Consider the following 57671-nt stretch of genomic DNA (forward strand, 5'->3'; position numbering starts at 1 on the left):
CGCCCAAGACGCGGAACAGGGGCTCGAGGTTCTTTTCTTCGCGCCGGATGGTGAAACCGGACTCGTTGACAGCCCTCGGCCGGAGGACGGGAGGTGCCACTTTGGGAGGAGCCACGGCGACGGCGTCGCGTGCGGCCTGGACGATCTCCGCCATGGCAAAGCCCAACTGGCGCAAGCCTTCGTGGCTGGTCGCGGAAACTTCGAACACGCGATACCCACGGGCTTCAAGGTCCGGCCGGACGAACTCGGCCATGTCTTTGCCGTCGGGAAGGTCCACCTTGTTGAGGACCACCAGCTTGGGTCGCTCGTTGAGGGGAATCACCTCGCCGTCAACACCGGCGTAGCTCATGTCCACTGCGTACTTGTCGAGCTCAGCCTCGATGACGGCGAGATCCGACAGCGGGTCGCGGTCAGCTTCCAAGGTGCCGCAGTCAAGGACATGCACCAGTGCGGCGCATCGCTCCACGTGGCGCAGGAAATTGTGCCCCAGGCCCTTTCCCTCGCTGGCGCCCTCGATCAATCCGGGCACATCGGCAATGGTGAAGCGGACTTCTCCGGCCTGGACAACACCAAGGTTCGGGATCAGTGTGGTGAAAGGGTAATCGGCGATTTTGGGCCGCGCAGCAGACATGGCCGCAATCAGGCTCGACTTGCCCGCGGAGGGGAACCCGACCAAGGCAATATCGGCAATGGACTTCAGTTCCAGGACGATGTCGCTGGATTCGCCTTCAATACCAAGCAACGCAAAACCCGGAGCGCGGCGCTTCTGCGACGACAGGGATGCGTTACCAAGGCCGCCCTGGCCACCGGCCGCAGCAACGTATTCAGTGCCCTCACCGACGAGGTCGGCCAGGACTTCGCCGTCCTTGTTCTTGACCACAGTTCCATCCGGAACAGGGAGGATCAGGGTTTCACCGTTCTTGCCACCGCGCCAGTCACCCATGCCCGGACCACCGTTGGTGGCGTGGCGGTGAGGCGCATGGTGGTAGTCAAGCAGCGTGGTGGTTTGGGAGGAAACGCGAAGGATCACGTCACCGCCGTTGCCGCCGTTACCGCCGTCGGGACCGCCGAGCGGCTTGAATTTTTCCCGCTTAACAGAGACACAGCCGTGGCCGCCGGTACCGCCGGATACGTGCAGGACTACCCGGTCTACAAAGCTCGCCACGTGGATCTCCTCAATTGCTGTTCCCAGCGCTGTTGCATACCAGCACGCCGGAGCGTCCTAGTCGATTGTAATGCGGTTAAAAGAACGGTGGAGCGGGCCCATTGGCCCGCCCCACCGGTTCAGATCTTGTTGTTACTCTGCAGCTGCAGCAGCAACAATGTTCACTACGCGACGGCCACGGCGAGTACCAAACTCGACAGCACCTGCCTGCAATGCGAACAGGGTGTCGTCGCCACCGCGACCGACGCCTGCACCGGGGTGGAAGTGGGTCCCACGCTGGCGAACGATGATTTCGCCGGCCGAAACTACCTGACCACCGAAGCGCTTGACGCCCAGGTACTGTGCGTTGGAGTCACGACCGTTGCGAGTGGAACTCGCGCCTTTTTTGTGTGCCATTTGGAATGCCTGCCTCTAAATTTCTGGGGAAACTGAAAATCTGAACAGAGTAACGAAAGTTACGCGATGCTCGTGATCTTGATCTTGGTCAGTTCCTGACGGTGACCCTGGCGCTTCTTGTAGCCGGTCTTGTTCTTGAACTTCTGGATGACGATCTTGGGGCCACGGAGGTCCTCAAGGATCTCAGCCGTAACCGTGACCTTGGCCAGGTCCGCAGCAGCGGACGTGACCTTGTCGCCGTCAACCAGCAGCAAGGCGGGCAGCTCAAGCGTGCTGCCAGCTCCACCGGGGACGCGGTTCAGCGTTACGTAGTCTCCAACGGAAACTTTTTCTTGGCGGCCGCCTGCGCGGACAATCGCGTACACCACTTGGGCACTCACTTCTCTCGACGTTTCTTACTAAATTTGCGTGCGGAACCTTTAACTGGAATCAGGCTTGGTTCGCGCTGTGCCTCAACGCCGTGGACTTCTGATCGAAGCCCGCGAGTCATCCCATGAACAATTCCAAGGGGCATAACCCAAGTGTTGGCGTAAGCACCGAAGATCAAGATTACGCTAGTTTGACCTTCAGCTGCAAATGAGGCCGGGTCCGGAGGCTACCCCGTGACCCGCATCACCAGTGGTATCGGACTCTCCCGGCACCGTGCCCGTCTAGCCTACAGGGTGATTGACCATTCGGACGATTCAACGCCCCGGCGCGCCGTCGGAAAGCCCGCGCGCCGTCGGAAAGCCCGCGCGCCGTCGGAAAGCCCGCGCGCCGTCGGAAAGCCCGCGCGCCGTGGGAAAGCCCGCGCGCCGTGGGAAAGCCCGCGCGCCGTGGGAAAGCCCGCGCGCCGTGGGAAAGCCTTCCCGCCGTTTCCTCAGGAGTAGAGCCTCGGCGCGTCGAAGAAGGCTGTCTCGTATCGGCAGGACTGCCTAAACGCCTCCACCATGGCCTCGCGTTCGCGGGGGGAAGCTGCCGACGCCGCTGCGTCGGTGAAGTCGATGGCCTTCCGGGTGGCCGCGGCAAAACCTTCATCTGCGTAGGTAGCCAGCCACGCTGCGTAAGGATGGGCGGGGTTCGCGCCGTCATCGATGTAAGCCGAGTGCAGCTGCTGTCCCACCTCGGCATAGAGCCAGTAGCAGGGCAGCACTGCGGCCAGCACCACTGCGTAGCTGCCAGATGATGTGGCGGCCAGCAGGTGGTCCACGTAGGACTTGGTGACAGGCCCGGTTATGGTTGTCGCCGTCCTGGTGCTCAACCAGTTCCTGTGCAGCTCTGACTCGACCTCCAAGCACATCTGCGATCCCCGGGCCCAGAACAATTGCTCCTCCTCGGTGGGGGCAAGTGCGCCGGCCCGGGCCAGCACCCTTGAGTAGCCGTTGAGGTAGAGGGCGTCCTGGGCGAGGTAGTACGTGAATTCCGTTTCGTCGAGCGCTCCGGACTGGATGCCCTGGATGAAGCTGAGTCCGTAAATCGCCTCCAATTCAGGTAGCGCTTCCTGCCACAGAACATTGGCAAACTCCCCCCGCTGGAGCCCTGTGTGGAGATGGTGGAAGTGGTGCACAGGGCCTTTCCCGTGGCCTACTCCGAGCACGTCGGACGTAGCCAACGCCTGAAGCAACCATGGTTTCACTTCGCGCAGGGAGGCCTCCCAGTTACCGGTGCGGACCTGGACTGTGGCTAATGCCGATGACAGCGAGCATCCGGTCCCGTGGCTGTTTTCTGTCTCCACCCTGGCGCCGGCTACTTCGATGACGTCTTGGCCGAGGAGACCTGTGGTGTTAACCAGGGCGTCGGGGCATTCACTACCGGCCAGGTGGCCTCCCTTGACCAACACCGTGTTTCCGTACTCGGCGGCCAGGCGCTTGCCTTGGTCCAGCGCCGCAGCCCAGTCCGTTGCCTCGGGCTCCCCCAACAGGACGGCGAGCTCAGGGAGGTTTGGGGTAATGAGGTCCGCCAGGGGCAGGAGTTCCCGCAATGCTGACTCTGAGGATTCGCGCAGGAGCCTGTCACCGCTGGAAGCAACCATCACCGGATCTATCACCACGACGGCGGGACGCGCCTTTTCGATCCAAGCCCGAACCTCATTGATCACGGCGACGTCGCCGAGCATGCCAACCTTGACGGCGTCGACGGCGATATCGTCTCCGATGGCATCCAACTGTTGACGCAAGAACTCAACAGGGGGGACATGCACGGCACGGACGCCCATGGTGTTCTGTGCTGTCAAAGCCGTGATGGCCGCCATCCCATAGCCTCCCTGCGCAGCGATGCTCTTGAGGTCCGCCTGTATCCCGGCGCCACCGGACGGATCGGAACCCGCGATGCTCAGCACGCGCGGTATGGAGCGACGCGAAAGGTTCAAAGGGTAAATGGCAGGGTATGGCGACGTTGTCATGGGACATCCCTTCGCCGGTGCTAACCGGACAGGTTCAACGGGTCTGGATCTCAGCCTGGCCTAATGCCGGCACCCCGTGTCAGTTCCCCAGCTTAACGGCCAATTCTGCCGCTGGGTAATTCGGAACCGCGACCGGAACTGCAAAGGACCCGGCAACTCCGCGTAGGCGGAGTTGCCGGGTCCTTCAGGTGTTTGCGCTACAGTTCCGACGCCGGTACGCCGACTCCGAGGATGATGGGCTCATCCGACGAAGCTTTCTTGGCGGGCTCGGCCGGAGCCTTTGCCTCGTGGGCCGATCCGCCGGAAGCGGCGCCCACTGTGTGCTCCACGCTTGTCTCGTTGGCAGCACCTTGGGCCCTGCTGGCGCTGCGGTTACGGCGGCCACGGCGCGACCCGGAAGCAGGCGCACGGCCCAGATCCTGCTGCGGGGCGGGAGCCGACGTTTCGGGCTCCGCTGCGGCGGGGGCCTGTTCAGCCGGTTCCTGTCCTGCGGGTGCCTGTCCTGCGTGTGTTTGTTCTGCGGACGCCGGAGCGTCTCCCAGATGAGAGAAAGCCTCAGCCAAAAGGTCCAAGCTCATGGCTGGCTTTGCCACTGGCTCCTCGTGGTGTTCGACGAACGGAAGGGCGACTTCCTCGCCGCCAAATCGCAGAACCGGGGTTGAACGGGTCTCGGAGACGTCGCTCGCGGCAGGCTCTGCATCGGGCAGCCCGGCCTGGGTGGTTCCCGAAACGGGCTCGCCGGATTCGCCTTGGCGGTGCGCCAGCTCCTCGGTGCGGTGAACCTCGTCGTCGTGCAGGTGCGCGGCATGTGCCGCAGCTGCGATAGTTGCCAGCGCCGCCCTTGTGGCCTCCGCCTTGGCTTGGCGCACCGGGTCCTGGCTTTCCGTGGGTGCCGAAGGTGCCGGCGCAGGCATGTGGGCTGGAACAGCGGCTTCCGCTGGCCCTTGTCCCCCACCCTTGCCGCGGCGACGCTTGCGATCGGTCCGGGCAGCGGGAGGTTGGGCCTCGGCGCTCGGCCGGTGATGCTCGGCTGCCACCACGTTGGCGCGGCGGTGTTCCACAGGTTCGTCATGGGTCACGATGCCACGGCCGGCGCAGTGTTCACACTGCTCGCCAAAGACCTCAAGGAGGCCGGTTCCCATGCGTTTGCGGGTCATCTGGACCAGCCCGAGGGAAGTCACCTCTGCCACTTGGTGCTTGGTACGGTCCCGCCCGAGGCACTCCACCATGCGCCGGAGAACCAAGTCACGGTTGGACTCCAGCACCATGTCGATGAAGTCGATCACGATAATGCCGCCGATGTCCCGCAGGCGTAGCTGGCGCACTACTTCTTCAGCAGCTTCGAGGTTGTTCTTGGTGACCGTTTCCTCAAGGTTTCCGCCGCTGCCGGTGAACTTGCCGGTGTTGACGTCCACCACGGTCATCGCCTCGGTGCGGTCGATGACCAAAGAGCCACCGGAGGGGAGGAAGACCTTACGCTCGAGTGCCTTGTGGATCTGCTCGTCGATGCGCCAGGCAGCAAAAATATCCTGGTCCTTGGTCCACTTTTCCAACCGTCCCACCAAGTCCGGTGCAACGTAGGTCACGTAGGCCTCGATGGTGTCCCATGCGTCGTCGCCCGAGACAATCAGCTTGGAGAAGTCCTCGTTGAAGACGTCGCGGACAACCTTAATAGTGAGGTCCGGTTCGCCGTAGAGCAGTTCCGGCGCCAAAACTTTGGTTGAGGACGCTTGGCCCTCGATGCCATCCCACTGTGCGCGCAGGCGGTTGATGTCATGGGTCAACTCTTCTTCCGAGGCTCCCTCGGCAGCTGTCCGGACGATGACGCCGGCGTGTTCCGGCAAGCGGTCCTTCAGGATGCGCTTGAGGCGGTTGCGTTCGACGTCGGGAAGCTTGCGTGAAATACCGGTCATCGAACCGCCCGGCACGTACACCAGGTAGCGCCCGGGCAGGGAGATCTGGCTTGTCAGCCTGGCGCCCTTGTGTCCCACCGGGTCCTTGGTCACCTGGACCAGCACGGAGTCACCGGACTTCAGCGCGTTTTCGATCCGGCGGGGTTGGCCTTCGAGGTTGACGGCGTCCCAGTTGACCTCGCCTGCGTACAGCACGGCATTCCGGCCGCGTCCGATGTCAACAAAGGCAGCTTCCATGGAGGGCAGCACGTTCTGGACCTTGCCCAAATAGACGTTCCCGATCAGGGAGTCCTGCTGGGTTTTGGACACGAAGTGCTCAGCCAGCACGCCATCCTCGAGGACGGCAATCTGAATCCTGTCGTCGCGCTGACGGACGATCATTTGCCGGTCCACAGACTCACGGCGGGCAAGGAACTCCGCCTCCGTGATGACCTGGCGGCGGCGTCCGGTCTCGCGGGACTCACGGCGCCTTTGTTTCTTGGCCTCAAGCCGCGTGGATCCCTTGACGCTGGTGACGCGGTTGGACGGAGCAGTCTCCGTGACCGGGCGCGGCGCGCGGACCCGTGTCACCGTGTTGGGCGGGTCGTCATCGGTCCCACCGGTCAGTTCGAGGTCTTGGTCTCCACGGCGACGACGGCGACGACGACGCGACGTCACGCCCTCCTCAAGTGCCTCCGCTTCCGGGGCGTCCTCATCATCGGACTCGGGCTCAGCGGAATCCTCGGGAGCGTCGTTCTCATCCCGTTCGGTCCCCCGACGGCCCCTGCGGCCACGGCTGCGGCGACGACGGCGGCTGCCCGCATCTTCAAGCTCGTCGTCCGCCACGACCTCAGCCGCTTCTTCCGGCTCGCTCGGCTTATCCTCCGGCGTCGCAACTCGCGGCACGGTCGTCAGGTCGGGGGCCTGGAAAATCATGGACGTGATGGAGACCGGCTCAAGGAAGAGGGACGTCGAGGCGGACGCAGTTGCTTCCTGCTCCTGTGTTGGTTCCTGTTCCGGTGCTGCTTCCTGTTCCGGGGCGGGGGTCTGCTCTGGTGCCGGTGCCTGCGTGTCTGCTGCAGTCGGCGTCGTTATTTCCGCCGCCTCTTCAGGGGCAGGTTCTTCCGCTACAGGCGCCTCTGCGGCCTCGACCTTGGGCTTTGCGGTCCGACGACGGCGTACTGGCTTTTCGGGGGCAGCGTCAGCAGGCGCTTCCGGCTGGGATTCGGCAGCAGCTTCGGGCACGGCGGCGGCTTCCTCGCCCAAACCAGGCAACGGCTCTGTGGGCTCGGCCTTCTTGCGGGGCCTGGTCCTGCGAACGGGCGCGGGGGCCCCGGCAATGGGCTCCTCGGCCCCAGCCTCGACGACTGGTGTTTCCGTCGTCGAGTCCGCGGCGGACTCTACTGTCGCCCTTGGCGCAGCCTTGCGGCGGGACCGGGTGACCTTCTTCGGCACGTCCGCGGTTTCCGCGGGGGCTGCTTCGTCGTTAACAGCTACAACTTGGTCATTATCCATATGTGGCAACGCTCCTGCCCCAGCGACGCCGCCACATCCGGCGCCCGGTGGGGCATTTATTGTCAAAACCCGCAGGCGTTGACAGAAGTCAGTAGTATGCCTTCCGGTTCGCACCATCATTGGGGTGCGGCAGCCCTCGAAGGCCGGTAGTTTTGCTCCGAAACCCGTTGTTTTGCTTTAACAACCAGGTGCCGTCCAGCGTTCTGGCGGGCCTACCTAGGATCACCAGATCCGGGCATGCCCTGCTCATGCTGGCGGTCTTGGGAACAAGCCACCGGACCGGAACCCGCATGTGGATCGGCTTCCAGCCATGTTCATTCTCTCACATCACCACGTAGTTCAACGGAAGCCCGCTGTGTCGCCTCGCTGTGAATGGCCCGGGGTTGCCCCCAGCCTCTACCGTTAGAATCCTCCCAAGAGCCGTTCCGGGGCAGGCCGGGCCACTTTTTGAAAAGGACTACATCCGCGATGCCAAGCACCGCCAGGGAAAACCTAGGCAATCAAGCTTCCACCAGGGCAGAAAACACGTCCAGCCAAGCTGAGGCGGCACCGAAGTCACTGCCCCGGATGGTTCGGGATAAGCCGTTTGGCTGGCTGTTGCTCATTACCGGCATTATCGGTTGGCTCGCTTCCGGGGACTTGGTCTTGGAAAAGCTCGATGTGCTCAAGGACCCCAACCACATCACCGTCTGCGATGTGAATCCCTGGGTTTCCTGCGGGGAAGTGATGAAGACGCCGCAGAGCTCGGTGTTCGGATTCCCCAACATGTTCATCGGAATCGTTGCTTTCGCCATCATCATCACCACCGCCATGGGACTTCTGGCCGGTGCAAAGTTCGCGCGCTGGTACTGGTTGGGCCTGCAAACAGGTGTGACCCTCGGGTTCATCTTCGTTGTATGGCTATGGTCCCAAGCCCTGTACGTCATCAACATACTTTGCCCGCTCTGCATGGTGGTCTGGTCCATCATGATCCCCTTGTTTGTCTGGGTGACCATCCGGAACATCTCCCACGGAGTCATCCCGGCTCCTGCCGGTCTGGTAAAACTGCTCGGCGATACAGGGTGGATCATCGTGGCGCTGCTTTACGTAGCCGTCATCGCCACGATCTTCTTCGCTTTCCTCCACGTGTTTGCCGGCACCTCCGGTTACTGACCCCTCCGAAAATTGCCCGCGAGGTGACAGTAAAGGCCAATGTTCGTCGTGAACATTGGCCTTTACTGTCATCTGGAAAAGTGTTTTTAGCTTGCGAACCAGATCTTGATCTCACGCTCGGCGGATTCGACCGAATCTGAGCCGTGGACCAGGTTCTGCTGGACGGCCAGGCCCCAGTCACGGCCGAAGTCACCGCGAATGGTGCCGGGTGCCGCCGTCGTCGGGTCCGTGGTCCCTGCCAGCGAACGGAAGCCTTCGATCACGCGATGCCCCTCGAAGACGGCAGCGATGACCGGGCCACTGAGCATGAATTCAACCAGTGGCTCGTAGAACGGCTTGCCCACGTGTTCCTCATAGTGCTGTTCCAGCAGTTCGCGGGTTGCGTTGACCTTCTTCAACTCTGCCAAGGTGTAGCCCTTGGCTTCGATCCGGGCCAGGATGCTGCCACTCAAGTTGCGGGCGACGCCGTCGGGCTTGACCAGGACAAGGGTCCGTTCAATGCTCACAGTTGCTCCAATACGGTTGGTTAGTGGGTTTCCCAGCCAGTTTACGGGGTTTGCGGGTCAGTCCCGTCATTGTGGGCAGCGGTCCATTCCGCTTGTTCCCGATCCCGCTGTGCCACTTCCCGGTCGATCCTGATCCCGGTCCGGATCCCGTACCACCAGCAGATCGCGAAGAGGATTCCAACCACGAACATGGTGGGCTCAGCCAAACCGGTCAGGATCAGCACTACCTGCAAAATCCAGCCGACGGCGATCCCCCACGGGCGGGACAACACGGCGCACGCCGCGATCAACACCACCGCCAAGGCTATGCCGACCCCAAGGATGATCGCTGGATTCACTTCGCCCCGCTTCAGGCCAAAGACCACGAGCGTTCCGAAGAACGCCACAAAGGCTTCGAGCAGGAGGACGGTGGAAGCGAACATCACTTTGGTGGAGCGTCGCTTCTTGGGCATACCCGGGCGCCACTCACGCTGTGCTTTGGTCATTTTCACCATGGTCAGGCGCCGGCCTTTCCGAGAAGGATCCGAGCCTCGGCAACAACCGTGATCGAACCGGTCACCAGGACGCCGCCAGCGAGGTCGTCATTGGATTCGGCGCGCTCAACGGCCCATTCAAGGGCGTCGTCGAGCTTCTCGGCGATATGCACATTGTCCTCGCCGAAGCCGAGGTCGACGGCGAGCTCAGCCAGTTCCGCTGCGGGTACGGCGCGGGCCGAGTTCGACTGGGTGAAGCAGAATTCCTCGGCGAGGCCGCCAAGGGATTCCTTCAGGGTCTTCAGGATTTCCTCGGCGTCCTTCTCGCGCAGGACCCCGACAACCACAACGAGCTTGCTGAAACTGAAGGCCTCTTGGATTGCCTCCGCAGAAACACGGATTCCCTCCGGATTGTGGGCCGCGTCCACCACCACGGTGGGGGCGGTTCGCACTACTTCCAACCTGCCCGGCGAGGTGACGGTACCAAAGGCCTCCCTGAGGACTTCGCCGTCGAGCTCTTTCTCTCCCCCGCCGAAGAATGCTTCCAGGGCGGCCACGGCAACAGCGGCGTTCTCGGCTTGGTGCGCTCCATGGAGCGGCAGCAAGAGGTCCTCATAGCGCCCGGCGAGTCCCTGGATGGTCAGCACCTGTCCCCCAACAGCGACGCTGCGTGACTCCACTCCGAACTCAACACCCTCGAAGCGGAAAGGCACATCCACCTCACGGGCCTTTTCCAGAAGGACCTGCGCCGCGTCCACCTCCTGGGCCGCGCTCACCAGGAAGCCGCCCGGCTTGATAATGCCGGCTTTCTCGTAAGCAATGTCCTCGGTGGTGTCGCCCAAAAGCTCGGTGTGGTCCCGGGAAATCGGCGTAATGACGGAGACCTGGCCGTCACCGACATTGGTGGCATCAGTGATGCCCCCAAGGCCCACCTCTATGACCGCTACATTTACGGGCTGGTCAGCAAAAACAGCAAATCCGAGAATGGTCAGGCACTCGAAGTAGGTCAACCGTGGCTCGCCTTTAGCTTCGAGTTCGCTATCAACGATTTCCAAATACGGCCGGATCTCGTCCCAGATCCGGACGAACGTTGCGTCCGGCACGGGCTCGCCGTCAATGCTGATCCGCTCCGTCACCTTGGACAGGTGCGGGCTGGTGTAGCGGCCCGTGCTCAGGCCGTGGGCACGCAGCCCGGCCTCGATCATGCGTGCAGTGGAGGTCTTTCCGTTGGTGCCTGTGATGTGGATGATCGGGTAGGCCTTGTTCGGCTCCCCCAGCACGTCCATGGCACGGAACAACGGAGCAAGGCGGGGTTCCATCTTGTTTTCCGGTGCGCGGCCCAAAAGTTCCGCGTACACACTTTCAACAGAGAATTCGTCAGTCATGGATCAGGCTCCTGCCTTGGTCACGGTGACCTGCGGTTCGTCGACGCCGGCCAACAGAACCTCGAGTTCGAGGCTCAGGGTCTCGGTTTTTACCAGTTCGGCATTGGCGTTGAGGGCATCAACAACGTCCTGGGCAGCCTCCACTGAGGTCCTGATGCGGTCACTGACGTTGAGCCCGGCATCCTTGCGTGCTTGCTGGATGGCACGGACCATGTCGCGGGCCAGGCCCTCTGCTGCGAGTTCAGGAGTGACCTCCGTGTTGAGGACCACGAAACCCCCGCCCGGCAAAACGGCCACCGCTTTGCTGGCGGCAGCACCGCCGTCGGACGCTTCCGCCACGACGGTCTCCAACGTGTATTCCTGGGGCTCGAGCTCGAGCCCGCCGGCCACAACCACACCGGCGTCATTGACGGACCAATCGCCGGACTTGGAGCCCTTGATGGCCTGCTGCACGTTCTTGCCCAACCGAGGGCCGGCGGCACGGGCGTTGACCACCAGCTTCTGCTGGATGCCAAACTCCTCCGGCGAGGCCGTAGTGGCGTCAAGCAGGCGCACGGAACGCAGGTTTAGTTCATCGGCGACGACGGCGGCGAAGCCTTTCAGCGCATCCGCGCCGGGTGCCACGACCGTGAGCTCCTGCAGCGGGAGCCGAACGCGCAGGTTGGCGCCCTTCCGCAGGCTCGAGCCCGTGGAGCAGATCTGCTGAACGCGGTCCATGGCCTCGACCAGGTCGGCGTCCGAGGGGAACAGCGCATCGTCAGGCCAGTCGGCCAGGTGCACGGAACGCCCACCGGTCAGGCCGCGCCAGATCTCCTCGGTCACCAACGGCAGCAACGACGCCGCCACGCGGCAGATGGTCTCCAATGCGGTGTACAGCGCATCGAAGGCGTCAACGTCCTCATCGAAAAAGCGCTGGCGGCTGCGGCGCACGTACCAGTTGGTCAGCATGTCCAAGTAACTGCGCAACTCGTCGCAGGCCCCGGAGATGTCGTAGCTGTCCAGGTTGACGGTGACGTTGCGCACCAGGTCGCCGGTGTTGGCCATGAGGTACTGGTCCAAGGTGTCGGCGTAGCCGTCGTACCGCAGCTTGGCGTCGTAACCCGACCCACCGTTGGCGGCATTCGTGTACAGAGTGAAGAAGCTGTACACGTTCCACAGCGGAAGGATGACCTGGCGGACACCGTCCCGGATTCCCTGCTCGGTGACCACCAAGTTGCCACCGCGGAGGATGGGACTGGACATGAGGAACCACCGCATGGCATCTGAGCCGTCGCGGTCCAGGACTTCGGACACATCCGGGTAGTTCCGCAGGCTCTTGGACATCTTCTGCCCATCGGAGCCCAGCACGATGCCGTGGCTGATGACGTTCCGGAAGGCCGGACGGTCGAACAACGCCGTGGACAGGATGTGCAGCATGTAGAACCAGCCACGGGTTTGGCCGATGTACTCCACGATGAAGTCGGCCGGGTTGTGGGTGTCGAACCACTCCTCGTTCTGGAATGGGTAGTGCACCTGGCCGTAGGGCATGGAGCCCGAGTCGAACCAGACATCCAGAACATCCTCCACGCGGCGCATGGTGGACTGTCCCTCTTCCGGTGTCCGCGGATCGTCCGGGTTGGGCCGGGTCAGTTCGTCGATGAACGGGCGGTGCAGATCCACCTGTCCCTCGTTGTTGAGCGGAAGGCGGCCAAAGTCGGCTTCGAGGTCGGCAAGCGAACCATAGACATCAGTGCGTGGGTACTCCGGGTCATCGGACTGCCACACGGGGATGGGTGAACCCCAGTACCTGTTACGGCTGATGGACCAGTCACGGGCATTCTCCAGCCACTTGCCGAACTGGCCGTCCTTGACGTTACCCGGGATCCAGTTGATCTCCTGGTTCAGCTCGGACATGCGGTCCTTGAACTTGGTGACTTCCACATACCAAGAGGAAACAGCGCGGTAGATCAGCGGGTTCCGGCAGCGCCAGCAGTGCGGGTAGCTGTGCTCATAGCTGGCCTGGCGGACCAGGCGGCCGTCGGCCCGGAGCACCTGGGTGATGGGCTTGTTGGCTTCGAAGACCTGCAGGCCGACGATGTCCGCGAGGCGGCCGTGGGCGAACAAGGGAAGGAATTTGGCGCCCTCGTCCACGGACAGGACCACCGGAATTCCGGCTTCTTCACAAACCTTCTGGTCATCCTCACCGTAGGCCGGAGCCTGGTGAACGATGCCCGTACCGTCGGTGGTGGTGACGTACTCGGCCACCAGGATGCGCCAAGCGTTCTGGGTGCCGTACTTTTCAGTATCGGCAAAGTCATCCCACAGCGGCTCGTACTCGAGCCCTTCCAGCTCGGAACCCTTGTAGGTGGCCGTCACAGCGCCCGCTGCGGCAGCCACGCCGTCGGCCCCGTCACCGTAGCCCAAATCCTTGGCGTAGGACCCCAAGAGGTCGGCAGCCAGCAAGAAGCTGCCCGTGACCGGTGCCTCCGCCGAAGCGGCCTTGATGCCATTCGGTCCCGCAGGCAAGACCGCGTAGGAGATGTCAGGCCCAACGGCGAGCGCAGCGTTGGTCGGGAGCGTCCAGGGCGTGGTGGTCCAGGCGAGCGCCTGCACACCGCCCAGTTCCTTGGAAAGTTCGGATTCCCCTGCCTTGATGGGAAAGGTTACTGTGACTGTTTGGTCCTGGCGGTTCTTGTAGACATCATCATCCATGCGGAGTTCATGGTTGGAGAGCGGTGTCTCGTCTTTCCAGCAGTACGGAAGGACGCGGTAGCCGTTGTAGGTCAGGCCCTTCTCGTGCAGCTGCTTGAAAGCCCAGAGGACCGACTCCATGTACTCGACGTTGAGGGTCTTGTAGTCGTTCTCGAAGTCCACCCAGCGGGCCTGGCGGGTGACGTAGGCCTTCCATTCGTTGGCGTACTTCATGACGGAGGCACGGCAGGCGTCGTTGAACTTGTCGATGCCCATGGCTTCGATCTGGGTCTTGTCCGTCATGCCCAGTTGCTTCATGGCTTCAAGCTCGGCCGGCAGCCCGTGGGTGTCCCACCCGAAGCGGCGCTCAACGCGCTTGCCGCGCTGGGTCTGGTAGCGGCCGACGAGGTCTTTGGCGTAGCCGGTCAGCAGGTGGCCGTAGTGGGGCAAGCCGTTTGCGAAGGGAGGGCCGTCGTAGAAGACGAATTCGTTGCTGCCGGCCGCCCCACCGGGAAGATCGCTGTCGCGCTGGTCGATGCTGGCTTGGAAGGTGCCGTCTTCATCCCAGTATTTGAGGATGCGTTCTTCGATTTCCGGGAACTTCACGGAAGCGGACACGCCGTGCGTGCCGGAAGAAGACGCTGAGGCCTTGGGGTAGTGGGTCATCTCATATCCTGTGATAGCTGGTGGACTGTCAGGATGCGAGGACGGCTCCTGCGCCGCTTGTCAGCGACACGGGTACCGCGGTACCACCTCACTTACCGGAACATGACGATCCGGCCGCTCATTACTGCTGTGACGGGCTTACCCGTCCGGTTCTACTTGGCCTGGATGCTCGTGCGGTTTCCCGCCGGGCGTTCAGTGCCGTTCTTCCGGAAGCTCACCGGTGATGGCCGGGTCGAAGCTGGTCCTTTTAGTCTAGCGGCAGCGGAGCGTTGGACTCTACTCGGCCGCCCCTGCACCGGCAGCAACCTTCTGGGGTGCTTTAGCCCTCTTTGCGGATCAGCTTATGGTTGGCGGCTTGGGCAACCGGGCGCACGGTGATGTGGTCCAAGTTGATGTGATGCGGCAAGGAGACGGCGTACTTGACGACGTCGGCTACGTCCTGGGCGGTGAGCGGCTTCTCTACCCCGGCGTAGACCTTATCGGCTGCTTCTTTGTCCCCGAGCCGGTTTAGTGCGAATTCCTCGGTGTAGACCAAGCCTGGTGCTACTTCGATAACCCTGAGGTTGTTGCCCACTTCTTCCAAGCGCAGCGCATTGGTCATGGCGTGCTGGGCGAACTTGGCGGCGTTATAGCCGCCGCCGCCCTCGTACGCGGCGAGCGCAGCGGTGGAAGTCAGGTTCAGGACCGTGCCCTCGCCGTTCTTGCGCAGCATCGGCAGGAAGGCCCTGGTGATCTTCATGGTGCCCAGAACGTTCACCTTGTACATCCAGTCCCAATCTTCGCTATCGGCATTGGCGATGGTGTCCGCACCACGAGCGCCGCCGGCGATGTTGATGAGGGTGTCGGCACCTCCGGCTTCGGTGACTGCCGCGAGCAGGGCCGCGACGTCGTCGTCGTGCGTGATATCCGCCGCGAACGGAACCGCTCCGGTCTGGGTACCTAGCGCCTGGAGCCGGTCGGCCCTGCGTGCCACGGCGAATACCTTCCATCCTGCGTCGGCCAAGGCCCTGACCGTCGCCTCGCCGATGCCGGTGCTGGCGCCCGTGACGACGGCGGTTTTGTTCAACGCTGCGGAGTTGTTGTGTGAAGGCAAAGTCATGGAACCACCATATCCGGCGCACAATGCCATCGGCTGGCTAACCCATGAGATTCAGCAGGCAAGAACCCATGAAACAATTGGTCCATGGCTGAATCAACGCAGGGTACAGACACGCCCGCCACCGCCCCGATCAACGTTCCCGACAAGCCGGCCCTTGAAGGCCTGGAGGCTGCTCTGACGCAGCGCTGGCTGGACGAAGGAACCTACAAGTTCAACCCGGACACCACCCGGGAGCAGGTCTACTCGATCGACACTCCCCCGCCTACGGCCTCCGGCTCACTCCACGTGGGCCACATGTTCTCCTTCACGCAGACCGACGTCCAGGCCCGTTACATGCGCATGACGGGGAAGAACGTCTTCTACCCCATGGGTTGGGACGACAACGGCCTGCCAACGGAGCGCCGCGTCCAGAACTACTACGGTGTGCGTTGCGATCCTGCGATTCCTTACAACGCTGACTACACTCCCCCGGCCCAGCCGGCTAAGAACCAGCGCGATTTCGACGTCGTTTCCCGCCAGAACTTCATCGAACTGTGCGAGGAACTTGCCGTTGAGGACGAGAAAGTCTTCGAGAACCTGTTCCAGACCCTTGGCTTGTCCGTGGACTGGGACCTGACGTACCGAACCATCGACGACGCCTCGCGGGCGGTCTCCCAGCGGGCTTTCCTGGCCAACCTGTCAGCCGGTGATGCTTACATGGCCGAAGCCCCCACGCTGTGGGACGTAACGTTCCGCACAGCCGTGGCGCAGGCCGAGCTCGAAGACCGCGAAGTGGCGGGTGCCTACTACCGCTACCCGTTCTTCACTGAAGACGGCGAAAAGATCTTCATCGAGACCACCCGTCCGGAACTTCTCGCGGCTTGCGCAGCTTTGGTTGCCAACCCCGACGACGAGCGGTACCAGCCCTTGTTCGGCAAGACCGTGAAGTCTCCCCTGTTCGACGTCGAGCTTGAAGTCAAGGCACACCCGCTCGCGAAGGCTGATAAGGGCTCCGGCATTGCCATGGTCTGTACGTTCGGTGACCTGACCGACGTCACGTGGTGGCGCGAACTGCAGCTTCCCACCCGGGCCATCATGGGGCGTGACGGCCGGATCCTTGCCGACACTCCGGAGTGGATCACCACGGAGGCCGGAAAGGAAGCCTACGCCGCCATCGCAGGCAAGACTGCCTTCTCTGCCAAGGAAGCGGTAGTAGAGCTGCTCAAGGCCGCGGACCTGCTCGATGGCGAACCCAAGAAGATCACCCACGCCGTGAACTTCTTCGAGAAGGGCGACAAGCCACTTGAAGTTGTCACGTCCCGCCAGTGGTACATCCGCAACGGCGGACGCGATGAGGAACGCCGCGAACGCTTGATCGGCCGCGGCCAGGAGATCGACTTCCACCCCGCGTTCATGCGCTCCCGCTACGAGAACTGGATCGCCGGGCTCAACGGTGACTGGCTGGTATCCCGCCAACGGTTCTTCGGCGTGCCGATTCCCGTCTGGTATCCCCTCGATGCCCAAGGCAACCCGGACTACGACAACCCGATCCTGCCCTCCGATGAGATGCTCCCCGTGGACCCCGCCGCGGATGCTGCCCCGGGATATGAGGAGTCGCAGCGCGATCAGGCCAACGGGTTCACGGGCGACGCCGATGTCTTGGACACGTGGGCTACGTCTTCCTTGACACCACAGATCGTGGGCGGCTGGAGCCGGGACGAGGAACTGTTCTCCAAGGTCTTCCCCTTCGACCTCCGCCCGCAGGGCCACGACATCATTCGCACGTGGCTGTTCTCGTCTGCCGTACGCGCAGACGCATTGCAGAACACGGCTCCTTGGAAGCACGCTGCCATCTCCGGCTGGATCCTGGACCCCGACCGCAAGAAGATGTCCAAGTCCAAGGGCAATGTTGTGGTGCCCACTGATGTGCTGAACGAGTACGGATCCGATGCCGTGCGCTACTGGGCTGCGTCTGCCAAGCTGGGAGCCGATACCGCGTACGAGATCGCCCAGATGAAGATAGGCCGCCGCCTTGCCATCAAGTTGCTCAACGCATCCAAGTTCGTCCTCAACCTCGGCGCTACGGAAAACTCAGTGGCTACTTCCGACCTGTCGGTCGTGACCAACCCGCTGGACCGTGCCCTGCTCGCCCAGCTGTCCGACGTCGTCGCGCAGTCCACCAAGGCGTTCGATAACTACGATTACGCCCGTGCCCTGCAGATCACCGAAACGTTCTTCTGGCAGTTCACGGACGACTACGTCGAACTCATCAAGGACCGCGCGTACGGTGCTGCAGGTGAGGCGGAGCAGGCTTCTGTCCTGGCGGCCCTCGCCACCACCCTCGATGCCCTGCTGCGGTTGTTCGCTCCGTTCCTGCCCTTCGCCACTGAGGAAGTCTGGGGCTGGTGGCGTAACGGTTCCGTCCACCGCGCCCAGTGGCCGGCGGCCCTGGAAATCAACGACGGCGACACCACCATGCTGGGCACTGTGGGCATTGCCCTCAGCGGCATCCGCAAGGCGAAGTCCGAGGCCAAGGTAAAACAGCGCACCGCTGTTCTCTCTGCGTCCATCTCGGCATCGGAGCTGCTGATTGCACAACTCAAGGCCGGCTTGGGCGACCTCAAGGCTGCCGCCAACGCCCAGGAAATTGCCCTGGTGGCGGGCGACGGCGATTTGACGGTCAGCGACGTTGTCCTCGCTCCGGCAGAGGAAGTGCCGGCGTCCTAGGCTGCCGGTCCTCGTTTTTGGGCAAAGGGGAAGCCCCATCAGCGTTTTGCCGTTGGTGGGGCTTCGACTTTGCGGCTGTCTGGTGACGTCTTGACAGTCTGGCGGAATCCTTGGACTTTCAGGTCTTCCTACCTCGTCACTGGTAGCTTGCTTCCAACTTTGCCAAAGGCTGCGTTGGTTGCATGTCACTGAATCTTCGGTTTCCGTGTCCCTCATCTTTCGAAGTGGGTAAGAACAATTGTTGTCCCGCTAACGGGGATGCACAAGGCCTTCGGCTGAACTACACATCTGTAGTTCGGGGCCCCGCCATCGGGCCTCTCGGGCCGCCTCCCCTGCCGCACGAAGACCATCTTGTGGCAGAGTATGACCCATGCCGGAACTGCCCGAAGTGCACGGCTTGTGCATGTACCTGGACACGCAACTCCATGGAAGCGTGCTGAGCGAAGTCCGAATAAATTCCTTCTCAGCCCTTAAGACCGCCGACCCTCCCTACACCGAACTCCAAGGCCGGACAATCCACGGGGTGAAGCGTCTCGGTAAGTTTGTCTGCATCGACACCGACGGGCTCTTCTTCGTGTTTCACCTGGCAAAGGCCGGCTGGGTTCGATACACAGAGCATCCGTCCTCAGCCGGGTTGCGCATGGGCAAAAGCAACATCTCAGCGAGGCTCCTGCTTCACCGACCTTCCGATGATGCCCACATAGGCCTGGACCTGACCGAAGCTGGAACCAAGAAAAGCCTGGCCATCTATGTGGTCCGGAATCCGCAGGAAGTGCCCGGGATCGCAACCTTGGGCCCCGAACCGCTCAGCCCTGACTTCGACGTCGACGCCCTGGCAGCGATACTCGCTTCGAGCTCACAGCAAATCAAAGGACTGTTGCGCAGCCAAAGCGTCATCGCCGGCATTGGAAATGCCTACAGCGATGAGATCCTTCATGCCGCGAAAATATCCCCTTTCGCCAACTCCAAGTCTCTGGATCAAAAGACTGTGGCACGCCTCTACGAGTCGATGCAGGAAGTCCTGGTGGGGGCCGTCAACGCTGCCGCGGGAAAACCATCCAACGAACTGAAAGACACCAAGCGCAGTAACTTCCGCGTGCATGCACGGACCGGGCAGCCATGCCCGGTGTGCGGAGATACAGTCAGGGAGGTGTCCTTCGCGGACACCTCCCTGCAGTATTGCGCAACCTGTCAGACCAACGGGAAAATCCTCGCGGACCGAAGAACCTCACGGTTCCTCAAGTAGTGCTGACACAGGCTCCGGTTAGTGGAACTCGGGGCTTTCGGTGCGGCTGCGCTTGAGTTCAAAGAAGTGCGGATATCCGGCGAGTGTGACGGTGGCGTCCCAAAGCTGGCCCGCTTCTTCGCCACGGGGGATGCGGGTGAGTACCGGACCAAAAAACGCGATTCCATTGACGGCCACCACCGGAGTTCCCACATCTTGGCCCACCAGTGAGATACCTGCCTCATGGCTGGCGCGGAGCTGTGCGTCGTACTCATCGGAATCGGCGAACCTGGCCAGATCGGCAGGGAGTCCCACCTCGGCCAGGGCCTTCTGGATAACGGCCGCCCGATCCTTGTTGCCTTCAGCGTGGATCTGCTGACCCATGGCGTCGTACAAGGCTTTGACGTAGCTGTTGCCGTGCAGTTCCTGGGCCGCAATGATCACACGAACCGGGCCCCAACTCTCGTCCATCATGGCCCTGTACTCGTCAGGAAGGTCGCGATCCTCGTTAAGGACGGACAGGCTCATGACGTGCCACTCGGTGTCAATGCCGCGCACCTGTTCCACTTCGCCGATCCACCGGGACGTGACCCAAGCGAACGGACAGATGGGGTCAAACCAGAAGTCGGCCTTGTTGGTGGATGTGACGGGCGCAGTGACGTCTTCGGGCACAGTAATATCTTCGGGCACAGTAACTCCTTGGGAGCTTGGGAAACACGGGCTCGTGGGTCAATCCCGGAGGAGACCCCTTCGCTTAGCCAAACAGAAGGTTAGGCAGACTTATTCCGGCGCTTCGCCACGACGTCGTGGGCAATCATGGTGGGCTGCGCCTTCTTGCTCACTACATCGGCCGTGATGACCACCGCACCGATATCGTCCCGGCTGGGGAGATCGAACATGACAGGCAGCAGGACTTCTTCCATGATGGCTCGCAAGCCACGGGCGCCCGTGCCGCGCTCAAGGGCCTGATCCGCGATGGCATCCAGCGCGTCCTGGTCGAATTGCAGCTCCACTCCATCGAGCTGGAACATCTTCTGGTACTGCTTCACCAGGGCATTCTTGGGCGTGGACAGAATCTGAATGAGTGCGGGCCTGTCCAAACTTGAGACAGTGGTGATCACGGGGAGGCGACCGATGAACTCGGGGATCAGACCGAACTTCAGCAGGTCCTCGGGCATGACCTCGCCGTAGGTGTCCACCTTGTCCCGGGAGTCGTTCAAAGGCGCTCCGAAACCGATGCCCTTACGTCCGGACCTGGAGCCAATGATGTCCTCGAGGCCGGCGAAGGCGCCAGCGACGATGAACAGGACGTTAGTGGTGTCGATTTGGATAAACTCCTGATGCGGATGCTTCCGACCGCCCTGTGGCGGTACCGAGGCGACCGTGCCTTCCAGAATCTTCAACAGTGCTTGCTGCACACCTTCACCGGAAACATCCCGGGTAATGGAGGGATTCTCGCTCTTACGCGAGATCTTGTCGATCTCGTCGATATAGATAATGCCTTGTTCGGCCTTTTTGACGTCGTAGTCCGCCGCCTGAATCAGCTTCAGGAGGATATTCTCAACATCCTCACCTACATAACCGGCCTCAGTGAGAGCCGTGGCATCGGCCACGGCGAACGGCACGTTGAGCCGACGAGCGAGCGTCTGGGCAAGATAGGTTTTCCCGCAACCGGTAGGCCCTATCAGCAAGATGTTCGACTTGGCGATCTCCACATCCTCGTGATGTGAGCCTTCGCCCAAGCTACCGGACTTCGGCGCGTGGCCGGCTTGGATGCGCTTGTAGTGGTTGTAGACGGCAACAGCCAAAGACCGTTTGGCCGGTTCCTGGCCAATAACGTATTCCTGCAGGAAGTCGAAGATCTCGCGAGGCTTGGGCAACTCGAAGCTGCCGAGATCAGAAACCTCCGCCAACTCCTCTTCGATGATCTCGTTGCACAACTCGATGCACTCATCGCAGATGTACACACCGGGCCCGGCAATCAGCTTCCGAACCTGCTTTTGGCTCTTCCCGCAGAAAGAACACTTCAGCAGATCCGTGCTCTCGCCAATCCGAGCCATGTGGAAATCCCTTCGTTGCAAACGGGTGATGCAGCTGAGCGCCGCCATCAAGTGTGCGGCGAAGCCGCGGCCGACACCACCGTGACACCATCCACTCTAGGTCACGATGGGGTGCATCGGTGGAAAGAGAACGCCGGTGCGGTTCACATTTCCCGAACCGCACCGGCGCGCACTACTGATTCTTACTGTCCGTCCCCCGCTACTACCGGGTGATTGCCTGGGGCTTGATCTTCCGGGAATCGAGAACCTGGTCGATCAATCCATAGGACATCGCCTCGGCAGCGGTCAGGATCTTGTCGCGCTCAATATCGTTGTTGACCTGCTCGGACGTCCGGCCTGAGTGGTGCGCCAGCGTGTCCTCAAGCCACGTACGCATGCGCATGACTTCCGCCGCCTGGATCTCAAGGTCCGACGCCTGGCCACCCTGGCCACCGGAGAGGGCGGGCTGGTGGATCAGCACGCGGGCGTTCGGCAGGGCCAAGCGCTTGCCCGGGGTACCTGCAGCGAGCAATACGGCTGCCGCACTGGCTGCCTGGCCGAGGCATACCGTCTGGATCTCCGGACGGATGTACTGCATGGTGTCGTAGATGGCCGTCATGGCCGTGAACGATCCACCAGGCGAGTTGATGTACAGCGTGATGTCGCGATCCGGGTCCGTTGACTCAAGGACCAGAAGCTGGGCCATGATGTCGTCCGCGGAAGCATCGTCAACCTGCACCCCAAGGAAGATGATGCGGTCCTCAAAGAGCTTGGTGTAGGGATCCTGGCGCTTGAAGCCATACGGCGTGCGCTCTTCAAACTGGGGCAGGACATAGCGGCTGGACGGGAGATTACCGGCAGACCATCCGAAGTTGTAGTTCATGTTCTTTACTCCTGGGGTTTCAGTGGTTCGTGATGCCGGTTAGTTCTCGGAGTTCGACTCGCCGTTCGTCTGGTTAGCCGTTCCACCGCCGCCTGCAACCGAGCCGGCGTGCGCCGAGATCTTGTCGAAAAAGCCGTATTCCAGCGCTTCTGCGGCCGTGAACCACTTGTCGCGGTCGTTGTCCTTGAGGATGGTCTCCACGGTCTGCCCGGTTTGATCTGCAGTGAGCTCGGCCATGACTTTCTTCATGTGGAGGATGAGTTCCGCCTGGATCTTGATGTCAGAGGCCGTTCCACCGATGCCGCCGGACGGCTGGTGCATCAGGATGCGCGCGTTTGGCGTCGCGTAGCGCTTTCCCTTGGTACCGGATGACAGGAGGAACTGGCCCATGGAGGCAGCCAACCCGGTGGCTACCGTCACGACATCGTTCGGGATGAACTGCATGGTGTCATAGATGGCCATACCGGCAGTGACCGAACCACCGGGCGAGTTGATGTAAAGGTAGATGTCCTTCTCGGGATCCTCGGCCGAAAGGAGGAGGAGCTGCGAGCAGATGGCGTTGGCGTTCTCGTCACGGACTTCAGAGCCGAGCCAGATGATGCGCTCTTTCAGCAGGCGGTTATAAATGTAGTTGTCCTGGGCTGCGGGATCGACAGTTGCCATCCGGGGAGCCTCTGATTGCTGTGACATAAGTACTTACCTCTCGCTGGTGTCAGTGATTTCACTGAACTTCACTGAACTTCACTACTTGGACACTAACCGTTTTGAACGGCGATTTGTTCGCCGGAATCGCACTGTTCGCTGACGGCGCACGTCTGCGTTCAGCACCAGTGTTCAGCCTTAAAGCAAACCGACCCCGGATCATCTGATCCGGGGTCGGTTTTGTTGCTGAGTGCTAGAACTTCACAGCTGCTGGGTCGTCGTTGGCGGCGACGACAGATTCTTCGGCCTGCTCCTCGGTGTCGATGTCCTCTGCGGCGACGTCGCCTGCGGGGCGCACGAAGCTCGTGAGGTCAACCTTGTTGCCATCGGCGTCAACAACCTCGGCCTGGCCCAGGACTACGGCCAAAGCCTTACGACGGCGAACCTCGGAAACCATCATGGGAACCTGGCCGCTCTGATCAATGATCTGGGCGAACTGGTTCGGATCCATGCCGTACTGGCTTGCGGTGGTGACGATGTAGTCAATCAGCTCGTTCTGGCTGACGTCCACTTCTTCCTTGTCAGCAATCGCGTCCAGGATGATTTCGTTCTGGAACGCGCGCTGGGCGTTGGCCTTGACTTCGGCGCGGTGCTCTTCGGTGTCGTGGTCGCCTTCACCGTGGGCGTTCTCCGGGTTAAAGTGCGCCTCGATCTGCTCTTCGACAACAGACTCCGGAACCGGCACCTCAACGAGCTCAACGAGCTTGTCCAGGACCTTGTCCCGAGCCTCAACGCCCTGTCCCACTACCTTGGACTCGGCAGCCTGCTTGGCGAGGTCCTCGCGGAGTTCGCCAATGGTGTCGAACTCGGAGGCCAGCTGGGCGAAGTCATCGTTGGCCTCGGGGAGTTCGCGCTCCTTGACGGCCTTGACAACAACCTTTACCTGGGCGGCTTCGCCTGCGTGGTCGCCGCCAACGAGCGTGGTGTCGAAGATCGCTTCTTCATCGGCAGAGAGGCCGGTGACGGCTTCGTCGAGGCCTTCAAGCATGGTGCCGGCACCAACCTGGTAGGACAGCCCTGCCGCGGAGTCGATTTCTTCGCCGTCGATCGTTGCGGTGATGTCGATGGTGAGGAAGTCATCGTTTTGCGCCGGACGCTCCACGGACTTCAACGTGCCAAAGCGGCCACGCAGTTCGTCGAGCGCCTTGTCGACGTCGGCCTCGGAGGATTCGGTAGAGGCAACCTCAACCTTAATCCCGGCGTAGTCCGGCAACTCGATCTCAGGGCGGACGTCAACCTCGACCTGGAACTTGAGCTCTCCATCAGTGGAGGACGGGTCCGGAACTTCGGTGATCTCGACCTCGGGACGGCTCAGCGGGCGAACGCCGGTTTCCTGAACAGCCGTCTGGTACCAACCGTTAAGGCCGTCATTGATTGCGGTCTCCAGCACGTAGCCACGGCCGACGCGCTGGTCGATGAGCTTGGAGGGAACTTTGCCCTTGCGGAACCCGGGAACCTGGATCTGCGAAGCAACGGTCTTGTACGCGGCATCGATACTCGGCTTCAGTTCCTCAAAGGGAACCTCAACGTTGAGCTTGACCCGCGTTGCGGTGAGGTTCTCGACAGCGCTCTTCACAGTCTAAGTACTCCTGATTTTGTGGGTATGGGGTTCTGTCGCATCCCTGAAGCGGACACAAACACAGAGTCGGGGTGACAGGATTTGAACCTGCGACTTCCTGCTCCCAAAGCAGGCGCTCTAGCCAAGCTGAGCTACACCCCGAATGCACAGGACAGTCTACGGGCAAGCAAGCCAGGAATGCACATTTGACACTGCCGCCGGAATTAGGTTTAGTTGTACCCGGCTTCAACAGCCGCCGGGAAGTTGCCTTGGAGTCAGGAAGTTACCTGACCAAGTCAAGTCATCCTGGGGACGTAGCTTAATGGTAAAGCCTCAGTCTTCCAAACTGATTACGCGGGTTCGATTCCCGTCGTCCCCTCCACCAGCGCCCCGATCCACGGATCGGGGCGTTTCTGCGTCACTGGCACACTCCCTTTCCCTGCACGCTCCAGCTGCGGGGCTCAGCTACTTTGGCAGCCCGGGCACCAGTACAACTTGCGACCAGCCATCTCAGCCAGGCCCACCGCTGTCCCGCACGTCCGGCAGGGCAGTCCGTTGCGCTTGTACACGTAGTGGGCATCGGCGTCGGGGGCTGTTTCCGTGCCGACGGGCCACAAAGCTTTAGGCGTCGTCACAATCCGGCCGGAACGGACGCCGTCGGACATGACCGCCACGGCGTCGTCCCAGAGGCGCCCGGCCACTGCGGGGGCAACATTGTTGCCCGGAAGGTGCGGATCCACACCCTGCCGGAAGAGGACTTCGGCCCGGTAAATATTTCCGACGCCGGCCAGCACCGACTGGTCCATCAACAGCAACGCCACTGCAGTCTTGCGCCGACGCAGCCGCCGAATGAACTCCTCGCGGTCCCCCGGCTCGTTGTGCAGTGGGTCGGGGCCGAGACGTCCCAGAACCGTTGCAGCCTCAGCTTCGGTAATGACAGCACACGTAGTGGCTCCACGGAGATCGGCCCACCCGTGCGCCGAGACCAGCCGGACGCGAACGGCTCCCACCGGGGCGGGCGGGCCGCTGTATCCCTCCCCGTCCTCGCTGGTAGCCTTACCGGTTTCCCGTTCACCTACCCGTCGCGGTGCGCCAATACTGGAGGCTCCGGTGAACGAACCGTCGCCGCCGAAACTCCATGCCCCGTAGAGGCCCAGGTGGACGTGCAGGTAGAGGCCATGGTCAAACCGTAGGAAGAGCTGCTTTCCGTGCGCCAGCGCTTCCACCATGGTGTGTCCGGTGAGCAGATGCGCACCGGCGGCAAACCGTCCTTGCGGACTGGATACGTCCAACTGCTGGCCGCCAAAAACATCTTGGAATTGACGCGCCAAGCGATGGATTGAGTGGCCTTCGGGCACTACTGGACGATCTCGCCGGTGGCCTCGTAGGTGGCGATCTTTCCGATCCTGCGCACGTGGCGCTCGTCGTTGCTGAAGGGTTCCTCCAGGAACGCTTCAATCAACCCGGTTGCTTCCTCGACCGAATGCTGGCGGCCGCCCACAGCCACCACGTTGGCATCGTTGTGTTCGCGGGCCAGCTTGGCCGTGGACATGTTCCAGACCAAGGCAGCGCGAACTCCCTTGACCTTGTTGGCCGCAATTTGTTCGCCATTGCCGGAACCACCCAAGACGATGCCGAGGGCGTGCACTCCCGCCTGCTGGTCGGCGACGACGGCCGCAGCGGCATTGATGCAGAACGACGGGTAATCGTCCAAGGCGTCGTACACCTTGGGTCCATGGTCAACGACGTCATATCCCTTGGCCGCGAGGTGGCTGACAAGGTGGGCGCTCAGTTCCATGCCGGCGTGGTCCGTAGCGATGTGGACGCGAGGTGTAGTCACAGCTGTTCCGTTCTTTGTGGCCCGTCTTAGTGGCGCCGGTACGGCACCCGGCCGGGTGCGGCGATCAGGGATTCGCTACCTAGGTTACCGCTCCCCCGGAGGTTAGGCCTGCCCGCCGTGCTGGGCCCTGTTCGCGGCGCGATTGAGGATCCCCGCGACCTTATCCGCTGCGTCTTGGGTGCCGGCGCTCAGCGCCACGCGGCGCCCGTTCCTCTGGTTGACGACGACGGCGGGCCCGCTGCTGACGAGCATGGCGGTGCTGTCTTCGTGGTGCCGCAAACCCCAGCCTCCAAAATCGGCGGCCTTCACATCGGCGGCCGCTGCTGCGGATATGTCTCCGGCCGGAACCCGCAGGACGCGAAGAACGCCAGCGGCAAACACCTGCAGCCCGTCCCGGTCGGCCCGAACCCGTGCGAACAGGAAACTTGCAGCCACCAACGCGGCAGCCGCCACCAAGGCCCCGAGCCATGGAATCACCACGGCGATCAACGCAGCCGGAAACCCGGCGGACACGATGATCATGACGAAGACCGAACTCCTTGCGTGGACCCACATCCTGAGACTGTCCCTGGCGAGGTCGGGGTCAGCCAGCAGGCGCAGCTCGCTCTGCAGTGCGGCGTCGTCCTCGGCCGTCCAGCGGGGGTCCGGCTTGAACGCGAACATCATCACCACACCGAGCGCCAGAGCAGCGCCACTGCCCATCGCCAGCACGATGGGGTCAACATGTGAAAGGCGTGCGTTTCCAACGCCCGATTGACCAACGAGCCCGGCGGCAAGGACCGTCGTCATGAAGAGGCTGACCATGAGGCCGATGCCCATCATGATTCGCCGCATCACCACAGGCCTGGAGAGAGGAACAGCCTGGATAAACGTCACCCAACCGAAGAGCGCAATAAGCCCCGAGCCTCCGGCTACGTACGCGCCGAAAGGCGCAAAGGAACTGCCGCCGTCGGCATTCCACATGACAGCTACCGGATCAGGGAGGTTGTTGCGCAGCATCTGCGAGCAGGATGCAAAGCCGATGGCGAGCAGCATCGGAAAGACCAACGCGAACCGAAGAGCGCGGAGATCGAGAGTTTCCCGGAACGTTCCCATGCTCCAACGCTACTCCGTGGAACCGACACTTTGGCGGGCTTCCTTGCCATCCAGCCCAGAAGTGAAAGACTGTCTTCACACCAAACGGCCATCCACCGGCCGGTCAGCATATCCGGAGGAATCACTTGCCAGGCCTGAACCTAACGCGCAGCGAAGCTGCGACTCGTGCCGCATTGCTCAACGTCGAGTCGTACAACGTCACATTGGACCTGACCAGGGGACCTGAAGTTTTCGGTTCCACCACCGTCGTGAAGTTCTCCGCGGTTCCGGGATCCACGACATTCATTGACGCCATCACCCATGCCGTGCACAGCGTCACCCTGAACGGGAACACTTTGGACCCGGCGGAGGTGTCCGATGGCGTTCGGATCCAGCTCCCGGACCTTGGAGCCGCGAATGAACTCGTGGTCGTAGCCGACGCTCCGTACATGAACACCGGCGAGGGCCTGCACCGCTTCGTGGATCCCGTCGATGGCGAGGCGTACCTTTACACCCAGTTCGAGGTCCCGGATTCACGGCGCATGTTCGCTGTGTTCGAGCAGCCTGACCTTAAGGCGAGCTTCACGTTCACCGTCACAGCTCCCTCGTATTGGGATGTCGTTTCCAACTCCCCCACTCCGGTACCTACGGAAATAGAGCCGGCCGAAGATGGCAGCGCACGTTCAGTGTGGAAATTCGCTCCGACTCCACGGCTGTCCTCCTATGTGACGGCACTGATCGCAGGTCCGTACCAGTCCGTGCGCTCCGAGGTCACGAGTTCGGACGGGCGAGTTATTCCCCTCGGACTGTTCGCCCGCACGTCACTCATGCAGTATTTGGACGCGGAGAACATCTTTGAGTTGACCCGGCAGGGATTTGAGTTCTTCGAGGGACAGTTCGGCCACCCTTATCCGTTCGAAAAATACGATCAGCTCTTTGTCCCCGAATTCAACGCCGGTGCTATGGAGAATGCCGGTGCGGTGACCATCTTGGAAGGCTACGTCTTCCGCGGCAAAGTCACCGGCGCCCAGGTGGAACGGCGAGCCATCACCGTTCTTCACGAGCTGGCGCACATGTGGTTCGGCGACCTCGTCACCATGCGTTGGTGGAACGACCTGTGGCTCAACGAGTCCTTTGCCGAATACATGTCCCACTTGGCCGCAGTGGAGAACACGGAGTTCAAGAGCGCTTGGACCACCTTTGCCTCCGTGGAGAAGTCCTGGGCCTACCGCCAGGATCAATTGCCCACTACGCACCCGATTTTTGCCGAGATCAATGACCTTGCGGACGTAGAGGTCAACTTCGACGGCATCACCTACGCCAAAGGCGCCTCAGTGCTGCGGCAGCTGGTGGCATGGGTAGGCCAGGAACAATTCATGACCGGCGTCCGGTCGTACTTCGCCAAACATGCCTGGACCAATACGGAACTGGCCGACCTGATGGTGGAGCTTGAGGCAGCAAGCGGCCGGGACTTGGACGGCTGGGGCAGGTTGTGGCTGGAAACTGCCGGGGTGAACACTTTGGCCCCCGCGGTTGCTGTCGATGACTCCGGCGCCATCACCGACTTCGCGATCCTCCAGACCGCGATTGATGCACAGCCCACGCTCCGCCCACATCGCTTGGCTGTCGGCTTCTACACACTCTCGGCCCAAGGAAAGCTGGAGCGTACCCACCGTGAGGAGCTCGACGTCGATGGGCCCCGCACCGAAGTGCCGGCGCTGGTGGGCTTGAACCGTCCGGACCTCATCTTGATCAACGACGACGACCTCGCCTATGCCAAAGTCCGGCTCGACGAACACTCACTGGCCACCGCGAAGTCCCATCTCAAGGACTTCGCCGAGAGCCTCCCGCGCACCCTGGTGTGGGGTTCGGCCTGGGATGCCGCCCGCGACGGCGAAACTCCCGCGCGCGGCTATGTGGACCTGATTCTGGCCAACATTGCCCACGAAACAGACTCGTCCGTGATCCTGGTCCAACTCCGCCAACTCGCCACCACGTTGACCTACTACGTCGCCGCAGAGCACAAGCTGGGCACCACCATCAAAGCTGCGGATGAACTATGGAACCTGGCACAATCGGCGGAAGCCGGCTCTGACGCCCAGTTGCAATTCGCCAAGTCCTTCGCGCAACTTGCGCGCAGTGAAGGGCAGTTGGACCGCATCCAGGCCCTTCTCGACGGCACGGACGCCCTTGAAGGGCTCACCGTGGACCAGGACATGCGGTGGGAGCTGTTGACCGCCCTCGTCGCAGGCGCGCGCCAGGGCCAGGATCGCATCGACCAGGAACTTGCCCGGGACAACACCTCCAACGGTCAGAACGCAGCGGCGCAAGCCACAGCCGCCATCCCGACGCCGGAAGCCAAGGCCGCCGCGTGGGAGTCGATTGTGGTCAAGGGAGAGCTCTCCAATGCCCTGCAGGCCTCGGCCGTGGCAGGATTCATGCGCGTGCCAGACACAACCCTCCTGGAGCCGTACGCGGAAAAGTACTTTGAAGCGGTGCCCGGAATCGTCAAGGAACGTACGCACGCCTTGGCCCAGCAGATCGTCGTCGGGCTCTATCCGGCCCAACTCACCACCCAGGCAACCGTGGACCGGACAGATGAATTCCTGGCAGGGTTGCCGGAAGACAGTGCTGCGCTTCGGCGCATGATGCTGGAAAACCGCGACGCCGTTGCCCGCGCCCTCCGCGCCCGGGCGGCCGACCACTGAGCAGGCCCCTTCCACGTCCGTGCGGGCGGTCACTGGCCACGGCTAAACTGTCCGCATGGGCCTGAACGAACACCACTACGCCGTGACCGTGCGCTGGACAGGCAACTTGGGCGAAGGCACTGCAAGCTATCGCGGCTATTCCCGCGACCACGATGTCCAGATTCCCGGGCTGCCGGTCCTGCAAGGCTCCGCCGACCCCACATTCCACGGCGATCGCTCCCGTTACAACCCTGAACAATTGCTTCTTGCCGCCCTCTCGCAGTGCCACATGCTGTCTTTCCTTCACGTCGCCGTCAAGCATGGAGTGGTGGTGACCGGCTACGAGGACAACGCAGAGGGCCTCATGATCCTCAACCGGGATGGCAGCGGGCAGTTCCAGAGCGTGACGTTGAAACCCTCCGTCACCATCGACAACCCGGAACACGCAGAACTCCTGGCCCAACTCCACCACGAAGCCAACCAAGTGTGCTTCATCGCGCGCAGCGTCAACTTCCCGGTCCACCACGAGCCAACAACGACGACGGCGGCTTAGCCCCCTGCCCGACTGCATTCGAGCCCTGTTCGACCCGCTGAGGGAACGCGAGGTGACTCCACGGCGATAGTGTTGAACGTGGAAACAGTGTTCCGCACCCGGCGAACACTGGCCGACGACAAGGAGTTATTCCACCTTGACCTCACTCCCCCTTGCAGGGACCCTTGCACCGGAAAGCATAGATGTGGTGTCAATCCTCATCACGGTGGGCATTGGCCTGGTCGTGTGGATCGTGGCACGCTTCATCATCGTTAGAATCACCAGGCGCGTATCTGCCGGTACCACCTTTTTCAAGAAGCCGCACTTCAAATGGGTTCAGCCGGCCATTCGCGCCCTGGACCATGAACGGCGCTCACAACGCGCGGAAACCATCGGTTCGTTGCTGACAAGCCTTGTCAGCGTCATCGTTGTGGTGATCGTCATCATCTACGTGCTCAAATTCATGAACGTGGATGTCGCGCCCCTCCTGACCAGCGTGGGAATCCTGGGCGTGGCCATCGGTTTCGGCGCGCAGCAGTTGATCAGGGACTTCCTCGCCGGCATCTTCATCACCATCGAGGATCAATACGGCATCGGCGACGTGATCGTTACCAGCGAAGTGGTTGGCACCGTTGAATCCGTGGGACTGCGGATCACCCGCGTCCGCGCCGAGGACGGAGCCATCTGGTACCTCCGGAACGGCGAAATCCTGCGCGTGGGCAACCGCTCCCAAGGTAACTACGTTCCGCTCGATGCGCCCGATGACAGCGACGATCCGGACGCGCACGCCGCCTCCATGGCACCTGCTGGCGCCATGTCATCCGCTACGCCGCGCCCGGTCAAAGTTGAGGAGAAATCGAATGAGTAATACCAGCCCTGATCCGTCACCGGCGCCGGAAGCAGGTCCGCGACGCCAACTGATGCAGAACGATCCCTTCAGCCAGCCAACGTACACGGACAGTTTCTATGCTGCGGTTGGCGGGCACGAAACCTTCGTCAAACTCATCGATGTTTTCTATGACGGAGTAGCAACCGATCCGATCCTTCGGCCCATGTATCCGGAGGAGGACCTGGCCCCGGCCAAGCGGCGATTCCTGATGTTCCTCGAGCAGTACTGGGGTGGCCCCACCACCTACGGCGAAGAACGTGGCCACCCCCGCCTGCGCATGCGCCATATGCCGTTCAAGGTAACCCCCGAAGCGAAGGACCGGTGGCTCCTCCACATGCGGACCGCCGTCGACTCCTTGAACCTGCCGCCCTTGCATGAGGGAACGCTGTGGGACTACATGGAGCGCGCGGCGCTCACCATGATCAACAGCCCATCCGCCGGGACGCAACCCGGCCCGTGAACACCGGCTTCTGGGCTGGGGAACCTTGGGTCTAGGAAGCTCAGTTTAGGAACCTCGGTTTAGGAACCGTGGGCCGGGAAACCGGGCCCTAAGCCGGCACCCGTGCGTACCAACACATGGCCCCGAGGACCGCTGAGGCGGAACCAACGGCCATGACGGTAGAGGTGCTGCTCGCCGTCGGCAAGGAAACCCAAGGCGAAAGCAGCGAAAGCAGCGCCGGTTGGCAGCCCATCCACGCCGGGCATCTCACGGCCCCAGATAGCAGCTCGTGCAGTGTTCACGACGGCGGCACCTGCGGTTTGCGGGACCAGTCGGGCTACCTCGGCGATGCCGGCTTCCGCTGCCGCCGTCAGCTCGGCGTCGGTCAACGCCCCGTATGATTCCCAGCCGCTACGGGGGGCTCCGACGCCGGCCCACGACTCCGAAACGGTCGACGGCGGTATGGGCAACTCAACGTCCCCGGCACCGGCACGGGCCAGCCGGTCCATGACAGAACCCAGAGTCACTGTTACATCGACCGCGGCAGGCTCACTGAGGGCCATGGTCCTTAGCCCGAGGACCGTCGGGGTGGACTCACCCAAGATCCTCGGCTTAAGGACGCACACGTAACCGGCAAGGACGTGGCCGGACGCCTGCAGGCGGATAGCGCCGTCGTCAATGCTCTTTGCCCTGGTGACGAATGTTCTCAGGTCAGCGAGGTCGCGGGGATCGGCGAAACGGAGGGACTGGGTCAGGACGTCTGTCACATCCTCGACTCTACCGGCATGTCCGCGGTTGAGAGGGGTCAGGGCGGAGTCTAGAGTCGAACCATGACTGAGACGAACACAGGCCTCACGGCGGAGGCGCCGGCCGAGGATCCCATGGAAGTGTTGCTTGATTTGCTGGACCTTGGTGACTTCGACGGCGCCAGGACCAATGAGGATATCTTCCTTGGACCGTCCCAGAAGCAACCGCGGCACCGGGTTTTCGGCGGCCAGGTCTTGGCGCAATCGATGATCGCCGGCATGCGCACCGTGGAGCCGGACAGGATCGCGCATTCAATGCACGGTTATTTCCTGCGCCCGGGAGATGCGAACCAGCCCATCACGTTCGGTGTAGAGCGGCTACGAGACGGCCGTTCGTTCTCCGCGAGGCGGGTTCATGCCTACCAAAACGGTGTGCCGATCCTTTCCATGATCGCCTCGTTCCAGGTGGAGGATACCGGTTTGGACCACCAGTCAACCATGCCGGAAGGAATCCCCGATCCGGAGTCGCTGCCCAGCGCAGCGGAACTGTTGTCCGAATTCGACCATCCATTGGCGCGGCATATGTCCTACGAACGGCCATTTGATGTCCGCCACATCGATCCGGCCCTGTACGTTTCTTCCCCCACGGAGCACGTGCCCACCAACGCCGTCTGGATGAAGACCATAGGCCCTTTGCCGGATGATCCAAACCTGCACCGCGCTGCCTTGGCGTACGCCAGCGACTACACCTTGCTCGAGCCGATCCTCCGCAAGCATGGTTTGGCGTGGGTAACGCCGGGCATGAGCGTCGCCAGCCTGGATCACGCTATGTGGTGGCACCGTCCGGTCCGGGTCGATGAGTGGATGCTGTATGTCCAGGAGTCCCCCAGCGCACAGGGCGCCCGCGGGCTTGCCACAGGCCGCATCTTCAACCGCGAGGGCCTGCACGTAGCCACGGTCGCCCAAGAGGGCATGGTCAGGATTCCGTAGTTCCCTCCGCAACGCACAATGGCCGGCCCCTTGGAAGAGGCCGGCCATTTTCGTGTCCTCCGGGCTGTAGCTCCGGCGGGCGCCGAAACTTAGTCGCGCGTCAGGCGGCGGTGCGTCACACGGTGCGGCTTCGCGGCGTCCGGGCCGAGCCGCTCCACCTTGTTTTCCTCGTAGGAATCGAAGTTACCCTCGAACCAATACCACTTGGCCGGGTTCTCATCGTTGCCTTCATAGGCCAAGATGTGGGTTGCCACCCGGTCAAGGAACCAACGATCGTGCGAGACCACCACTGCACAGCCGGGGAATTCAAGGAGCGCATTTTCCAGGCTGCTGAGAGTTTCGACGTCGAGGTCGTTAGTGGGTTCGTCAAGGAGGAGGAGGTTTCCACCCTGCTTGAGCGTCAAGGCCAGGTTCAGGCGGTTACGCTCACCGCCGGACAGGACCCCGGCCTTTTTCTGCTGGTCCGGGCCCTTGAACCCGAACGCAGAGACGTAGGCACGTGATGGCATCTCCACCTGGCCCACCTGAATGTGGTCAAGCCCATCCGAAACGACTTCCCAGAGGCTCTTGTTCGGGTCGATACCGCCACGGGACTGGTCGACGTAGGAGATCTTGACCGAATCACCGATCTTGAGGTCGCCGCCGTCGAGGGTTTCCATTCCAACGATGGTCTTGAACAACGTGGACTTACCAACACCGTTGGGGCCGATGACGCCTACGATGCCGTTACGGGGCAGCGAGAAGGAAAGGTTCTCGATCAGGACACGATCGTCAAAGCCCTTCTTCAAGTCCTTGGCTTCGATGACCAAGGAGCCAAGGCGCGGTCCCGGCGGAATCTGGATCTCTTCGAAGTCCAGCTTGCGCGTGCGCTCCGCTTCAGCAGCCATTTCCTCATAGCGGGCCAAACGGGCCTTGGACTTGGTCTGGCGCCCCTTGGCGTTGGACCGAACCCACTCGAGCTCTTCGGTGAGGCGCTTGGAGAGCTTCGCGTCCTTCTTGCCCTGGACTTCCAGACGGGCTTTCTTCTTCTCCAGATACGTGGAGTAGTTGCCCTCGTAGGGGTAGAGGTGTCCGCGGTCCACTTCTGCAATCCACTCGGCAACGTGGTCCAGGAAGTAACGGTCGTGGGTCACGGCGAGGACGGCGCCGGGGTAGCTCGACAGGTGCTGCTCCAGCCAGAGCACACTCTCTGCGTCCAAGTGGTTGGTGGGTTCGTCGAGAAGCAGAAGGTCAGGCTTCTGCAAAAGCAGCTTGCACAGCGCAACGCGGCGGCGTTCACCACCGGACAGAACGGTCACGTCGGCATCGGCCGGCGGGCAACGCAAAGCGTCCATTGCCTGCTCCAGCTGGGAGTCCAAGTCCCATGCGTCAGCGGTATCAATGGCTTCCTGGAGTTTGCCCATCTCATCGAGGAGAGTGTCATAGTCGGCGTCCGGATTGGCCATTTCTTCTGAGATCTCGTTGAAGCGTTGGATCTTGCCGTAGATCTCGCCAACGCCTTCCTGAACGTTGCCGAGGACTGTCTTTTCCTCGTTCAGCGGCGGTTCCTGCAGGAGGATGCCCACGGTGTATCCGGGGCTCAGGCGGGCCTCTCCGTTGGAAGGGGTGTCCAGGCCGGCCATGATCTTCAAGATGGTGGATTTACCGGCACCGTTAGGACCCACCACGCCAATCTTCGCGCCGGGATAGAACGACATGCTGACATCGTCCAGAATAAGTTTGTCGCCAACGGCCTTGCGGGCCTTGGTCATCGTGTAAATAAATTCCGCCATGCCCTTAAATCTAATGGCTTGGAGGACAGATCTCACATTCGGGCGTTATGCCCTGGTCAGCGTGAGTCTCCTACAAAACACTTTCCCGTGGTCAGCACGGGCAGCACCGAGATCGCTACCCCGCCATCCCGAATCTGTCCCATCACACAGCTCGCGCCGGTCAGCGCCGCAGCTTCCATCGCGTCAACGTCCAAACCAGTGGGTGTGCGGCTTACCGAGACTTCCACGTTGGCAGCGGGAATGCCTGCCGACACCAGAGCGGCGCGCAAGGCTTCCTGGTCTGGTTTGGGGTTGCGGGCGAGGACCCCTTTCAGGGTGCTCTCCATGAGTGACTCAGAGGCAGCCACGGCAGGGTCAAGGCTCGGCGTAGGAGTGGAATCCGGGGCCACGGCGGAGACCTCCGGACCAGCAGGGGGCGTGGCAGCGCAGGACGTTGAGGAGAACACCACAGCAATCATCACGCCGGCTGCTGCCGTGAGGGCGCCCGCCTTGGGCTTTCGCCTGCCTTTGCTTTGCTCCCGGGGAATTCGCGTGCTTATCACGTAGCCATTGTGCCATTCACTCACGGCGTTGACCGGCGTACCGTTTCGCTCAGGACGATGCCAACCGATGCACGACCGTTCCACACCAGCAGAAAGGGAAAGCGCCGCGATGAATGGACACGCCGCCGATGCCGTAGTTTCCGTGACCATAGGTGCCAGGCGCGAGGAAGTGTGGCAAGCCCTGACTGATCCCGCCATCATCAGGCAATACTTTTTAGGGACCACTGTCACCAGCACCTGGCGAGTGGGTGAACCCATCACGTACTCCGGTGAGTACAACGGGACCTCGTACCGGGATAAAGGCACCATCCTGGTGTTTGAGCCTCCGGAACTGCTGAAGACCACGCACTTCAGCCCGTCTACCGGGCTCGCCGACGTGCCGGAGAACTATCACACGGTGGAATACCGGCTGGCCGAAAGTGCCGATGGGACAGTTATCACTATCACGCAGGGCAACAACACGACTGATAAAGAAGTCGAGCAGTCCTCGGGGACGTGGCGTCTGGTGCTGCAAAACCTCAAGGAATTGCTCGAATCGGGCCAGTCCTAGGTGCCATCTGAAAACAAATCACCCCCGGTCCTTAGACCGGGGGTATTTGGTGCCCCAGGAGGGAATCGAACCCCCGACCGGCGGATTAGAAGGCCGCTGCTCTATCCCCTGAGCTACTGAGGCATGGGCCACCAGACCTGATGGCCTTGCTGACGCCACAAAGAGTTTACAGTGCGTTTGGCCGTCCAGCCGCCACGGAGTGGTAACTGTCCTCTCCTCCACAGAGCTTCTTATGCGCGGTTTATCCACATAGAGGGAAATGCATCTGCATGGGCGGTTCTCGATGAACAAAGCTGAAGTGGCCGGACAGGCATTCCCTACATCGAGAAGGACCAGCTATGAACGACACCATCACCGTCCGGGGCTTCGTGGCCTCCGAGGTAAAAACTTCCACCACGGTGCGGGGCACATCCACCGCGTCATTCCGTCTGGGCACCACCGAGCGCCGCTACGATCGCGCCAGCAGCCAGTGGGTGGATGGCAACACCAACTGGTACACGGTCCAGTCCTTCCGTTACTTGGCCGGCCACGTGGGCTGCAGTGTGAAAAAGGGCCAGCGCGTGATCGTGGTGGGGAGGCTCCGCCTGCGGCAATGGGAGCATGAGGGGCGCATCTATCACGTAGCCGAGATCGACGCTGAGTCCGTTGGGCATGACCTTATGTGGGGTTCGGCAAACTTCACACGGATGAACGGCACCTCTGAACCAGCTGATACGAGGGCTGTAGATAGGAACGATGGGAACGCTGCACAGCCCGCCAGCACTAACGGCCAGGACCCGGAATCCGACGACGACATGCAGGCGCCTCCGGAGGACGAGTCCGAGGTGGTGGGCGTGGACATTCTCGACGGAGTCGGGAGTGTCCTCGTAGATACTTCGACGGGCGAGTTGGTTGGCGCGCCTGCTTGATCACCGAGGCAATAGCGGCACCCGCCGGTCCCGCGCCGGCGGTCCGCGGTTTGCTCCTTTGCTGGTTGCCTGTAAGGGTGCTCAATCTGCAAAGGTGCTCAATCTGCAAGGGGCTCGGCGGGTCGTGCCCCGACTTAGGGTTAGGGGATGACAACCACGGATTTGGTGACAACGATCCGCTCGGCGCTGCGGTCTGCTGCGGATGGCGACAGGGCCCGGGGAGCTCAGGCGTATATGAAATCGACCATGCCCTCCTGGGGCGTTCGTGTTCCCGAGGTTCGAAGAATCGTCAAAGCCTCTCTTGAACAATTCCCGTTGACCACACCCGATCAGGTGCGAGATGCGGCCCTTGAGCTCTGGCGGAAACCCGAAGCTCGTGAAGAGCGCTATGCCGCTATCGATCTCACCGGGCTGAAATTGGTTGCCCAAGACTTGGAGATGATGCCGGTGTACGAGGAAATCATCCGGACGGGGGCATGGTGGGACTTGGTAGACGGAGTCTCGCATCGGATTTGTACCCTGCTCATATCCCATCGCAGCACTCTGACACCCCTGTTACTACGGTGGTCCACGGATGACGACATGTGGATTCGCCGGGCGTCCATCACTGCGCAATTGGGGGCCAAAGGGGCAACAGATCCGAGTCTTTTAGCCGCTGTCATCAAACCCAATCTCGCCGACAAAGAGTTCTTCATCCGGAAAGCCATCGGTTGGGCGCTGCGTGAATACAGCAAGACGGATCCTGAATGGGTCAGGGCATTCGCAGCCGAAAATGCACCATCGCTGAGTCCCTTATCAAAGCGTGAGGCTCTGCGGCTGCTCGCAACCCATCCGAGCTGAGGACCTGAGGACGCGCAGGCTTCGATGCACTCAAATAATTGGGCGTAATCCTGGTAAGTCGCGCTTGCGGAACAGGCTCTTGGTTTTCGGATCAACGAAGATCAGGTACACGGCAAAGAGCAGCGCAATGATCGCGGCAGCATTGCGCGCCAACGTCAGCGCAAGCCCCAGGTCCTCGCTCTGCAAGTACGGGAACACATCCAATTGATCGGAAATGCCATAAATCATGAAGAAGGCGACCACAAAGTAGACGGCCTTAACCTGCCAGTCGTTGCGAATTCCCGTCACGGCGAACAGAGGCAGGAGCCAGACGACGTACCAAGACTGGATCATGGGCGACAGCACGACGATTGCGGCGAAAGCCAACGTCAGGCGTCGGATGAGCCGATCGTAGTCGCCACGGAATACCAGCCAGCCCACGGCCCCCACCATGAGTACCTTGCCGGCGTCGTAAACCCACTGGGCGACGCCCCAACCGTCCACACCAAAGACGTTCAGGATGGAGGCAACGATCAAACCGATCAACCCTGTTGGCGCATACCAAATCGCCACACTTCCGGGCGCTGAGAGGCCTTTGATCCAACCGAACCCATAACCGTTGAACAGGCTCATCGCGTACAAGACTCCGAGGCTCAAAGCCGCGGTGAGGAACCAGAAGAGAATCCGCCGTGGCCACGAGGCGCCCTTGCCTGCCCACAGGAGGCCGATAAAGGGCAGGAAAACCACAGTGATGGGTTTGACCGAGATAGAGAGCGTCACCAACAGGATGCCGCGAATAACGCGGCGCGTGGCGCAGTAATAGAGCCCTGCCAGGGCCAACCCGATCATGAGGGAATCGTTGTGGATGCTGGCTATGAAGTTCGTCAGGAAGAGTGGGTTTGCGGCGGTCAGCCACAAGGCACGGTGCGGATTGACGCCGTGAAGCTCGGCCAACTTTGGGATGTAAACAACACAGAGGGCCACGCCCACGAGGGCCACCAACCGGAAGAGCATGATGCTTGCCTCGGGCTGCACGTTGGTCACCCACACCACGAACTGTTCTATCCAGAGGAACAACTGACCATAAGGAACGGGTGCCTCAGTCCACATCTTGTCCGCGCCGAGCTGGAAGTAATTGGGCAGCGCCGAAATGCCGTTCTCGTAAGGATTGATCTTCTCGACCATCAACCGGCCTTGGCCGATGTACGCGTAAACATCCCTGCTGAACAAAGGAATCGTGAACACCATCGGCAAGCCCCAAGCCAGAATCGCTCGCAACGTTGCCTTGCGGGCTTCGAGTCCCCATACCCGTACACGCTGCCCCAAACGGAGCCAGGCGCGGATCAACAGCATTCCACCTACAGCTACGAGCACGATGGATATGGACACGCCCACGCCTTCGGTGCGCATCCAAATGAAGAGCGGAAGCCGACGCAGTTCGGACACTGGGGCGAGCCAGCCTACTCCGAGCGAACCGATCACCAGGAACATGGAACCTACGAAACCAGCGATGAGTGGCGACCGGGCGTTGTCCACCTCGCTCAAGGCGGCGTCCGCGGACAGCGCTGGTTTCCCGGCCTTCTGGGCGGGTACAGGCACCGTCATGTGGTGGTCATCCAATCGTTGGCCCGAGCACTTCGGGGCAATACGTGCATCTCCAGGGGCTTCGCACAGCAGGAAAAAAGACACTGCCTTGCTCGAAAAGCCTACCATCGGAGCACTTGCAAGGACCTGAACGATAGGCTGTGCGGGTGCCTATTACTAATGAACGCATCGTTTGGATCGATTGCGAAATGACCGGACTGGATATCGAGAACGATGCCTTGATCGAGGTCGCAGCGCTTGTTACTGACTCCGAGCTCAACATCCTTGGCGACGGCGTCGACGTCGTCATTAAGCCCGACGATGCCGCACTCGAACAGATGAACGACTTCGTGCGCGACATGCATACCCGTTCCAAGCTCCTGGACGAACTCCCCCACGGCAAGACCATGGCCGAGGCCGAGGCCGAGGTGTTGGAGTACATCGAGAAGTGGGTTCCGGACCCCCGCAAGGCACCCTTGGGCGGCAACTCGGTAGGAACTGACCGGGTGTTCTTGGCCCGGGACATGCCCAACATTATCGAGCACCTGCACTATCGGGTCATTGACGTCAGCACCATCAAGGAACTTTCCCGGCGCTGGTTCCCCCGGGCTTACTTCCAGTCCCCGGCCAAGCACGGCGGCCACCGCGCGTTGGGCGACATCAAGGATTCCATCGATGAGCTCCGCTACTACCGCGAAGCAGTCTTCGTGCCCGCCCCAGGACCCGATACCGCCACGGCACAGCGCATTTCCAAGGACATCACGGCCACGGCCGAAACGTTGGCACCCGGGAAGACAGTGTGATCTGCAGCAAATTTTGAGGTTTTTTTGCCATAAGGGGCAAAAGTGGACTTTGCACCCCAAAACAGCAGGTAAGCTATTTGTCGTTGCCCTGAAGGAAAGCCGGTGAAACGGTTCCGCCCAAATGGCACATGGTGGGCTTAGCTCAGTTGGCAGAGCGCCTGGTTGTGGTCCAGGAGGTCGCGGGTTCAACCCCCGTAGCTCACCCCACCGAGATTGGCTCCAGAGCCGGTTTCCACAAAGGCCGCACCGGTTACCCGGTGCGGCCTTTTGTTTTAACCAAGGCGGCAGGCCCGTTTCCGGATCACCGCGATCAACGAAGGAAGAACAAACATGACCGTCCTGCCAGTAACAATCTGGGGCGAACCTGTTTTGCACCGCCGCGCCAGCGAAGTGGAGCGTTTCGACGACGAGCTGCGGTCACTCATTGCGGACATGATTGAAACGAACGACGCCGCCAACGGCGTTGGCCTGGCTGCGCCCCAAGTGGGCGTGGGCAAGCGCATCTTCATTTTCAAATACGCCAACGACGACGACGCGCCGGATCAAGGTGTCTTGGTGAACCCGACCTTGACCCTGTCAAAGGTTTCCGGTGCCCTACCGGATCCGGACGAAGACGTCGAAGGCTGCTTGTCCTTCCCTGGCGAGTATTACCCGCTCCAACGCGCCGAGTGGGCCCGTGTCGAAGGCTTCGACGGTGACGGGAACCCTGTGGACTTTGAAGCGACCGGCTGGTTCGCCCGGATCCTGCAGCACGAGTTTGATCATTTGGACGGCAAGCTCTACGTCAACAAACTGGTCGATCGATACGCCAGGAAAGCCATGAAGCAGGCCAAGAAGAACGGATGGGGCGTCCCTGGCCTGACCTGGATGCCTGGCGTCGACCCCGATCCGTTCGGTCACTAAGACCGTGGTAGACGCCCCGTTCCGGGAGTTGTTCCAAACCCTGGACATCCGCGGCGAGGACGCCGCTGGATGCGCAGAACTCCTGTCATCGCCGCCCAGCGAGCATGTCAAAGAGGCGCTGGCCGCCTTGAATGGACGGCTTGGAACATTTCCGTCAGAAGCTATCCCCGCCGGACCCTCCGGTGCGCATGAGTGCTCTGAGACTGACTGGATTGAAGCCCTCCTAAGATTCGCGCCGACAGTGGCAGACTATCATCGGCGGCTGGGAATCAGCCCCGCAGTCTCGTCCGCGACCTTGGCAGACGTCGGGCTGCAGTTACGCATCAACCGACGCGTCCACGGGAAGTTTGGGCTGGACACTTGGACCTGGCTGACGCTGCACATGGCGGGGAACTTGTTCAGGTTGGGGCGGCTCCAGTTCCACCTGATTCGGGCTGCAGGAGCGGACGACGGCGCGGCAGAACCGCCGTCGTGGGTCCTTGGAGTGCACATACCGGAAGGGGGCAGCCTCTCCCCCGCATTGGTTGACGCCAGCTTCGCCGAGGCGCGTTCCTTCTTTGCCCAGCATTTCTCGGACAAGCGTGCGGCCCTGGCCACGTGTGAGTCGTGGATGCTTGACCCCTACCTCTTGGATCGGCTTCCAGCGAGCAACATCGCCTCCTTTGCGCGTCGCTTCACGGTGGAGCGATGCACGGATGCCCCCACGGACGCTGTGTATTTCACTTTCCGGCAGCGAGGCCTGGAAAACCTGCACGCACTCCCCCGCGACACGTCCCTGCAGCGTACGGTTCTAGAAAGGATCGACGACGGCGGGACGTGGCAGCTGGGGCACGGCTACCTCCGGCTGTAAATAGTCTGCTGATCGGGGCATGAGCCCAGGATGCGCTTCATCGCGTCCTTTTCTGCTGGGGTAACCCAGAGGTTGTATGCCGTCTTGACTGAAATCTGCCGGGCCACATAGTGGCACCTGAAGTTCTTGTTGGCAGGCAACCACGTCGCCGCGTCGCCGGCCCCTTTCTTCACGTTGGCCGGGCCGTCGGCGGCGAGAAGGTTCAGGGGGTCGTTGGCCAACGTTTGGCGCTGTTGTGGTGTGAGTTGCTGGGCGCCGGTTTGCCACGCGTTGGACAAGGCCACCACGTGGTCGATTTGCACGGAGGCGCTGGTGTCCTGGCCCCTGCGGAACGAGACACGCAGACCGGTGTAAGGCTCCATGAAGTCGCCTGCGGCAACCTTGCAGGAAGACCCTTCGGCAAAGACCACCGCGGACAGGTCCCGCCGCAGGATGTCGTTGCGAGTGTCGCAACCGTTCCGGTCGACATCCAGCCAGGCTTGGCCGAACTGCGTGCGGTCGTACCCGGTTTGAGGCGCCTTTCCCTTAACCCTGAGGCGTTCCAGCGCGTCAAGGGCTTTAGCCGGCGCTACAGCGGACGCACCCGGGAGGGGCTTCATCCACGCAGGATTGAAGACCGGGGCATCCACTGGCCCCGACACTGCTGGCTCGGACACAGCGAACTGGCCGGAAAGGAAGAACCAAGTGAGCGCCGCCACGATGGTGGCGGCGCCCAGCAAGATTATGGCCCATGCTTGCCGCGACCTGCGCCGCGCCCGCTGATAGGCAGAATATGTGAGACTCAAAGGACCTTTATCCGATAGAGGTAGATGGTGTCCTTCGAGCGTAAAGCACTGAGCAGCCGGGCACGCGGCTATCCCCAGTGTGGAGGACCAGTGGGGGCTATTGCTCCCGGGTAACCCGCTGCAGGTCCTCCGTGGCCAGGGCAAGGAGCCCCCGCAATTGCTCGACGCGTTGATCCGTGACGTCGCCCGTGGCGTTGGCTGCTATTGCCTGATCAAGGAGCTTCTGAGCTTGTTTCTGGTTAGCGCGCGCGACATCCAGCGCGTGTTCCAGGGTGGTTTCATGTTCCATAGTTGACTCCCTTTCCATGATGCCCATTCTGGACAGAATTCCCGACCGTTTCCAGTGAACAGGCCGGGAATCCCACGACTATTTCAGGCAATCAGGCGCCAGCGCCCTCAAGCACTGCGATAGGCGCCACAACGTCCCGCGCGGGGAAGGACGGCGGGTTGACGCCGGCCATTTCTTCCATGACGCGGACTACTTGGCAGGAGTAGCCGAACTCGTTGTCGTACCAGACGTAGAGTATGAGGTTTTTGTCGTTGGAGATGGTTGCGAGCCCGTCCACGATGCCTGCCCGGCGGGAGCCGACGAAGTCCGTGGACACGACGTCCGGGGAGTCGATGTAGTCGATCTGCTTGCGGAGTTCGGAGTGGAGGGACATCTCGCGGAGGTAATCGTTGACCTCATCACGGGTGGTGCCGTTCTCGAGGTTGAGGTTCAGGATGGCCATGGACACATCCGGGGTGGGAACACGGATGGCGTTACCGGTGAGTTTGCCCTGCAATTGCGGCAGTGCTTTGGCTACGGCCTTGGCGGCCCCGGTCTCGGTGATGACCATGTTCAACGCCGCCGAACGGCCCCGGCGGTCGCCCTTGTGGAAGTTATCGATCAGGTTCTGGTCGTTGGTGAACGAGTGGACCGTTTCGACGTGGCCGTGAACGATGCCGAACTTGTCGTTGATGGCCTTCAGCACCGGGGTGATCGCGTTGGTGGTGCACGAGGCGGCGGTGACGATCGTGTCGTCGTCGTTGATGTCGCGGTGGTTGATGCCGTGGACGATGTTCTTCAGCTCGCCCTTGCCCGGGGCGGTGAGCAGGACACGGGCCACGCCGTTGCTCTGCAGGTGCTGGGAAAGGCCTTCGGCGTCACGCCAGCGGCCGGTGTTGTCCACCACCAGGGCGTCTTTGATCCCGTAGGCGGTGTAGTCCACGGTGGCGGGGTTGTCCGAGTAGATGACTTGGATCTGCACACCGTTGGCGGTGATGGTGTTGGCGTCCTCATCCACCCTGATGGTGCCCTCGAAGGAACCATGCACGGAGTCCCGGCGCAGCAGGCTGGCACGCTTGACCAGATCGTTCTCGGCGCCCTTGCGGACCACGATCGCCCGGAGCCGCAGACCGTGCCCGCCGCCGGCCTTCTCGATCAGGATACGGGCCAACAACCGCCCGATACGCCCGAAACCGTACAGCACGACGTCGGTGCTGGTACGGTCATCAGCGCCGCGCTTCCCAACAATCTCGGCAAGCTCGCCACGCAGGTACTCATCGAGCGAGGCGCCGTTGCCTTCTACCCGGTACTTCTCCGTCAAACGTGCAATGTCAATGGCCGCCGCGCCAAGGTCCAGCTCAGCCAAGGCATTCAGCAACGGAGCCGTTTCCTCAAGGAGGAGCTCGGTGTTGCTCATCCGGCGGGCAAAGCGGTGTGCCTTCAGGATGTTCATGGTGGATTTATTGATCAGGCTGCGGCCGTGGATGCTGGTGACCACGTTGTTTTCCCTGTACAACCGGCCGATCACTGGAATCATCGCCTCGGCGAGAGCCTCCCGGCCCATCCACTTATCAAGACAAGAATCTGACGTCTGGCTCACAGAACTACCTTCCTTGGGTCAACTACATACGTCCTCGTATGCAGATGGCGGCCGCCCGGAGTAATCCTGCGGCACTGGCACTGGCCGGGCTTCGGTCCGCCCACAGCACCTTGAACGAGAACAAAGAAAAATCCGCCGGCTGCGAACGCAGTCCCGGCGGCAGAACTTCCACGTTCAGGAACCATTCTACGGGGAGGACCCTGCCAGCTATCTGCCAGCTGGCGTGAAATCACTCACACGGGTCTGATGTCGGCAGGAAAGTGCGCGGTAATAAATGGATGGGTTGACCGATACGCCGGGTTCTGTCATCCCGATCCGTTGCCGGAACGGGAGTGGCGGCCATCCATCTACGAACGCCGTTGCCGACGCCCTCCAGCAGCCTACCCGGACACTCGGGCGGGCAGCCCTCAAACGTGTCCTGTCTGGCCTTGCTCCGGGTGGGGTTTACCTAGCCTCCCCGGTCACCCAGGGAGCTGGTGGTCTCTTACACCACCGTTTCACCCTTACCTGCCGTTCACGGTGCGGGCACCGATGAAGCAGGCGGTCTGTTCTCTGTGGCACTGGCCTGCGGGTTACCCCGAGTGGGCGTTACCCACCACCCTGCCCTGTGGAGCCCGGACGTTCCTCGAGCCACTTCCGTGGCGCGCGACCGCCTGGTCAACCCATCCGCGCTCCAGTCTACCGGCGTCTTGCCCGGCCGAATTCTCCGCGAGTTCCACCCGTAAATCCGGCTAGTATCGTCTGGTGCTGATTCTGCTGCCGCCATCTGAAGGCAAGACCCCCGCGGTGAAGGGCTCCGCCGTCGACTGGGAGTCCCTCAGCTTCCCGGAACTGAATCCTTGCCGCGCAAAAGTGCTGGAATCCCTCGGGACAGTCAGCTCGCACCAGGACGCCCTCGCGTTGCTGGGGGTGGGCGCTTCGCTGCGGGACGACGTCGAACGCAATACCCGCCTGCATGCCGAGCCGGCAGCTCCTGCGCATCAAGTGTATTCGGGGGTGCTGTACGACGCCCTCGGTTTCAAGAGCATGACCCCGACGCAGCGCCGCAAAGCGATCGACTCAGTGCTGGTCATTTCGGCGTTGTGGGGCGCTATCGGCTTTGGCGACCACGTGCCCGCCTACCGGCTTTCCATGGGAACCGCACTGCCCGACGTCGGACGCCTCGCCTCGTTCTGGAAGCCGCACCTCAACGCCGCCCTCGCCAAGCGCGCGGAAGGTGAATTGGTGGTGGATTGCCGTTCCAGCACATATGCCGCTGCTTGGGCTCCGCCGCCAGCGCAGACGGTCAATGTCAACGTGTTCACTGAGGCACGTGGCAAGCGAACGGTGGTCAGCCACTTCGCCAAGCACACCCGCGGCGAGCTGGCCCGCCACCTCTTGACCAGGCGCGGCAAGGCACCGGCCACCCCGGATCAGTTGGCCAAGGCAGCCCGGGAAATTTGGACCGCGGAACTTGAGATCGGAACGGCGCGTAAACCACACGCGCTGAACATCATTCTCTCCAGTTAATTCCCAGCGGGATGGTTCAGTTCCATTCCGCCGAACGTACGAGGATGCATCCGGAATCCGGGCAGAAAACAATCTCATCGTCCGCCGCTGCCCTGACCTCAGCCAGGTCACCGGGGCTCAGCATCATGCCCGACCCCTCGGACTTGCCATGGAAGAGCCGCGCGGCGCCTACTCCCCGCTTGGCGATAGTCTTCTCGTAAACAGCGACCATCGCCTGGTCAAGGGATACGGAGAAGGCGGCTCGTTGCCCGCGCACCACCGCTTCTTCGGCCGCGATCTCGGCGATCGCCTCATCGAGCTCAGCCCGAATGCTGCCAAACGAGCCTTGGATGTCATCGACGATCGCCTGCTGTGCAGCTTGGCGCTCCCGCAATGCGTCCAACCGCTCGAGTATCTCCAGCTCGACATCCTCGAGGTCCGAGCGCCGCTTGTTCAGTGACGCGATGTCACTCTGCAGCGCGACGAGGTCTTTGGAGAGTCCGGTGCCGCTGTTCAACCGCGCTTCGTCGCGTTCAATACGCGTGGCTACCTGTTCGACGTCGGCCTCGGCGCGGCGGAGTTCGGCCTCGGCGTCGTGCACTGCAACCTTTGCCGCTCCCAGCTCCCCGTTTGCGACCCTGAGCGCATCCGTGAGATCCGTGATCCGCGGATCCGTCTCCAGCACCTTCCGCTTGCCAGCCAGCGACTTCAGCTTGGCATCCAGCCCCTGCAGTTCAAGCAATTTCAATTGTTCCGCCGGTGCTGCCTTCGCCACGCTTACCTCCGTTTGTCCCCACCGGTCCTGCCAATCAAGCCCGGCCGGACGCCCGGCGCTGCCGGGGTTGTCCGTATCCTTCTAGACTCTAGTCCCCGGCGGGAGTGAGTATGAAGTCCCAAGGATCGCTGTTGGTGGTACTGACACGGATTTCGACGTCGTACCCCTGGTCCGCGAGTACGTTACCCAGTGCCTCGGCAGCGGGGGGAAGCCACAACCACTCACTCGCGAAGTGCGACACGTCGATCAGGTAGGGCCGTCCATTGGGCGTGCCCTCACGGGCTTCGGACGCCGGGTGGTGCCGCATGTCTGCCGTGACGTACACATCGGCGTGGTTCGCCCGGACGGCACCGAACAAGCTGTCACCTGCACCACCGCAGACCGCGACCCGCTTGACCAACCCGTCCTTGTCGCCGGCCACCCGCACCCCGCCTGCGACCGCGGGAAGCATTTCAAAAACGCGGGCCGCAAAATCACCCAGCGTCATGATGTCCGAGAGGTCACCGACCCGGCCGATGCCTTCTTCGGGTAATCCGTTGGCGGCAACCGTAAGGGGCGAGACGTTTTCCAACCCGAGGGCGTCAGCCAAGACGTCCGAGACGCCACCGACTGCCGAATCTCCGTTGGTGTGGACGGTCAGCAGCGCGGCCCCGGCCTCAATAAGCCGATGGACGGCCAGGCCCTTCGCGGACGTCGCAGCCACTGAATTGACGCCTTTGAGGAGTAAAGGGTGATGCGTAATGAGCAGTTGGGCCCCCCACTCGATGGCCTCATCGATCACGGCCAGCGTGGGATCGACGGCAAACATGATCTTCTCCACCGGAACGGCGGGATGACCGACCACCAGGCCTACCTCGTCCCAGTCCTCGGCCAAGGACTCCGGCCAGAGCTCCTCCACAGCCAGTAACACTTGTCCGAGCGTTGGGTCCCCGATGGCTTCCCCGGCATCGTCACCGGAATCCGCATCAGTTATGGGGGTATTTACGGCTTCCATAGTCCTATTGTTACCTACTCACCCGTACTCAGCCGGATCGGCAGGCTTTACTTTCCGCGGTATCTGCCGGGCACCGTTATTGTCCCGTAAGGTGTTGCGGGAATCATCAGCCCCTCCCATCCATTGAAGAGAACATGAAAACTTTCGTACTTGGCGGCGGCTGCTTCTGGTGCCTCGATGCTGTTTACCAGAAGACCCGCGGCGTCAGCTCAGTAGTCTCCGGCTATACCGGCGGCCACGTCCGCAATGACTACTACGAGGTGTGTTCCGGAACGACCGGCCATGCCGAAGTCGTTGCCGTAACTTTCGACGAGTCCGTGGTTCCGGAAGAAATCATCCTGGACATGTTCTTCGCCCTTCACGACCCCACCACGTTGAATCGCCAGGGCTATGACGTAGGAACCCAATACCGGTCATCCATGTTCTATTCCACGACAGAGGAAAAGATCCTGTTCGAGGAAGCGATAGAGCGGGCCCAGGCGTTATGGTCGGATCCGATCGTCACGGAAGTCGCGCGCCTGCCGGAATTCTTCGAAGCCGAGGAAGTGCACCAGAACTATTACGGAAAGTATCCGTACCAGGGTTACTGCCAAGTGATCATCAACCCGAAGTTGGCCAAGGCCCGGAAATATTACTCCGCGTGGCTTACGGCTTAGCAGGGTTTCGTTCGGGCTGGCTAGGCTGACCTCAGCATTCCCTCTTGAGAGATAGGCATAATTTTCATGGCACGGATCTACGACGACGTCACTCAGCTGGTCGGCCGCACTCCGCTGGTCCGTTTGAACCGGCTTACTGAGGGGCTCGATGCCACCGTGGCAGTCAAGCTCGAGTTTTACAACCCGGCCAACAGCGTCAAGGACCGCATCGGCGTTGCCATCATTGACGCCGCGGAGAAGTCCGGCGCTTTGAAGCCCGGTGGAACCATTGTTGAGGGCACCTCCGGCAACACCGGCATCGCGTTGGCCTTGGTGGGCGCAGCCCGCGGTTACAAGGTCATCCTGACCATGCCCGAGACCATGTCCACGGAACGCCGCGTGATGCTCCGGGCTTACGGTGCGGAAATCGTCCTGACCCCCGGCTCCGAAGGCATGCGCGGCGCTGTGGAAAAGGCGCAGGAGATCGTGGCCACCACGGAGAACTCGATTTGGGCGCAGCAGTTCGCCAACGAAGCCAACCCGCAGGTCCACCGCGACACCACCGCTGAGGAAATCTGGGCCGATACCGACGGGGAAGTAGATATCTTCGTCTCAGGCGTTGGCACGGGCGGTACCATCACCGGCGTCGGCCAAGTCCTCAAGGAGCGCAAGCCCGGCGTCCAGATCGTTGCCGTTGAGCCCAAGGACTCCGCTATCCTCAACGGTGGCGCCCCAGGCCCGCACAAGATCCAGGGCCTCGGTGCCAACTTTGTGCCGGAAATCCTGGACACCAACGTGTACGACGAAGTCCTGGACGCCACGCTCGAAGATTCGGTCCGGGTGGCCCGTGAACTCGGCGCGCGTGAAGGCATCCTCGGCGGCATCTCCTCCGGCGCCATTGTGTGGGGCGCCCTGGAACTCGCCAAGCGACCTGAGAACGCGGGCAAGCTGATTGTCGCCGTCGTCTGCGACTTCGGAGAGCGCTACATCTCGACCGTGCTGTTTGACGATATCCGCGGCTAACACTTCGCCCGCACATCTTCATTTCCTGTAGAAAGGTCTTTGTGAGCTTCTTCGCAAGGCTTAGGGAAGACCTCGACGCCGCCCGGTCTCACGACCCGGCGGCGCGAGGCTCTTTCGAGAACTTTTTTGCCTACTCCGGGCTTCACGCCATCTGGGCTCACCGCCTGACCCACCGGCTGTGGCAGAACCCTGCCCTGCGCTTCCCCGCCCGCTTGATCTCCCAGTTGGCGCGGTTCATGACCGGCATCGAGATCCATCCCGGTGCAACCATCGGGCGGCGCTTCTTCATTGACCATGGCATGGGAGTGGTGATCGGCGAGACCGCCGAAATTGGTGAGGACGTCATGATTTATCACGGCGTAACACTGGGCGGACGTTCATTGGCCAAGGTCAAACGCCACCCCACCATCGGGGATCGCGTGACCATCGGTGCCGGTGCCAAGGTCCTCGGACCCATCACCATCGGCGCTGACAGCGCGGTCGGTGCCAACGCCGTCGTCGTCAAAGACGCACCGCCGGAGTCAATCATCACCGGCATTCCCGCCACCTGGCGCCACCGCGATGCGCGATCGGAAACCAAACCAGCGGTTGATCCGGCGGAGTACTACATCGAATATCGGATTTAGCTGCGCTTGGATTTTCTTTGTTTCCCTTAAACGCAGGAAGCGCCCCAGTTCACTGAACCGGGGCGCTTCCTGCGTCAGGGCTGGCTAGTGGGTGTCCACAGCCGAGACCTCAGACTTGTCTTCGCCCCACAGGGTGTGGAACGTGCCCTCGGTGTCCACGCGGCCGTAGGTGTGTGCACCGAAGAGGTCGCGCTGGCCCTGGATCAGGGCAGCGGCAACGCGCTTGCGGCGCAGGCCGTCGTAGTAGGCCAACGACGAGGAAAATACCGGAACCGGAATACCGAGCTGGACCGCCGTAGCTACAACCCGACGCCAGGCCGGAAGGGCCTCTGCGATGGCCTTGGTGAAGGCCGGGGCGAAGAGCAGGTTGGCGGGCTTCTCCTCGGCTGCGTAGGCCTTGGTAATGTCCTTGAGCAGCTCTGCACGGATGATGCAGCCCGCACGCCACAGCGATGCGATCTGGTCCAGCTTGAGGTCCCAGCCGTACTCCTTGGCAGCGGAGGTCAGCATGTCCAGGCCCTGTGCGTAGGAAACGAGCTTGGAGGCATAGAGAGCCTGGCGTACATCCTCCACGAACGTCTCGGGGATTTCCACGGGAGCTTCTTCTCCGGCCAGCAATTCCTGGCCGAGCTTGCGCTGCTCTGCCTGCGAGGACAGCGCACGGGCAAATACGGACTCGGCGATGCCGGACACCGGCGAGCCGAGCTCCAAGGCGGAGATAACGGTCCAGCGTCCGGTGCCCTTCTGGCCAGCGGCGTCGACGACGACATCAACGAACGGCTTACCGGTCTTGGCATCAACGTGGCCCAGGACCTCAGCTGAGATCTCGATGAGGAAGGAGGACAGATCGCCCTTGTTCCACTCAGTGAAGATCTTTGACTGTTCGGCAGGCTCAATGCCTGCACCCGAACGGAGGAGGTCGAAGGCTTCACCGATGACCTGCATGTCGGCATATTCGATGCCGTTGTGCACCATCTTCACAAAGTGGCCGGCACCGTCGGTACCGATCCACGCGCAGCAGGGTTCGCCGTCGACCTTGGCCGAAATCTTTTCCAGCAGCGGGCCGAGGGCGTCGTACGACTCCTTGGAACCACCGGGCATGATCGAAGGGCCATTCAGCGCGCCTTCTTCGCCGCCGGACACGCCAACGCCCACGAAGTGCAGGTCCTTCTTGGCCAAGGCCGCTTCACGGCGGCGAGTGTCCTCGTAGTGCGAGTTGCCGGCGTCGATGATGATGTCCCCGGCTTCGAGCAGCGGTTCGAGCTGCTCGATGACGTTGTCAACAGGAGCGCCCGCCTTGACCATGATGAGGACGCGGCGGGGCTTTTCGAGTGAGTCGACCAGTTCCTGCAGCGTTTCCGTGCGGATGAAGTCTCCTTCTGTCCCGTGCTTTTCCAGCAACGCGTCGGTCTTTTCCACGGAGCGGTTGTGAAGAGCCACGGTGAAGCCGTTGCGGGCGAGGTTGCGGGCAAGATTGGCACCCATTACCGCAAGGCCGGTGACACCGATGTGTGCTGACATCAAAACTCCAATTCGTTCGTGTGCATACAGTCCTGCGGGCACGCAGGAAGCGAATTCGTAACCAGGGGCTGTAATAAACCATACGTAATTACATTCGGGTGAGGAAGCGGCGCCCACGTTCTGGAAGGCTCCGCGTCATAAACAGTCTATGACGCTGCCCTGCCGCCACTATGCTTGCCTCTATGTCCACCAGCCTCCACCACCGCGCCATTGAGCATTTGGGAACCCGGATTGTCGATGGCACCCTTCCGACCGGCCACGTCATGTTGGCAGAACACCTCGAAGAAGAACTGAATGTTTCCCGTTCGGTAGTCCGGGAAGCAGTGCGGGTGCTTCAGTCCTTGGGATTGGTGGAGACGATCAAGCGGGTAGGCATCCGGGTTTTGCCGGCGCATCGCTGGAACCCCTTCGATCCGATGGTCATCAGGTGGCGCTTGGCCGGCGATGGCCGCGGCTCCCAACTGCGCTCGCTCGCGGAGCTGCGTTCCGCCGTCGAACCCACAGCCGCCGAGTTGGCCGCCAGCAACGCGCCAGCGAGCCTCCGGCAGGAACTGGTAGCCATCTCGGAAGCGATGAAAGAAGCAGGAGACGCCGGTGACGTTCCCCGGTTCCTGGACCTCGACATCCGTTTCCACGCTCTTGTGCTCTCCGGCTCAGGCAACGAGATGTTCGCGAACCTGATAGGTCAGGTCACCGAAACGCTGACCGGGCGGACGGTCCACGGACTCATGCCCGAGCATCCCCAGAAACAAGCGCTGCAGTGGCACATGGACGTTGCCCACGCAATCGACGCCGGTGATGGTGCGCTGGCGCGGGACGCCGCGGACAAGATCATGCGCCAAACCATCGCCGAGTTGGAGCCGAGTTGGAGCGATCAGCCGCGGGTCTTTGTGCCCGTAGTTGTGAACGGCAGCATCAGCCCATCGGGTTTCCCAAGGAACGCGCCAATTCCTTGAGTTCCTTAACCATCTGCGCGCCCTGCTCTTGGGAATAGGTAGCCTTCAGTGCCGTTACGGACAACCCGAGGCTTGGTCCATGGGCGCCGCGGGTCGGGACGGGAACAGCCAAGCAAACTACCCCCAAGGTGGATTCTTCGTCTTCGAAAGCGAAACCTTGCTTTCGGATCACGGCTACTTGCGCCTTCAACTCCTCGGCCGTGCGGAGGGAGTTAGTGGTCATGACGGGAAGCTCCATGCCGTCGGGGAACATGGCTTCGATGTCGTGGTCGCGCAGCTGGGCCAGCAGGGCCTTCCCCACACCGCACAGCGAGACTGGCATCTTGTCGCCGATGTTCGATGTCAGCCGGACAGCCGGATGGCCCTCATAACGGGCAAGATAAATCACATGATCGCCGTCGAGCATTGCGATCCGCACTGTTTCGCCTGACAGTGTTGGCGCTTGTTCACAGTACTTATAGAACTCCTGCACCTCATCGAGGCGGCTCAGGTACGCAGCTCCCAGTTCAACGAGCTTTCGACCCAACGTGAAATCCGCGCCCTGCCTCGTGATCAAGCGCGCTTCCTCGAGCGCGAGAAGCAGGTTGGATGTCGACGATTTCGGGATGCCGAGCTCGCGCGACAAATCACTCAAGGTCAGCCGCCCCGTGTACGAGTTCGCAAGTGCCTCCAAAACGGCAGCTGCCCTGGTAACCGCAGGCGCTGGCGACGACGACCCCAGCCCAGGGGAACGGACGGCATGGGAATCTGGCATGGGCATCCTCATTCCTCGCAAGTCCTCGGAAAGCGTCTGTTCATCCTGCTGAACATTTACCCATCGTAGTGGGATCGAGGGATTCCGAAGGGCGTCCCCAGCGTTTCCCGAGAGGTCCAACGGGCCTTCACGCCACGCGGCTTTCCAAACCCAAAGGTTCGCTGTATATTCAACTTCGAGCTCTCCACCGCGGCATCCCCCAATAGTCGCGGTGGAGAGCTCATCCATTTCATCGCCGTCATCAGGCTGCTGCGACCTGCTCGCCCCTGATCCGCCACCCGCCGCCTTCGCCGTCCCGCACCAGTTCCCAGGTAGCGATGCTGGACCGGCTGCTGTTTCCCAACCGGACCTGCACCTGCAGCACCTCGACATCCACGCGGCCTTGGCCACGTGGCATCCGTCTCCTGTCCTCCCACCACGGAACCCGCTCAAACCAGCGGACCGGTTCAACAACAATGCGCCACTCGCGATCGCCCCTTACCACCACCGCAGCGGTACCGGGCTCACTCCCGCGGATAAAAACATGCTCCATGAACCATGACGCTACGGGTAGGCACTGACATTCCAGCCAAAGGCCGGGGCCGTCGACCAAGAGCGAATCGACAGACCGAATCCGGGACTAATACGAAAAATACCGGCCACAAAAAAATCCCCGCCACATCGGCCTCAGGCCTGATGTGACGGGGATTCATGGTGGGTCCTACCGGGATCGAACCGATGACATCCACGGTGTAAACGTGGCGCTCTACCAGCTGAGCTAAAGACCCTAAACCGGTGATCTCAGCGCTTCCACAATGCGTTGCAGTTACTTCAGCGCGTCGACCAACGAACAATGACTCTACATGATCAATCGGAAGAAATACCAATCGGCGGATATGGCTCGGCAAGACCAGGAAGCTCACGGGCAAGGTAGTCCAGCGCACCGCTGACCCCGGCCTCCAACTTCAGGGTCGCAAACGCATCACCGCGGGTAGCGCCACGGTTGATGATTACTACGGGCTTCCCTGCCTTCGCGGCGTGACGGACAAACCTCAACCCGCTCTGCACAGTCAGGGATGAACCAGCCACCAAGAGGGCCTGCGCCTCATCCACCATCGCATACGCCCGGACCACGCGATCCTTGGGAACGTTCTCGCCGAAGTAGACAAAGTCGGGTTTGAGAGTGCCGCCGCAGATGGGACAAACAGCCATGGCGAAGGAGGTGATGAGTTCGGGGTCCTCAACAGTGGCATCGGCGTCAGGAGCCATCTCCACCACATTGGAGGCCAAGGCCGCTTCGAGGAATCCGGGATTGATTTCCTCAAGGATGGCGGCAATGAGACCCCTGGTGAATGTGTGGCCGTTTTCAAGGCATACCACTTGGTCGAACCGCCCATGCAAGTCAACAACATTGACGCTTCCGGCGTCCTCGTGGAGCCGGTCCACGTTTTGCGTAATAAGACCCGTTAATAGCCCTCGGCGTTCCATTGCCGCGACGGCGAAGTGCCCCGCGTTGGGATCTGCGTGCCGTAAATGGGACCACCCGATGTGGTTACGCGCCCAATACCTGCGCCTGTTTGCGACGTCTCCCACAAATTCCTGATACGTCATGGGATTGCGGGGAGCGGATCCAGGACCTCGGTAATCGGGGATGCCGGAATCCGTGCTGAGGCCCGCACCCGTGAGAACTGCAAGCCGCCGGTGAGCCAAAACACCAACTGCAGCTTGCAATCCTTCAAGTTCCCGGGGGTCGAGCACCTCAGGGGCCGCGGGCGGCAGGCTGGCGAACCCGGTCATCCCTACCCCAGGCGTGCCCTGGCCCGCTCCCGTTGTGCCCATACTTACCGTTGGGCCAAGGCGGACAGTGCCCGCCGATACTCGCCCAGATCACGCGCTTTTCCACGCGGATTGACCATCACGTGCCGGATAGCTCCGCCGGCATCGATGATGAACGTTCCGCGCAATGCCATCCCACTGGCGGCATCAAACACGCCGTACCGCTGCGCCACTGCCCCGTGGGGCCAAAAATCGGCCAGAAGGTCAAAGCCGTAATTTTCCTGCTCCGCGTAGGCCCTGAGCGTAAATTTGCTGTCCACGGAAACGGCAAGCACGGTTGCGTTGGCGTCCTCAAAATCAGCAAGGTTGTCCCGAAGCTCACACAGCTCCCCGGTACAAATACCTGAGAAAGCAAAGGGATAGAAAACAATCACCACATTGCGGCCACGGTAGTCGGACAACCGGACGGGCTCGCCGTATTGGTTCGTCAGTTCAAAATCAGGTGCCGCTTCGCCGACTCGCGGCACAGCCAGGGCGGCCTGCTGAAGGTCCGTCACTTGTTCTTCTTGGCCACCAGACGCGTGGCGCTCCAGTCTTTCGACACCCCTGCCGAGGTGGTCAGGTGAAGACCGGAGGTGGGGGCAGCATCCTGTATGTCAGCGGGGGAAACGTAGTTATCCCGGCCGGACTTGGGGGTGAGGACCCAGACGACTCCGCCTTCCTTGAGCGTGGTGAGCGAATCGACCAACGCATCAACGAGGTCTCCATCGCCGTCCCGCCACCAAAAGATGACGGCGTCAACGACGTCGTGATCATCTTCATCCAATAGTTCAGAGCCAGTGACATCTTCGATGTCGTCACGCAAGTCGAAATCGACGTCGTCGTCGTAGCCGCGTTCCTGAATCAGATCCCCGTCTTTGAAACCCATTCTTTCCGCCACATTTACCGATGTGGCGGCGTCGGCCTCGCTCACGTTTCCTCCTTTTGAAGTGACTTCCATTACCAACAGCCAACACCCTTTGGGCGTGTGCTTCAAGCCATTGTCCCTGCCGCGGGCCATATTCCGCACTTCGGGGTGCGATTCCACGCCGCGGCGTGGAGGTGCTTTCCGTCACGGTGTCCTGCAGATATGTGACATACAACGCTCCCGGACCCCGGCGGCTACGCATCCCGGCGAAGTGAAAGCTAGAGTGGCCATGAGCGCTATGGCTCCGGGGCGACCGCCCCAAGAAATTCTACTGGTAGCCATACGCTCAGAAGACCTGTCCGGCGCATCCGACCGGGCTGTTGAAACTGTAACGTCGCACACGACGCATTCACGATGGGCAGTTACCCTGCCGGACCTGAGGCGCCGATGCATGCGCCAAAAGGAAGGTTGGACGTGGCTGTAGGAGAAGAGACCTCAGACATCCTCAGCGGGTTGACTGCCCAGCTGCCTGATCGTGATCCGGAAGAGACTGCTGAGTGGATTGAGTCCCTTGATGCGTTGATCGCGGAGCAGGGTACCGAGCGTGCCCAGTACATTATGCGGAGTTTGTTGCAGCGTGCTGGTGCGAGGTCGGTGGGTGTGCCGATGGTGACGACCACTGATTATGTGAACACGATCCCGGTGGATCAGGAGGCCGAGTTCCCGGGGAACGAGGAGTTCGAGCGCCGGTACCGGGCGTATATGCGGTGGAACGCTGCGGTGATGGTTCATCGTGCGCAGCGCTCTGATATTGGTGTGGGCGGGCATATTTCCACCTACGCCGGTGCTGCGACCCTGTATGAGGTCGGGTTCAATCATTTCTTCCGGGGCAAGGACCACCCCTCGGGCGGGGACCAGGTGTTTTTCCAGGGCCACGCCTCGCCCGGGATGTACGCCAGGGCGTTCATGGAAGGACGTTTGAGCGAGGAAGACCTGGACGGGTTCCGGCAGGAGAAGTCCAAGGCCGGGCATGCCCTGTCCTCCTACCCGCACCCGCGTCTGATGCCTGATTTCTGGGAATTCCCGACCGTGTCGATGGGTATCGGCCCGATGAACGCGATCTACCAGGCCCAGTCCAACCGGTACCTGCATAACCGCGGGATCAAAGACACCTCCGACCAGCAGGTCTGGGCGTTCCTCGGTGACGGGGAAATGGACGAACCCGAATCCCGTGGGCTGCTCCA

General features: G+C 61.6%; 52 protein-coding genes, 5 tRNA genes, 1 other RNA gene, 1 pseudogene and 1 riboswitch (2 of these 60 running past the window's edge). Of the genes and pseudogenes, 22 read left to right on the forward strand and 37 right to left on the reverse strand.

From position 1 onward, the window contains the following. The 5 genes from obgE to SB659_RS12700 form a co-directional block, all read right to left on the reverse strand. A protein-coding gene (gene obgE, locus SB659_RS12680; RefSeq protein WP_284978011.1) for a GTPase ObgE crosses the window boundary here: on the reverse strand, positions 1-1165 show its 5' portion. 422 nt of this gene lie to the left of the window's left edge; the window shows 1165 of its 1587 coding nt (coding positions 1-1165); its start codon is at positions 1163-1165; its stop codon lies off the left edge, out of view. A 132-nt stretch (positions 1166-1297) separates the two neighbouring features. Then, the gene (gene rpmA, locus SB659_RS12685; protein ID WP_003803426.1) at positions 1298-1561 is read right to left on the reverse strand and encodes a 50S ribosomal protein L27; all 264 of its coding nucleotides are present in this window, start codon (positions 1559-1561) and stop codon (positions 1298-1300) included. 59 nt (positions 1562-1620) lie between these two features. Continuing rightward, a complete protein-coding gene (gene rplU / locus SB659_RS12690; protein ID WP_284976517.1) occupies positions 1621-1929 on the reverse strand; it encodes a 50S ribosomal protein L21 in 309 nt (102 codons plus the stop codon). A gap of 491 nt (positions 1930-2420) precedes the next feature. Further along, entirely contained in the window at positions 2421-3941 is a 1521-nt protein-coding gene (gene thiD / locus SB659_RS12695; RefSeq protein ID WP_410550635.1) for a bifunctional hydroxymethylpyrimidine kinase/phosphomethylpyrimidine kinase, read from the reverse strand. Continuing rightward, a riboswitch (TPP riboswitch) is annotated at positions 3931-4028 on the reverse strand. It overlaps the preceding gene by 11 nt. A gap of 110 nt (positions 4029-4138) precedes the next feature. Further along, the gene (locus SB659_RS12700) at positions 4139-7348 is read right to left on the reverse strand and encodes an Rne/Rng family ribonuclease (RefSeq protein ID WP_410550636.1); all 3210 of its coding nucleotides are present in this window, start codon (positions 7346-7348) and stop codon (positions 4139-4141) included. A gap of 468 nt (positions 7349-7816) precedes the next feature. On the opposite strand from SB659_RS12700, the gene SB659_RS12705 reads away from it, so the two are divergent. Next, complete coding sequence (locus SB659_RS12705) at positions 7817-8500, forward strand: vitamin K epoxide reductase family protein (RefSeq protein WP_410550637.1); 684 nt, start codon at positions 7817-7819, stop codon at positions 8498-8500. A gap of 86 nt (positions 8501-8586) precedes the next feature. Here SB659_RS12705 and ndk read toward each other — a convergent pair whose 3' ends face one another. From ndk to SB659_RS12730, 5 genes are all read right to left on the reverse strand, one after another. Next, positions 8587-9006: a nucleoside-diphosphate kinase gene (gene ndk, locus SB659_RS12710; protein ID WP_261607945.1), complete on the reverse strand. Its 420-nt coding sequence runs from the start codon at positions 9004-9006 to the stop codon at positions 8587-8589. 41 nt (positions 9007-9047) lie between these two features. Then, positions 9048-9500: a DUF4233 domain-containing protein gene (locus SB659_RS12715; RefSeq protein WP_284978015.1), complete on the reverse strand. Its 453-nt coding sequence runs from the start codon at positions 9498-9500 to the stop codon at positions 9048-9050. Between the two features lie 2 nt (positions 9501-9502). Further along, complete coding sequence (locus SB659_RS12720; protein ID WP_410550638.1) at positions 9503-10864, reverse strand: bifunctional folylpolyglutamate synthase/dihydrofolate synthase; 1362 nt, start codon at positions 10862-10864, stop codon at positions 9503-9505. Between the two features lie 3 nt (positions 10865-10867). After that, on the reverse strand, positions 10868-14200 hold the full coding sequence (gene ileS, locus SB659_RS12725) for an isoleucine--tRNA ligase (RefSeq protein WP_410550639.1): 3333 nt from the start codon (positions 14198-14200) through the stop codon (positions 10868-10870). Positions 14201-14519: 319 nt separating this feature from the next. Continuing rightward, a complete protein-coding gene (locus SB659_RS12730; protein WP_410550640.1) occupies positions 14520-15299 on the reverse strand; it encodes an SDR family oxidoreductase in 780 nt (259 codons plus the stop codon). 84 nt (positions 15300-15383) lie between these two features. On the opposite strand from SB659_RS12730, the gene valS reads away from it, so the two are divergent. Beyond that, positions 15384-18005 carry a valine--tRNA ligase gene (valS, locus tag SB659_RS12735; RefSeq protein WP_410550641.1) on the forward strand — a complete coding sequence of 874 codons (2622 nt, stop codon included), beginning with the start codon at positions 15384-15386 and terminating at the stop codon, positions 18003-18005. A 370-nt stretch (positions 18006-18375) separates the two neighbouring features. Continuing rightward, positions 18376-19251 (forward strand): Fpg/Nei family DNA glycosylase, encoded by an 876-nt coding sequence (locus SB659_RS12740; protein ID WP_284978020.1) that lies wholly within the window; start codon positions 18376-18378, stop codon positions 19249-19251. Between the two features lie 18 nt (positions 19252-19269). On the opposite strand, the gene SB659_RS12745 is transcribed toward SB659_RS12740, so the two are convergent. The 6 genes from SB659_RS12745 to SB659_RS12770 form a co-directional block, all read right to left on the reverse strand. Next, the gene (locus SB659_RS12745) at positions 19270-19920 is read right to left on the reverse strand and encodes a DsbA family protein (RefSeq protein WP_284978021.1); all 651 of its coding nucleotides are present in this window, start codon (positions 19918-19920) and stop codon (positions 19270-19272) included. Between the two features lie 80 nt (positions 19921-20000). After that, the gene (clpX, locus tag SB659_RS12750) at positions 20001-21290 is read right to left on the reverse strand and encodes an ATP-dependent Clp protease ATP-binding subunit ClpX (protein ID WP_284976464.1); all 1290 of its coding nucleotides are present in this window, start codon (positions 21288-21290) and stop codon (positions 20001-20003) included. A 202-nt stretch (positions 21291-21492) separates the two neighbouring features. Continuing rightward, positions 21493-22152 carry an ATP-dependent Clp protease proteolytic subunit gene (locus tag SB659_RS12755; RefSeq protein ID WP_284976463.1) on the reverse strand — a complete coding sequence of 220 codons (660 nt, stop codon included), beginning with the start codon at positions 22150-22152 and terminating at the stop codon, positions 21493-21495. 39 nt (positions 22153-22191) lie between these two features. Further along, entirely contained in the window at positions 22192-22815 is a 624-nt protein-coding gene (locus tag SB659_RS12760) for an ATP-dependent Clp protease proteolytic subunit (protein ID WP_284978047.1), read from the reverse strand. Between the two features lie 232 nt (positions 22816-23047). Continuing rightward, the gene (gene tig, locus SB659_RS12765; RefSeq protein ID WP_410550642.1) at positions 23048-24430 is read right to left on the reverse strand and encodes a trigger factor; all 1383 of its coding nucleotides are present in this window, start codon (positions 24428-24430) and stop codon (positions 23048-23050) included. A 69-nt stretch (positions 24431-24499) separates the two neighbouring features. After that, a tRNA-Pro gene (locus SB659_RS12770) sits at positions 24500-24574 on the reverse strand. A gap of 146 nt (positions 24575-24720) precedes the next feature. Between SB659_RS12770 and SB659_RS12775 the strand changes: the two genes are divergently transcribed. Beyond that, positions 24721-24794: transfer RNA gene (locus SB659_RS12775), tRNA-Gly, on the forward strand. A 79-nt stretch (positions 24795-24873) separates the two neighbouring features. On the opposite strand, the gene SB659_RS12780 is transcribed toward SB659_RS12775, so the two are convergent. The 3 genes from SB659_RS12780 to SB659_RS12790 all read right to left on the reverse strand — a co-directional run bounded on the left by SB659_RS12780 (position 24874) and on the right by SB659_RS12790 (position 27347). After that, complete coding sequence (locus tag SB659_RS12780) at positions 24874-25770, reverse strand: Fpg/Nei family DNA glycosylase (RefSeq protein ID WP_410550643.1); 897 nt, start codon at positions 25768-25770, stop codon at positions 24874-24876. Continuing rightward, entirely contained in the window at positions 25770-26252 is a 483-nt protein-coding gene (locus SB659_RS12785; protein WP_284978024.1) for a ribose-5-phosphate isomerase, read from the reverse strand. The genes SB659_RS12780 and SB659_RS12785 overlap by 1 nt, the downstream gene beginning before the upstream one ends. Positions 26253-26354: 102 nt before the next feature. Beyond that, positions 26355-27347 (reverse strand): hypothetical protein, encoded by a 993-nt coding sequence (locus SB659_RS12790; RefSeq protein ID WP_410550644.1) that lies wholly within the window; start codon positions 27345-27347, stop codon positions 26355-26357. Positions 27348-27472: 125 nt separating this feature from the next. Here SB659_RS12790 and pepN point away from each other — a divergent pair, with 125 nt between their 5' ends. From pepN to SB659_RS12810, 4 genes are all read left to right on the forward strand, one after another. Next, positions 27473-30034, forward strand: a complete 2562-nt coding sequence (pepN, locus tag SB659_RS12795) for an aminopeptidase N (RefSeq protein ID WP_410550645.1) — start codon at positions 27473-27475, stop codon at positions 30032-30034. Between the two features lie 55 nt (positions 30035-30089). After that, positions 30090-30566, forward strand: coding sequence for an OsmC family protein (locus SB659_RS12800; RefSeq protein WP_284978027.1), 477 nt, complete (start codon positions 30090-30092; stop codon positions 30564-30566). A 136-nt stretch (positions 30567-30702) separates the two neighbouring features. Beyond that, entirely contained in the window at positions 30703-31413 is a 711-nt protein-coding gene (locus tag SB659_RS12805; RefSeq protein WP_410550646.1) for a mechanosensitive ion channel family protein, read from the forward strand. Next, positions 31406-31894 (forward strand): globin, encoded by a 489-nt coding sequence (locus SB659_RS12810; RefSeq protein ID WP_410550647.1) that lies wholly within the window; start codon positions 31406-31408, stop codon positions 31892-31894. The genes SB659_RS12805 and SB659_RS12810 overlap by 8 nt, the downstream gene beginning before the upstream one ends. A 59-nt stretch (positions 31895-31953) precedes the next feature. On the opposite strand, the gene SB659_RS12815 is transcribed toward SB659_RS12810, so the two are convergent. Next, the gene (locus SB659_RS12815) at positions 31954-32640 is read right to left on the reverse strand and encodes a hypothetical protein (RefSeq protein ID WP_410550648.1); all 687 of its coding nucleotides are present in this window, start codon (positions 32638-32640) and stop codon (positions 31954-31956) included. Positions 32641-32703: 63 nt separating this feature from the next. Between SB659_RS12815 and SB659_RS12820 the strand changes: the two genes are divergently transcribed. Beyond that, positions 32704-33609 carry an acyl-CoA thioesterase gene (locus SB659_RS12820; RefSeq protein WP_284978031.1) on the forward strand — a complete coding sequence of 302 codons (906 nt, stop codon included), beginning with the start codon at positions 32704-32706 and terminating at the stop codon, positions 33607-33609. 89 nt (positions 33610-33698) lie between these two features. Here the strand turns inward: SB659_RS12820 and ettA are convergent, their stop codons facing one another. Further along, the gene (gene ettA, locus SB659_RS12825) at positions 33699-35381 is read right to left on the reverse strand and encodes an energy-dependent translational throttle protein EttA (protein WP_284976452.1); all 1683 of its coding nucleotides are present in this window, start codon (positions 35379-35381) and stop codon (positions 33699-33701) included. A gap of 56 nt (positions 35382-35437) precedes the next feature. Continuing rightward, positions 35438-35923: a DUF6993 domain-containing protein gene (locus SB659_RS12830; RefSeq protein WP_410550649.1), complete on the reverse strand. Its 486-nt coding sequence runs from the start codon at positions 35921-35923 to the stop codon at positions 35438-35440. A gap of 109 nt (positions 35924-36032) precedes the next feature. On the opposite strand from SB659_RS12830, the gene SB659_RS12835 reads away from it, so the two are divergent. After that, entirely contained in the window at positions 36033-36473 is a 441-nt protein-coding gene (locus tag SB659_RS12835; RefSeq protein ID WP_284978033.1) for an SRPBCC domain-containing protein, read from the forward strand. Positions 36474-36520: 47 nt separating this feature from the next. On the opposite strand, the gene SB659_RS12840 is transcribed toward SB659_RS12835, so the two are convergent. Then, positions 36521-36596 (reverse strand) — tRNA-Arg (locus SB659_RS12840). A 215-nt stretch (positions 36597-36811) separates the two neighbouring features. Here SB659_RS12840 and SB659_RS12845 point away from each other — a divergent pair. Both SB659_RS12845 and SB659_RS12850 read left to right on the forward strand, forming a co-directional pair. Next, complete coding sequence (locus tag SB659_RS12845; protein WP_284978034.1) at positions 36812-37381, forward strand: single-stranded DNA-binding protein; 570 nt, start codon at positions 36812-36814, stop codon at positions 37379-37381. Positions 37382-37528: 147 nt separating this feature from the next. Next, positions 37529-38221: a DNA alkylation repair protein gene (locus tag SB659_RS12850; RefSeq protein ID WP_410550650.1), complete on the forward strand. Its 693-nt coding sequence runs from the start codon at positions 37529-37531 to the stop codon at positions 38219-38221. Positions 38222-38251: 30 nt separating this feature from the next. On the opposite strand, the gene mptB is transcribed toward SB659_RS12850, so the two are convergent. Further along, the gene (mptB, locus tag SB659_RS12855; protein ID WP_410550651.1) at positions 38252-39805 is read right to left on the reverse strand and encodes a polyprenol phosphomannose-dependent alpha 1,6 mannosyltransferase MptB; all 1554 of its coding nucleotides are present in this window, start codon (positions 39803-39805) and stop codon (positions 38252-38254) included. A gap of 146 nt (positions 39806-39951) precedes the next feature. Here mptB and orn point away from each other — a divergent pair, with 146 nt between their 5' ends. The 4 genes from orn (at position 39952) to SB659_RS12875 (ending at position 42340) form a co-directional block, all read left to right on the forward strand. Further along, complete coding sequence (gene orn / locus SB659_RS12860) at positions 39952-40587, forward strand: oligoribonuclease (RefSeq protein ID WP_410550652.1); 636 nt, start codon at positions 39952-39954, stop codon at positions 40585-40587. Between the two features lie 131 nt (positions 40588-40718). Further along, a tRNA-His gene (locus tag SB659_RS12865) sits at positions 40719-40794 on the forward strand. A 123-nt stretch (positions 40795-40917) separates the two neighbouring features. Further along, positions 40918-41490, forward strand: a complete 573-nt coding sequence (def, locus tag SB659_RS12870; RefSeq protein WP_284978038.1) for a peptide deformylase — start codon at positions 40918-40920, stop codon at positions 41488-41490. A 4-nt stretch (positions 41491-41494) separates the two neighbouring features. Further along, complete coding sequence (locus SB659_RS12875) at positions 41495-42340, forward strand: acyltransferase domain-containing protein (protein WP_410550653.1); 846 nt, start codon at positions 41495-41497, stop codon at positions 42338-42340. Here SB659_RS12875 and SB659_RS12880 read toward each other — a convergent pair. The 4 genes from SB659_RS12880 to rnpB all read right to left on the reverse strand — a co-directional run bounded on the left by SB659_RS12880 (position 42325) and on the right by rnpB (position 45658). Further along, positions 42325-43125, reverse strand: coding sequence for an HNH endonuclease family protein (locus SB659_RS12880; protein ID WP_410550654.1), 801 nt, complete (start codon positions 43123-43125; stop codon positions 42325-42327). The genes SB659_RS12875 and SB659_RS12880 overlap by 16 nt on opposite strands. A gap of 97 nt (positions 43126-43222) precedes the next feature. Further along, positions 43223-43432, reverse strand: coding sequence for a hypothetical protein (locus SB659_RS12885; RefSeq protein WP_284978041.1), 210 nt, complete (start codon positions 43430-43432; stop codon positions 43223-43225). A gap of 73 nt (positions 43433-43505) precedes the next feature. After that, on the reverse strand, positions 43506-44993 hold the full coding sequence (locus SB659_RS12890; RefSeq protein ID WP_410550655.1) for a glyceraldehyde-3-phosphate dehydrogenase: 1488 nt from the start codon (positions 44991-44993) through the stop codon (positions 43506-43508). Positions 44994-45268: 275 nt separating this feature from the next. After that, positions 45269-45658: RNase P RNA component class A (rnpB, locus tag SB659_RS12895), an RNA gene on the reverse strand. A gap of 79 nt (positions 45659-45737) precedes the next feature. Here rnpB and SB659_RS12900 point away from each other — a divergent pair. After that, positions 45738-46502 carry a YaaA family protein gene (locus SB659_RS12900; RefSeq protein ID WP_410550656.1) on the forward strand — a complete coding sequence of 255 codons (765 nt, stop codon included), beginning with the start codon at positions 45738-45740 and terminating at the stop codon, positions 46500-46502. Between the two features lie 16 nt (positions 46503-46518). Here the strand turns inward: SB659_RS12900 and SB659_RS12905 are convergent, their stop codons facing one another. Both SB659_RS12905 and SB659_RS12910 read right to left on the reverse strand, forming a co-directional pair. Beyond that, positions 46519-47256: a zinc ribbon domain-containing protein gene (locus SB659_RS12905; RefSeq protein ID WP_410550657.1), complete on the reverse strand. Its 738-nt coding sequence runs from the start codon at positions 47254-47256 to the stop codon at positions 46519-46521. 88 nt (positions 47257-47344) lie between these two features. Further along, the gene (locus tag SB659_RS12910) at positions 47345-48250 is read right to left on the reverse strand and encodes a Nif3-like dinuclear metal center hexameric protein (protein WP_410550658.1); all 906 of its coding nucleotides are present in this window, start codon (positions 48248-48250) and stop codon (positions 47345-47347) included. A 134-nt stretch (positions 48251-48384) separates the two neighbouring features. On the opposite strand from SB659_RS12910, the gene msrA reads away from it, so the two are divergent. The 3 genes from msrA to epsC all read left to right on the forward strand — a co-directional run bounded on the left by msrA (position 48385) and on the right by epsC (position 50534). Next, complete coding sequence (gene msrA / locus SB659_RS12915) at positions 48385-48906, forward strand: peptide-methionine (S)-S-oxide reductase MsrA (RefSeq protein ID WP_410550659.1); 522 nt, start codon at positions 48385-48387, stop codon at positions 48904-48906. Between the two features lie 66 nt (positions 48907-48972). Then, positions 48973-49908 carry a cysteine synthase A gene (cysK, locus tag SB659_RS12920; RefSeq protein ID WP_410550660.1) on the forward strand — a complete coding sequence of 312 codons (936 nt, stop codon included), beginning with the start codon at positions 48973-48975 and terminating at the stop codon, positions 49906-49908. 41 nt (positions 49909-49949) lie between these two features. Continuing rightward, on the forward strand, positions 49950-50534 hold the full coding sequence (gene epsC / locus SB659_RS12925; RefSeq protein ID WP_410550661.1) for a serine O-acetyltransferase EpsC: 585 nt from the start codon (positions 49950-49952) through the stop codon (positions 50532-50534). An 84-nt stretch (positions 50535-50618) separates the two neighbouring features. Here the strand turns inward: epsC and gndA are convergent, their stop codons facing one another. After that, entirely contained in the window at positions 50619-52055 is a 1437-nt protein-coding gene (gene gndA, locus SB659_RS12930) for an NADP-dependent phosphogluconate dehydrogenase (RefSeq protein WP_410550662.1), read from the reverse strand. A gap of 182 nt (positions 52056-52237) precedes the next feature. Here gndA and SB659_RS12935 point away from each other — a divergent pair, with 182 nt between their 5' ends. Then, the gene (locus SB659_RS12935) at positions 52238-53011 is read left to right on the forward strand and encodes a FadR/GntR family transcriptional regulator (RefSeq protein WP_284980088.1); all 774 of its coding nucleotides are present in this window, start codon (positions 52238-52240) and stop codon (positions 53009-53011) included. Here SB659_RS12935 and SB659_RS12940 read toward each other — a convergent pair. From SB659_RS12940 to SB659_RS12965, 6 genes are all read right to left on the reverse strand, one after another. Next, positions 52971-53765, reverse strand: coding sequence for an IclR family transcriptional regulator (locus SB659_RS12940; RefSeq protein ID WP_284980087.1), 795 nt, complete (start codon positions 53763-53765; stop codon positions 52971-52973). The two genes, SB659_RS12935 and SB659_RS12940, sit on opposite strands and share 41 nt — an antisense overlap. A 241-nt stretch (positions 53766-54006) precedes the next feature. Further along, positions 54007-54297, reverse strand: coding sequence for a hypothetical protein (locus tag SB659_RS12945; protein ID WP_284980086.1), 291 nt, complete (start codon positions 54295-54297; stop codon positions 54007-54009). A 159-nt stretch (positions 54298-54456) separates the two neighbouring features. Further along, a tRNA-Val gene (locus SB659_RS12950) sits at positions 54457-54532 on the reverse strand. 79 nt (positions 54533-54611) lie between these two features. After that, positions 54612-55541 carry an NAD-dependent protein deacetylase gene (locus SB659_RS12955; RefSeq protein WP_410550663.1) on the reverse strand — a complete coding sequence of 310 codons (930 nt, stop codon included), beginning with the start codon at positions 55539-55541 and terminating at the stop codon, positions 54612-54614. Between the two features lie 44 nt (positions 55542-55585). Further along, positions 55586-56077: a peroxiredoxin gene (locus SB659_RS12960; RefSeq protein ID WP_284980084.1), complete on the reverse strand. Its 492-nt coding sequence runs from the start codon at positions 56075-56077 to the stop codon at positions 55586-55588. Continuing rightward, the gene (locus tag SB659_RS12965; protein ID WP_284977410.1) at positions 56074-56493 is read right to left on the reverse strand and encodes a DUF3052 domain-containing protein; all 420 of its coding nucleotides are present in this window, start codon (positions 56491-56493) and stop codon (positions 56074-56076) included. Before SB659_RS12965 ends, SB659_RS12960 begins: the two co-directional genes overlap by 4 nt. Before the next feature lie 381 nt (positions 56494-56874). Here SB659_RS12965 and SB659_RS12970 point away from each other — a divergent pair. After that, a pseudogene (locus SB659_RS12970) lies at positions 56875-57671 on the forward strand (pyruvate dehydrogenase (acetyl-transferring), homodimeric type) (its annotated part continues 226 nt past the right edge of the window); the annotation flags it as partial.

Origin of the sequence: Arthrobacter sp. SIMBA_036 (genome assembly GCF_046535135.1) — a bacterium.
Lineage (GTDB): Bacteria > Actinomycetota > Actinomycetes > Actinomycetales > Micrococcaceae > Arthrobacter.

Coding starts and splice junctions, on each gene's coding strand:
- rpmA (WP_003803426.1), bottom strand. CDS start 1,561: ATGGCACACAAAAAAGGCGCGAGTTCCACTCGCAACGGTCGTGACTCC.
- thiD (WP_410550635.1), bottom strand. CDS start 3,941: ATGACAACGTCGCCATACCCTGCCATTTACCCTTTGAACCTTTCGCGT.
- SB659_RS12700 (WP_410550636.1), bottom strand. CDS start 7,348: ATGGATAATGACCAAGTTGTAGCTGTTAACGACGAAGCAGCCCCCGCG.
- SB659_RS12705 (WP_410550637.1), top strand. CDS start 7,817: ATGCCAAGCACCGCCAGGGAAAACCTAGGCAATCAAGCTTCCACCAGG.
- SB659_RS12715 (WP_284978015.1), bottom strand. CDS start 9,500: ATGGTGAAAATGACCAAAGCACAGCGTGAGTGGCGCCCGGGTATGCCC.
- SB659_RS12720 (WP_410550638.1), bottom strand. CDS start 10,864: ATGACTGACGAATTCTCTGTTGAAAGTGTGTACGCGGAACTTTTGGGC.
- ileS (WP_410550639.1), bottom strand. CDS start 14,200: ATGACCCACTACCCCAAGGCCTCAGCGTCTTCTTCCGGCACGCACGGC.
- SB659_RS12730 (WP_410550640.1), bottom strand. CDS start 15,299: ATGACTTTGCCTTCACACAACAACTCCGCAGCGTTGAACAAAACCGCC.
- valS (WP_410550641.1), top strand. CDS start 15,384: ATGGCTGAATCAACGCAGGGTACAGACACGCCCGCCACCGCCCCGATC.
- SB659_RS12740 (WP_284978020.1), top strand. CDS start 18,376: ATGCCGGAACTGCCCGAAGTGCACGGCTTGTGCATGTACCTGGACACG.
- clpX (WP_284976464.1), bottom strand. CDS start 21,290: ATGGCTCGGATTGGCGAGAGCACGGATCTGCTGAAGTGTTCTTTCTGC.
- SB659_RS12755 (WP_284976463.1), bottom strand. CDS start 22,152: ATGAACTACAACTTCGGATGGTCTGCCGGTAATCTCCCGTCCAGCCGC.
- SB659_RS12760 (WP_284978047.1), bottom strand. CDS start 22,815: ATGGCAACTGTCGATCCCGCAGCCCAGGACAACTACATTTATAACCGC.
- SB659_RS12790 (WP_410550644.1), bottom strand. CDS start 27,347: ATGGGAACGTTCCGGGAAACTCTCGATCTCCGCGCTCTTCGGTTCGCG.
- SB659_RS12800 (WP_284978027.1), top strand. CDS start 30,090: ATGGGCCTGAACGAACACCACTACGCCGTGACCGTGCGCTGGACAGGC.
- SB659_RS12810 (WP_410550647.1), top strand. CDS start 31,406: ATGAGTAATACCAGCCCTGATCCGTCACCGGCGCCGGAAGCAGGTCCG.
- SB659_RS12820 (WP_284978031.1), top strand. CDS start 32,704: ATGACTGAGACGAACACAGGCCTCACGGCGGAGGCGCCGGCCGAGGAT.
- ettA (WP_284976452.1), bottom strand. CDS start 35,381: ATGGCGGAATTTATTTACACGATGACCAAGGCCCGCAAGGCCGTTGGC.
- SB659_RS12835 (WP_284978033.1), top strand. CDS start 36,033: ATGAATGGACACGCCGCCGATGCCGTAGTTTCCGTGACCATAGGTGCC.
- SB659_RS12845 (WP_284978034.1), top strand. CDS start 36,812: ATGAACGACACCATCACCGTCCGGGGCTTCGTGGCCTCCGAGGTAAAA.
- SB659_RS12850 (WP_410550650.1), top strand. CDS start 37,529: ATGACAACCACGGATTTGGTGACAACGATCCGCTCGGCGCTGCGGTCT.
- mptB (WP_410550651.1), bottom strand. CDS start 39,805: ATGACGGTGCCTGTACCCGCCCAGAAGGCCGGGAAACCAGCGCTGTCC.
- def (WP_284978038.1), top strand. CDS start 40,918: ATGACCGTCCTGCCAGTAACAATCTGGGGCGAACCTGTTTTGCACCGC.
- SB659_RS12885 (WP_284978041.1), bottom strand. CDS start 43,432: ATGGAAAGGGAGTCAACTATGGAACATGAAACCACCCTGGAACACGCG.
- SB659_RS12910 (WP_410550658.1), bottom strand. CDS start 48,250: ATGGAAGCCGTAAATACCCCCATAACTGATGCGGATTCCGGTGACGAT.
- msrA (WP_410550659.1), top strand. CDS start 48,385: ATGAAAACTTTCGTACTTGGCGGCGGCTGCTTCTGGTGCCTCGATGCT.
- cysK (WP_410550660.1), top strand. CDS start 48,973: ATGGCACGGATCTACGACGACGTCACTCAGCTGGTCGGCCGCACTCCG.
- gndA (WP_410550662.1), bottom strand. CDS start 52,055: ATGTCAGCACACATCGGTGTCACCGGCCTTGCGGTAATGGGTGCCAAT.
- SB659_RS12935 (WP_284980088.1), top strand. CDS start 52,238: ATGTCCACCAGCCTCCACCACCGCGCCATTGAGCATTTGGGAACCCGG.
- SB659_RS12940 (WP_284980087.1), bottom strand. CDS start 53,765: ATGCCAGATTCCCATGCCGTCCGTTCCCCTGGGCTGGGGTCGTCGTCG.
- SB659_RS12945 (WP_284980086.1), bottom strand. CDS start 54,297: ATGGAGCATGTTTTTATCCGCGGGAGTGAGCCCGGTACCGCTGCGGTG.
- SB659_RS12955 (WP_410550663.1), bottom strand. CDS start 55,541: ATGACCGGGTTCGCCAGCCTGCCGCCCGCGGCCCCTGAGGTGCTCGAC.